The 51,020-nt window shown below is 60.2% G+C and carries 48 protein-coding genes and 1 riboswitch (1 of these 49 only partly in view); of the genes, 32 read left to right on the forward strand and 16 right to left on the reverse strand.

What is annotated here, in order from left to right; all coding sequences use genetic code 11:
• The 6 genes from RDL77_RS11925 to RDL77_RS11950 all read left to right on the forward strand — a co-directional run.
• Positions 1-285, forward strand: the 3' end of a protein-coding gene (locus RDL77_RS11925; protein WP_223613737.1) for an ABC transporter ATP-binding protein. It extends 465 nt beyond the left edge of the window; the window shows 285 of its 750 coding nt (coding positions 466-750); its start codon lies beyond the left edge, outside the window; it ends in the stop codon at positions 283-285.
• 62 nt (positions 286-347) lie between these two features.
• On the forward strand, positions 348-701 hold the full coding sequence (locus tag RDL77_RS11930) for a DUF6867 family protein (RefSeq protein ID WP_288192960.1): 354 nt from the start codon (positions 348-350) through the stop codon (positions 699-701).
• 127 nt (positions 702-828) lie between these two features.
• The gene (locus RDL77_RS11935) at positions 829-1,944 is read left to right on the forward strand and encodes a branched-chain amino acid ABC transporter substrate-binding protein (protein WP_223613735.1); all 1,116 of its coding nucleotides are present in this window, start codon (positions 829-831) and stop codon (positions 1,942-1,944) included.
• 169 nt (positions 1,945-2,113) lie between these two features.
• Positions 2,114-5,569, forward strand: a complete 3,456-nt coding sequence (pyc, locus tag RDL77_RS11940) for a pyruvate carboxylase (RefSeq protein WP_288192961.1) — start codon at positions 2,114-2,116, stop codon at positions 5,567-5,569.
• A 232-nt stretch (positions 5,570-5,801) separates the two neighbouring features.
• A complete protein-coding gene (locus RDL77_RS11945) occupies positions 5,802-6,584 on the forward strand; it encodes a DeoR/GlpR family DNA-binding transcription regulator (RefSeq protein WP_288192962.1) in 783 nt (260 codons plus the stop codon).
• 38 nt (positions 6,585-6,622) lie between these two features.
• Entirely contained in the window at positions 6,623-7,801 is a 1,179-nt protein-coding gene (locus tag RDL77_RS11950; protein ID WP_223613732.1) for an MFS transporter, read from the forward strand.
• Position 7,802: 1 nt separating this feature from the next.
• Here the strand turns inward: RDL77_RS11950 and RDL77_RS11955 are convergent, their stop codons facing one another.
• Both RDL77_RS11955 and RDL77_RS11960 read right to left on the reverse strand, forming a co-directional pair.
• Positions 7,803-8,924 (reverse strand): patatin-like phospholipase family protein, encoded by a 1,122-nt coding sequence (locus tag RDL77_RS11955; protein WP_223613731.1) that lies wholly within the window; start codon positions 8,922-8,924, stop codon positions 7,803-7,805.
• Positions 8,924-9,703 (reverse strand): 3-hydroxybutyrate dehydrogenase, encoded by a 780-nt coding sequence (locus RDL77_RS11960; protein WP_288192963.1) that lies wholly within the window; start codon positions 9,701-9,703, stop codon positions 8,924-8,926. Before RDL77_RS11960 ends, RDL77_RS11955 begins: the two co-directional genes overlap by 1 nt.
• Positions 9,704-9,919: 216 nt before the next feature.
• Between RDL77_RS11960 and ispG the strand changes: the two genes are divergently transcribed.
• Entirely contained in the window at positions 9,920-11,176 is a 1,257-nt protein-coding gene (gene ispG, locus RDL77_RS11965) for a flavodoxin-dependent (E)-4-hydroxy-3-methylbut-2-enyl-diphosphate synthase (RefSeq protein ID WP_374042709.1), read from the forward strand.
• Between the two features lie 3 nt (positions 11,177-11,179).
• On the opposite strand, the gene RDL77_RS11970 is transcribed toward ispG, so the two are convergent.
• Positions 11,180-12,097, reverse strand: a complete 918-nt coding sequence (locus tag RDL77_RS11970; RefSeq protein ID WP_288192964.1) for a polyprenyl synthetase family protein — start codon at positions 12,095-12,097, stop codon at positions 11,180-11,182.
• Positions 12,098-12,267: 170 nt separating this feature from the next.
• On the opposite strand from RDL77_RS11970, the gene mtgA reads away from it, so the two are divergent.
• The 3 genes from mtgA to RDL77_RS11985 all read left to right on the forward strand — a co-directional run bounded on the left by mtgA (position 12,268) and on the right by RDL77_RS11985 (position 13,854).
• Complete coding sequence (mtgA, locus tag RDL77_RS11975) at positions 12,268-13,005, forward strand: monofunctional biosynthetic peptidoglycan transglycosylase (RefSeq protein WP_288193000.1); 738 nt, start codon at positions 12,268-12,270, stop codon at positions 13,003-13,005.
• Between the two features lie 178 nt (positions 13,006-13,183).
• On the forward strand, positions 13,184-13,366 hold the full coding sequence (gene rpmF, locus RDL77_RS11980) for a 50S ribosomal protein L32 (RefSeq protein WP_008121851.1): 183 nt from the start codon (positions 13,184-13,186) through the stop codon (positions 13,364-13,366).
• 83 nt (positions 13,367-13,449) lie between these two features.
• The gene (locus tag RDL77_RS11985) at positions 13,450-13,854 is read left to right on the forward strand and encodes a hypothetical protein (protein WP_105734368.1); all 405 of its coding nucleotides are present in this window, start codon (positions 13,450-13,452) and stop codon (positions 13,852-13,854) included.
• 60 nt (positions 13,855-13,914) lie between these two features.
• Here the strand turns inward: RDL77_RS11985 and RDL77_RS11990 are convergent, their stop codons facing one another.
• The gene (locus tag RDL77_RS11990) at positions 13,915-15,417 is read right to left on the reverse strand and encodes an MFS transporter (RefSeq protein WP_288192969.1); all 1,503 of its coding nucleotides are present in this window, start codon (positions 15,415-15,417) and stop codon (positions 13,915-13,917) included.
• 123 nt (positions 15,418-15,540) lie between these two features.
• On the opposite strand from RDL77_RS11990, the gene RDL77_RS11995 reads away from it, so the two are divergent.
• A complete protein-coding gene (locus RDL77_RS11995; protein ID WP_288192971.1) occupies positions 15,541-16,440 on the forward strand; it encodes a LysR family transcriptional regulator in 900 nt (299 codons plus the stop codon).
• 33 nt (positions 16,441-16,473) lie between these two features.
• On the opposite strand, the gene RDL77_RS12000 is transcribed toward RDL77_RS11995, so the two are convergent.
• Together RDL77_RS12000 and phaR are read right to left on the reverse strand one after the other, a co-directional pair.
• The gene (locus RDL77_RS12000) at positions 16,474-16,911 is read right to left on the reverse strand and encodes a heme-binding protein (RefSeq protein WP_288192972.1); all 438 of its coding nucleotides are present in this window, start codon (positions 16,909-16,911) and stop codon (positions 16,474-16,476) included.
• A 90-nt stretch (positions 16,912-17,001) separates the two neighbouring features.
• Positions 17,002-17,613, reverse strand: coding sequence for a polyhydroxyalkanoate synthesis repressor PhaR (gene phaR / locus RDL77_RS12005; RefSeq protein ID WP_105734372.1), 612 nt, complete (start codon positions 17,611-17,613; stop codon positions 17,002-17,004).
• Between the two features lie 273 nt (positions 17,614-17,886).
• On the opposite strand from phaR, the gene RDL77_RS12010 reads away from it, so the two are divergent.
• From RDL77_RS12010 to RDL77_RS12035, 6 genes are all read left to right on the forward strand, one after another.
• Positions 17,887-19,071 carry an acetyl-CoA C-acetyltransferase gene (locus RDL77_RS12010; RefSeq protein WP_288192973.1) on the forward strand — a complete coding sequence of 395 codons (1,185 nt, stop codon included), beginning with the start codon at positions 17,887-17,889 and terminating at the stop codon, positions 19,069-19,071.
• A 129-nt stretch (positions 19,072-19,200) separates the two neighbouring features.
• Positions 19,201-19,926, forward strand: coding sequence for an acetoacetyl-CoA reductase (gene phbB / locus RDL77_RS12015; protein ID WP_105734374.1), 726 nt, complete (start codon positions 19,201-19,203; stop codon positions 19,924-19,926).
• Positions 19,927-20,608: 682 nt separating this feature from the next.
• Positions 20,609-23,662, forward strand: a complete 3,054-nt coding sequence (locus RDL77_RS12020) for a helicase-related protein (protein ID WP_288192975.1) — start codon at positions 20,609-20,611, stop codon at positions 23,660-23,662.
• Between the two features lie 14 nt (positions 23,663-23,676).
• The gene (locus RDL77_RS12025; RefSeq protein ID WP_288192976.1) at positions 23,677-24,081 is read left to right on the forward strand and encodes an RNA-binding S4 domain-containing protein; all 405 of its coding nucleotides are present in this window, start codon (positions 23,677-23,679) and stop codon (positions 24,079-24,081) included.
• A 327-nt stretch (positions 24,082-24,408) separates the two neighbouring features.
• Positions 24,409-24,747: a ferredoxin FdxA gene (gene fdxA / locus RDL77_RS12030; protein WP_105734377.1), complete on the forward strand. Its 339-nt coding sequence runs from the start codon at positions 24,409-24,411 to the stop codon at positions 24,745-24,747.
• 352 nt (positions 24,748-25,099) lie between these two features.
• Positions 25,100-25,708 carry a CarD family transcriptional regulator gene (locus RDL77_RS12035; RefSeq protein ID WP_223613722.1) on the forward strand — a complete coding sequence of 203 codons (609 nt, stop codon included), beginning with the start codon at positions 25,100-25,102 and terminating at the stop codon, positions 25,706-25,708.
• A 50-nt stretch (positions 25,709-25,758) separates the two neighbouring features.
• Here RDL77_RS12035 and RDL77_RS12040 read toward each other — a convergent pair whose 3' ends face one another.
• From RDL77_RS12040 to thiB, 4 genes are all read right to left on the reverse strand, one after another.
• The gene (locus RDL77_RS12040) at positions 25,759-27,186 is read right to left on the reverse strand and encodes a M48 family metalloprotease (protein ID WP_223614125.1); all 1,428 of its coding nucleotides are present in this window, start codon (positions 27,184-27,186) and stop codon (positions 25,759-25,761) included.
• Between the two features lie 242 nt (positions 27,187-27,428).
• Positions 27,429-28,181: a thiamine ABC transporter ATP-binding protein gene (gene thiQ / locus RDL77_RS12045; protein WP_223613721.1), complete on the reverse strand. Its 753-nt coding sequence runs from the start codon at positions 28,179-28,181 to the stop codon at positions 27,429-27,431.
• Positions 28,174-29,808, reverse strand: a complete 1,635-nt coding sequence (gene thiP / locus RDL77_RS12050; RefSeq protein WP_374042710.1) for a thiamine/thiamine pyrophosphate ABC transporter permease — start codon at positions 29,806-29,808, stop codon at positions 28,174-28,176. The genes thiQ and thiP overlap by 8 nt, the downstream gene beginning before the upstream one ends.
• 4 nt (positions 29,809-29,812) lie before the next feature.
• Positions 29,813-30,832 (reverse strand): thiamine ABC transporter substrate binding subunit, encoded by a 1,020-nt coding sequence (gene thiB, locus RDL77_RS12055; protein WP_288192980.1) that lies wholly within the window; start codon positions 30,830-30,832, stop codon positions 29,813-29,815.
• Between the two features lie 44 nt (positions 30,833-30,876).
• Positions 30,877-30,993, reverse strand: a riboswitch (TPP riboswitch).
• Between the two features lie 157 nt (positions 30,994-31,150).
• Here thiB and RDL77_RS12060 point away from each other — a divergent pair.
• The 5 genes from RDL77_RS12060 to RDL77_RS12080 all read left to right on the forward strand — a co-directional run bounded on the left by RDL77_RS12060 (position 31,151) and on the right by RDL77_RS12080 (position 34,913).
• On the forward strand, positions 31,151-31,348 hold the full coding sequence (locus tag RDL77_RS12060; protein WP_223613719.1) for a hypothetical protein: 198 nt from the start codon (positions 31,151-31,153) through the stop codon (positions 31,346-31,348).
• Between the two features lie 54 nt (positions 31,349-31,402).
• Positions 31,403-32,029 (forward strand): thiamine diphosphokinase, encoded by a 627-nt coding sequence (locus tag RDL77_RS12065; protein ID WP_288192982.1) that lies wholly within the window; start codon positions 31,403-31,405, stop codon positions 32,027-32,029.
• Positions 32,030-32,132: 103 nt separating this feature from the next.
• Positions 32,133-32,423, forward strand: a complete 291-nt coding sequence (locus RDL77_RS12070) for a hypothetical protein (RefSeq protein ID WP_223613717.1) — start codon at positions 32,133-32,135, stop codon at positions 32,421-32,423.
• A gap of 144 nt (positions 32,424-32,567) precedes the next feature.
• Complete coding sequence (locus tag RDL77_RS12075; protein WP_223613716.1) at positions 32,568-32,939, forward strand: YMGG-like glycine zipper-containing protein; 372 nt, start codon at positions 32,568-32,570, stop codon at positions 32,937-32,939.
• A 156-nt stretch (positions 32,940-33,095) separates the two neighbouring features.
• On the forward strand, positions 33,096-34,913 hold the full coding sequence (locus tag RDL77_RS12080; RefSeq protein ID WP_288192985.1) for an ABC-F family ATP-binding cassette domain-containing protein: 1,818 nt from the start codon (positions 33,096-33,098) through the stop codon (positions 34,911-34,913).
• Positions 34,914-34,943: 30 nt separating this feature from the next.
• Here RDL77_RS12080 and RDL77_RS12085 read toward each other — a convergent pair whose 3' ends face one another.
• The gene (locus RDL77_RS12085) at positions 34,944-35,309 is read right to left on the reverse strand and encodes a cell division protein ZapA (protein WP_223613714.1); all 366 of its coding nucleotides are present in this window, start codon (positions 35,307-35,309) and stop codon (positions 34,944-34,946) included.
• A gap of 27 nt (positions 35,310-35,336) precedes the next feature.
• Entirely contained in the window at positions 35,337-35,609 is a 273-nt protein-coding gene (locus tag RDL77_RS12090) for a DUF4164 domain-containing protein (RefSeq protein WP_223613713.1), read from the reverse strand.
• Positions 35,610-35,905: 296 nt separating this feature from the next.
• On the opposite strand from RDL77_RS12090, the gene tkt reads away from it, so the two are divergent.
• The 5 genes from tkt (at position 35,906) to RDL77_RS12115 (ending at position 42,434) form a co-directional block, all read left to right on the forward strand.
• Positions 35,906-37,891, forward strand: coding sequence for a transketolase (gene tkt, locus RDL77_RS12095; RefSeq protein WP_288192987.1), 1,986 nt, complete (start codon positions 35,906-35,908; stop codon positions 37,889-37,891).
• Between the two features lie 67 nt (positions 37,892-37,958).
• Complete coding sequence (gap, locus tag RDL77_RS12100) at positions 37,959-38,966, forward strand: type I glyceraldehyde-3-phosphate dehydrogenase (protein WP_105734389.1); 1,008 nt, start codon at positions 37,959-37,961, stop codon at positions 38,964-38,966.
• 226 nt (positions 38,967-39,192) lie between these two features.
• On the forward strand, positions 39,193-40,386 hold the full coding sequence (gene pgk, locus RDL77_RS12105) for a phosphoglycerate kinase (RefSeq protein ID WP_288192989.1): 1,194 nt from the start codon (positions 39,193-39,195) through the stop codon (positions 40,384-40,386).
• A 178-nt stretch (positions 40,387-40,564) separates the two neighbouring features.
• Positions 40,565-41,590, forward strand: a complete 1,026-nt coding sequence (locus RDL77_RS12110) for a class I fructose-bisphosphate aldolase (RefSeq protein ID WP_223613710.1) — start codon at positions 40,565-40,567, stop codon at positions 41,588-41,590.
• Between the two features lie 79 nt (positions 41,591-41,669).
• Entirely contained in the window at positions 41,670-42,434 is a 765-nt protein-coding gene (locus tag RDL77_RS12115; protein ID WP_288192991.1) for an SGNH/GDSL hydrolase family protein, read from the forward strand.
• Here RDL77_RS12115 and RDL77_RS12120 read toward each other — a convergent pair.
• Positions 42,429-42,593 (reverse strand): hypothetical protein, encoded by a 165-nt coding sequence (locus tag RDL77_RS12120; RefSeq protein WP_223613708.1) that lies wholly within the window; start codon positions 42,591-42,593, stop codon positions 42,429-42,431. The genes RDL77_RS12115 and RDL77_RS12120 overlap by 6 nt on opposite strands.
• A 137-nt stretch (positions 42,594-42,730) precedes the next feature.
• On the opposite strand from RDL77_RS12120, the gene RDL77_RS12125 reads away from it, so the two are divergent.
• The 4 genes from RDL77_RS12125 to RDL77_RS12140 all read left to right on the forward strand — a co-directional run bounded on the left by RDL77_RS12125 (position 42,731) and on the right by RDL77_RS12140 (position 46,406).
• Positions 42,731-44,641 (forward strand): propionyl-CoA synthetase, encoded by a 1,911-nt coding sequence (locus RDL77_RS12125; protein WP_223613707.1) that lies wholly within the window; start codon positions 42,731-42,733, stop codon positions 44,639-44,641.
• Between the two features lie 131 nt (positions 44,642-44,772).
• Positions 44,773-45,069, forward strand: coding sequence for a DUF1127 domain-containing protein (locus tag RDL77_RS12130; protein ID WP_223613706.1), 297 nt, complete (start codon positions 44,773-44,775; stop codon positions 45,067-45,069).
• A 27-nt stretch (positions 45,070-45,096) separates the two neighbouring features.
• Positions 45,097-45,693: a DJ-1/PfpI family protein gene (locus RDL77_RS12135; protein WP_288192994.1), complete on the forward strand. Its 597-nt coding sequence runs from the start codon at positions 45,097-45,099 to the stop codon at positions 45,691-45,693.
• 5 nt (positions 45,694-45,698) lie between these two features.
• On the forward strand, positions 45,699-46,406 hold the full coding sequence (locus tag RDL77_RS12140) for a YafY family protein (RefSeq protein WP_223613704.1): 708 nt from the start codon (positions 45,699-45,701) through the stop codon (positions 46,404-46,406).
• On the opposite strand, the gene RDL77_RS12145 is transcribed toward RDL77_RS12140, so the two are convergent.
• Both RDL77_RS12145 and RDL77_RS12150 read right to left on the reverse strand, forming a co-directional pair.
• Positions 46,403-46,939 (reverse strand): GNAT family N-acetyltransferase, encoded by a 537-nt coding sequence (locus RDL77_RS12145; protein WP_223613703.1) that lies wholly within the window; start codon positions 46,937-46,939, stop codon positions 46,403-46,405. The genes RDL77_RS12140 and RDL77_RS12145 overlap by 4 nt on opposite strands.
• A gap of 86 nt (positions 46,940-47,025) precedes the next feature.
• Positions 47,026-47,721 carry a DUF1013 domain-containing protein gene (locus RDL77_RS12150; RefSeq protein ID WP_223613702.1) on the reverse strand — a complete coding sequence of 232 codons (696 nt, stop codon included), beginning with the start codon at positions 47,719-47,721 and terminating at the stop codon, positions 47,026-47,028.
• 226 nt (positions 47,722-47,947) lie between these two features.
• Between RDL77_RS12150 and RDL77_RS12155 the strand changes: the two genes are divergently transcribed.
• On the forward strand, positions 47,948-50,149 hold the full coding sequence (locus RDL77_RS12155; RefSeq protein ID WP_288192996.1) for an esterase-like activity of phytase family protein: 2,202 nt from the start codon (positions 47,948-47,950) through the stop codon (positions 50,147-50,149).
• A 59-nt stretch (positions 50,150-50,208) separates the two neighbouring features.
• Here RDL77_RS12155 and RDL77_RS12160 read toward each other — a convergent pair.
• The coding region (locus RDL77_RS12160) for an NAD(P)H-quinone oxidoreductase (protein ID WP_288192998.1) at positions 50,209-51,020 on the reverse strand (812 nt) is incomplete at its 5' end.

A 51,020-nucleotide genomic window follows, 5' to 3' on the forward strand; every position in this document is an offset into this window, starting at 1 on the left:
ATCGGCCGCGCATTGATGGCGCGTCCGCGCCTGCTGCTTCTGGACGAGCCGTCGCTGGGTCTTGCTCCGTTGATCATCAAGCACATTTTCGAGGCGATCAAGGAACTGAACAAGTCCACGGGCCTGACGGTGTTTCTGGTTGAACAGAATGCCTTTGGCGCGCTGAAACTGGCGGATCGCGGCTATGTGATGGTCAATGGTATCGTGACGATGAGCGGATCGAGCAAGGATCTTCTCGCCAATCCGGAAGTGCGCGCCGCCTATCTCGAGGGCGGGCGTCACTGACAAAAATAGGACCGGCTTTCCAGCGGGTCTGGAAAATCCGGTGCTGCAAGGGGAATACTGCCATGCAAGGCATTTTGTACGAAGAACCCTCATTCTGGCTGTTTGTGCTGGTAACCTGCGTCATGGGTGGCTGGGCCGCATGGATGGCGGGCCGCGCCTGCGCCAAGACATGGCGTTCCTATACAATCCTGATCTTCTACATGCTGCTTCTCGGCATCGGCGTCCGCTTCATCCACTTCGCCCTGTTTGAGGGAACGATGGTGACGCTGCACTACTACATCGTCGACACGATCGTGCTGATCATCATCGGTACATTGGGCTATCGCTACACCCGGACAAACCAGATGGTTCAGCAATATCACTGGCTCTATGAAAAAGTTTCCCCCTTCTCGTTCAAGGAAAGAAAAGGGGCCTAAGCAATCTCGCTGACGCGAAATGAATCAGCGTGACAACCGCCGGAAAATCGGCAAATGTGGTCTTCAAGCGATGGGAAGATTTCATCGTTAGGGGTTTCGTAAGTACCTAGAAAATGGGAGTTTTCAAATGAAGAAGTCACTGTTCTCGGGTGTTGCTGTTGCAGCAATGCTCGCTTTGGGCGGTCACGCCTATGCTGATCTTCTGGTCGGTATTGGTGCTCCGTTGACCGGCCCCAATGCCGCTTACGGCGCGCAGATCCAGAAGGGTGCCGAAGCGGCCGCAGAGGTGGTCAATGCGGCTGGCGGCGTGAATGGCGAAAAGATCAAATTCGTTCTGGGCGATGACGTTTCCGACGCCAAGCAGGGCGTTTCGGTTGCCAACAAGTTCGTTGCCGATGGCGTGAAGTTCGTTGTCGGTCACTTCAATTCCGGCGTATCCATTCCGGCATCCGAAGTCTATGCGGAAAACGGCATTGTTGAAGTAACACCAGCCGCGACAAACCCTGTGTTCACCGAACGCGGCCTGTGGAACACATTCCGCACATGCGGTCGCGATGACCAGCAGGGTGCCATTGCCGGTGCCTATATCGCCGAGCATTACAAGGATGCAAAGATCGCGGTCATCCATGACAAGACGCCTTATGGTCAGGGTCTTGCCGATGAAACCAAGAAGACGATCGAAGCAAAGGGCTTGAAGCCTGTTCTTTATGAAGGCGTCAACGTTGGCGACAAGGACTTCTCCGCACTGATCGCCAAGGCAAAGCAGGCCGGCGTTACCGTCCTTTATTGGGGTGGTCTGCATACCGAAGCTGGTCTGATCATCCGCCAGCTGGCTGATCAGGGCCTGAAGGTCAAGTTCATCTCCGGCGACGGCATCGTTACCAACGAGCTCGCAGCGATTGCCGGCGACGCCGTGGTCGGTACGCTCAACACGTTCGGTCCCGATCCGCGCAACAACCCGGCCAACAAGGAACTGGTCGAGAAGTTCCGCAAGGCCGGTTTTGAACCGGAAGCCTACACCCTCTACGCCTATGCAGCCGTGCAGGCCATCGTCGAAGCAGCAACCGCTGCTAAGTCGAACGATCCTGAAACCGTTGCCAAGGCTCTGAAGGGAAAAGGCCCGTTCAAGTCGGTTCTCGGCGATATCTCCTTTGACGAAAAGGGCGATCCGAAGCTTCCAGGCTACGTCATGTACGAATGGAAGAAGGACAAGGACGGCAAGTACACCTACATCCAGCAGTAAGCCTTTCCGCTTGCTATCTCATGCGAAATGCCCGGCTCTCATGCCGGGCATTTTGCCGTTGGACATTTCACCGTCTTGTGATCAATATGCATTGTTTGCAGTGCAGCAATCACCCGCCAATAGGGTTTTACCACTCATATTGCCTCTATGAGATTTCGGAGTTTTCGCCTTGCCTATCAAGAAGATCCTCGTCGCCAATCGATCAGAAATCGCCATCCGTGTTTTCCGCGCCGCCAACGAGCTTGGCATGAAAACCGTGGCGATATGGGCGGAGGAAGACAAGCTGGCGCTGCACCGTTTCAAGGCGGATGAGTCCTATCAGGTTGGGCGCGGGCCGCATCTGGCCAAAGACATGGGGCCGATCGAAAGCTATCTGTCGATCGAGGAAATCATCCGGGTGGCAAAGCTGTCGGGCGCTGACGCCATCCATCCGGGCTATGGCCTCTTGTCCGAAAGCCCGGAATTTGCCGAGGCCTGCGGTGAAGCCGGAATTATCTTCATCGGGCCGAAGCCGGAAACCATGCGCCGCCTCGGCAACAAGGTTGCTGCCCGCAATCTCGCCATCGAGATCGGCGTTCCGGTCGTGCCGGCAACCGGCCCGCTGCCCGACGACATGGACGAGGTGAAGAAGCTTGCCGAGACGATCGGCTACCCCGTCATGCTGAAGGCATCCTGGGGCGGCGGCGGGCGCGGCATGCGCGCCATCTTCTCGCCGGATGATATTGCCCGTGAGGTCACCGAGGGCAAGCGCGAGGCCAAGGCCGCCTTCGGCAAGGATGAAGTCTACCTTGAAAAGCTGGTGCAGCGCGCGCGCCACGTCGAGGTGCAGATTCTTGGCGATACGCACGGCAATGCGGTGCATCTGTTCGAGCGCGATTGTTCGATCCAGCGCCGCAACCAGAAGGTTGTCGAGCGCGCGCCGGCGCCTTACCTCAACGAGGCGCAGCGCAAGGAGATTGCCGATTACGGCCTGAAGATTGCCGCGAAAACCGCTTATATCGGTGCGGGCACCATCGAATTCCTGATGGATGCCGACACAAACCAGTTCTATTTCATTGAGGTCAATCCACGTATTCAGGTGGAACACACGGTGACCGAGGAAGTCACCGGCATCGATATCGTCAAGGCGCAGATCCGCATTCTGGAAGGCGCAACGATCGGAACGCCGGAATCCGGCATTCCCGCGCAAAAGGACATCAGGCTGAACGGCCACGCGTTGCAGTGCCGCATCACCACGGAAGATCCCGAACAGAACTTCATTCCGGATTACGGCCGTATCACCGCCTATCGCGGTGCAACCGGTTTTGGCATCCGGCTGGACGGCGGCACCGCCTATTCGGGCGCGGTCATCACCCGCTATTACGATCCGCTTCTGGAAAAGATCACGGCGTGGTCTCCGACGGCCGACGAGACGATCCAGCGTATGCACCGCGCCTTGCGCGAGTTCCGCATCCGCGGTGTTGCCACCAACCTGACCTTCCTTGAAGCCATCATCACCCATCCGAAGTTCGCCGATAACAGCTACACGACGAAGTTCATCGACACGACGCCGGAGCTGTTCGCACAGGTCAAGCGCCAGGATCGCGCCACCAAGCTTCTGACCTATCTGGCCGATGTCACCGTCAATGGCCATCCGGAAACCAAGGGCCGTGCCACGCCGCCGGCCGAAGCGGCGCTGCCGCGGGTGCCGTTCATTGAGACACCGATCCCGGATGGCACCAAGCAGATGCTGGATCAGTTAGGGCCGAAGAAGTTTGCCGAATGGATGCGCAATGAAAAGCGCGCCCTGTTCACCGATACGACCATGCGCGACGGCCATCAGTCCCTGCTCGCAACGCGGATGCGCACCTTCGATATCGCCCGGGTCGCCGGTACCTATGCGCGCGCCTTGCCGCAGCTGTTCTCGCTGGAGTGCTGGGGCGGCGCGACGTTCGACGTGGCCATGCGCTTCCTGACGGAAGATCCATGGGAACGGCTTGCAGACGTGCGCGAAGCGGCACCGAACATCCTGTTGCAGATGCTGCTGCGCGGCGCCAATGGCGTTGGCTACAAGAGCTATCCTGACAATGTGGTCAAGTATTTCGTGCAGCAGGCCGCCCGCAACGGCGTCGATGTGTTCCGCGTGTTCGACAGTCTCAACTGGGTCGAGAACATGCGCGTCACCATGGATGCGGTGCTGGAGGAGGACAAGCTGTGTGAAGCCGCCATCTGCTACACCGGCGATATCCTGAATTCCGCCCGGCCGAAATACGACCTGAAATATTATGTCGATCTGGCGCAGGAAGTGGAAAAGGCCGGCGCGCATATCATCGCGGTCAAGGACATGGCCGGGCTGCTCAAGCCGGGCGCTGCCAAGGTGCTGTTCAAGGCACTGCGCGAGGCGACAGACCTGCCGCTGCATTTCCACACGCATGACACGTCGGGCATATCAGCGGCAACCGTACTTGCCGCCGTGGATGCGGGAGTCGACGTGGTCGATGCCGCCATGGATGCCCTGTCCGGCAATACCTCGCAGCCCTGTCTCGGTTCGATCGTCGAAGCCCTCAAGGGCACGGAGCGCGATCCCGGGCTTGATCCGGAATGGATCCGCCGCATCTCGTTCTACTGGGAGGCGGTCCGCACCCAATATGCGGCATTCGAAAGCGATCTGAAGGGACCGGCATCGGAAGTCTATCTGCACGAGATGCCAGGCGGACAGTTCACCAACCTGAAGGAGCAGGCGCGCTCGCTCGGCCTTGAAACGCGCTGGCACGAAGTGGCGCAGGCTTATGCTGACGTCAACCAGATGTTCGGCGATATCGTCAAGGTCACGCCGTCATCCAAGGTCGTGGGCGATATGGCGCTGATGATGGTCAGTCAGGATTTGTCCGTCGCCGACGTGAAGAACCCGGACAAGGATATTTCCTTCCCGGATTCGGTGGTTTCGATGATGCGCGGCGATCTCGGCCAACCGCCGAAGGGCTGGCCCAAAGATATCCAGAAGAAGATCCTGAAAGCAGAAAAGCCATTCACCGAGCGGCCGGGCTCACTGCTGGCACCGGCCGATCTCGTGGCCGAGCGCAAGGACATTGAGGAAAAGCTGGAGCGCAAGGTCAGCGACCAGGAATTTGCGTCCTATCTGATGTATCCAAAAGTGTTCACCGATTTTGCCGTGACGCACGGCACTTACGGTCCGACCAGTGTCCTGCCGACACATGTCTATTTCTACGGGCTGGCGCAGGAAGAGGAAGTCTTCCTCGATATCGAGCGCGGCAAAACCCTGGTTGTACGCAATCAGGCAGTGGGTGAACCGGATGAGAAGGGCATGGTCACCGTGTTCTTCGAAATGAACGGCCAGCCGCGCCGCGTGAAGGTGCCTGACCGCACCCGTGCGGGCAGCGTCGGCGTCCGCCGCAAGGCAGAGCTTGGCAATGACAAGCATGTAGGGGCGCCGATGCCGGGCATTGTGTCCACGGTCGGCGTCTCGGTTGGCCAGAAGGTCAATGCGGGTGACGTGCTCCTCTCCATCGAGGCGATGAAGATGGAAACGGCCCTGCGTGCCGAACGGGACGGGACGCTGGCTGAAATTCTGGTGCGCGCCGGTGACCAGATTGATGCCAAGGATCTGCTCGCCGTCTACGAGTAAGCGCCATCCGGTCCGCATAGAGCCGGCCGCGTCGTGCCCCTGAGCTCAATCTTGGGGCACGACGAGATGGATGTGTGCTGCTGCCCATCACCCGATGTAACACGTTTATGCCGATATGTGCGCATATCGGCATAAACAGGCATTGAATAGTGCGCATATGCGAAGTATGGTCGGGTCGTTGAGTTCCGCAGCCGATGCGGGATGTGAGCGCGCATGTGCAGGGTATTCCACAATGACCAAAGACCTGTCGCCGGAAGAGCGGAAGAGCATGATCCTCAAACGGGTCAATGAATCCGGCCGCGTCCTGGCGAATGCCGTTGCGACGGAATTCGGTGTTTCGGAAGATTCCATACGCCGCGATTTGCGCGAGTTATCCGAAGCAGGGCTTGTCCAGCGCTTCCATGGCGGTGCAGCGCGCAGCAGTTCGAGCTTTCGCAGCTTTCAGCAGCGCGCCAAGGATGAAACGGCCGGGAAAAAGGCGGTTGCTGCCGTTGCCGCTGAACGAATTGCCCCGAATTCCACCATGCTTCTCGATTCGAGCACGACCGTGCTTGAGTTTGTGCGCGCCCTGCCGGTCAACCTGCAGATGCGCATCATCACAAGCTCGCCGGATATTGCCTCGGCCGCTCTCGACCATCCCCTGTGCGAGGTTATCCTTCTTGGCGGCACGCTGAATCGTTTCACCCGCAGCGTCATCGGGCAGTCGCCGCTTGCCGAAGTGCAGCTCATGCACGTCGACTACTGTGTGCTCGGCGCCTGCGCCATCGACGAGAGCCTGACACTGCGCGCCGAGAACTACGAGGACGCGCATCTGAAACTGGCCATGAGCAAGGCGAGCAATGAAGTGATGCTGCTAGCCACGGCTGAAAAGCTGCTGAAGCAGGCGCCCTTTGCCATTGCGCCCATCTCGGCCATATCGACGCTGATTACTGACAGAACCGCCGACCCGTCGATTGTTGAGCGGATTCGCGGCGTGGGTGTCGAAGTCGTCATCGCCGACAGACGCGGTGCGTGATGTCCATCCTGTCCGAAATTCAAGCTGGTGATAAAACTATGGATGCCTCCCTCTACAGGAAGAAAGCCGTCTATGGCCGCTGGGCAGTTGCCAGCGCTTTCTTTTTCAATGGATTTCTGATCGGCAGCTGGGCGCCGCAGATCCCCGTCTTCATGACGCGCCTGCACATCAGCGAGTTCACGCTCGGCCTGATGATCCTGGTGTTTGGCCTTGGCGCCCTGGCGGCAATGCCCTGGTGCGGCTACCTCATCGGCCGGTACGGGTCGCGCGCGGTGGTCAAGGGCTTTGCCGTCTTCTGCAGCTTTTCCCTTTTGCTGGTGGCGCTGGCTCCGAATGTTTACATCGCGGCGCCCGCGCTTTTCCTCTTCGGTGCCGTCATCGGCGGCATGGATGTGGCCATGAACGCCAATGCCGTCGAGGTGGAGAAAAAACTGTCGCGCGCTGTCATGTCATCCTCACACGGGTTCTGGAGCCTTGGCGGCTTCGCCGGCGGCGCCCTTGGCGGCCTATTGATCGAAGCACAGGGCCATCTGGTTCACGCGGCGGTGGTCACAGCCATTGCGGTTGTTCTGGGGCTGGCCGCGTTCCGCTACATGATCACTGAAGATGCGCCGGTGGTGCACGAGAAAAAGGGCAAGCTGGCTTTCCCGACCAACCCGCTGATTTACCTCATCGGCATCATGGCGCTTTTCTCCATGGTTCCGGAAGGGTCCGTTCTCGACTGGGCGGCTCTCTACCTCAAGCAGGAGCGCGGTGCCGATATTGCCACGGCCGGATTTGCCTTCGCCGCATTTTCGGGAACGATGTCCGTCATGCGCTTTCTCGGCGACGGCGTGCGCAACCGCTTCGGTGCGGTGAAGACATTGCGCATTTCCGCGCTCATTGGTGCATCGGGCATGCTGGTTGCAAGCCTTGCCCCAAGCCCCTGGATCGCCATTCTGGCCTTTGCGTTTGCGGGGCTGGGCATTGCCAATATGGTGCCCATCGCCTTCTCGGCTGCGGGCAACCAGAAGGGAACGTCTTCGGGCGTCGCCCTCAGCCTCGTCACGCTGATGGGCTATTCCGGCATTCTGGTCGCGCCCTCGGCAATCGGCTTTGTCGGCGGGCGTACGGGATTCGGCCCGGTCTATATGGTGCTGGCCTGCCTGCTCGTCGTGGTCTTCCTGATGGCCAATCTTGCAGCCAGTGCCGACCGCAACGAAAACCCGGGCACCTGATCTATGCCCGGCGGCTTGCCGCGACCGCCGGTTTCTTGCGCTGCAGCAGAAAGTCGGTCACCCTCCGTCCGGCCTTGTGGGCTTTCAATCCGACATTCATTTCGGGAGAAAGTTCACCGGAGAGATCGAGTGTCGCGTGCTCGCCCACCGCATCGAAATGCTCTTCCAGCCAGTCATCGGCTGCGGCCTGGCCGAGATCGCGCAGATATTCGAGAAAGGCCCATTCCGCGTTGATTTTCGACGAGGCCGCCAGGCCGGCCAGCGCCACATCGGCATCGATACGGTGCATGCGGATATGCTTGTATTCGCCGTGTTCGATCCGGCCTGCGTCGATCAGCGAATTGACGAAGGCAATCGAACGGAACTCACGCAGCAGCGCCGCATTGAAGGTGATCTCGTCGATACGGTCGGTGATTTCGCGGGCGGTCTTCGGCGCGCCGCGCCGTTCGATCGGGTTGATCTGGATAAGCAGCAGGTCTTCGCTCTTGGTCGAATAGAAGAAGGGATAGAGCGCCGGGTTGCCGCCATAGCCGCCATCCCAGTAGGGTTCACCTTCAATCTCCACCGCCTGGAAAATATAGGGCAGGCACGCGGATGCCATCACCACATCGGCATTGAGCTCCGACTGGGAAAAGACCCGCAGGCGGCCGCTTTCCACATTGGTTGCCGAGATGAACAGCTTGAGTGCCGAACAGGCTTTCACCCGGTCGAAATCAATCTCACGCTCGACCACATCCCGCAGGGGGTTAAGGTTGAACGGGTTGAACTCATAGGGCGAAAACATGCGCGAGAACTGCTCGAACAGATTGTACCCCACGCCGTTCTCGACGGACCAGTTGCCGAAAAAACGGTCCCAGGGCGTGCGCTGAACCGGGCTGAACTGCCCGGTGCGGCCCACCGCCCGCCAGAACTCATAGAGCTTTTCGCGGGCGCCATCGGGACCGTTGCGGCTCCAGCCATCAGCCAGCGCGACAGCATTCATGGCACCGGCGCTGGTGCCGGATATGCCCTCGATGGTCAACCGGCCATCTTCCAGAATGCGGTCGAGAACACCCCAGGTGAAGGCGCCGTGCGAGCCGCCGCCCTGCAGCGCGATGTTGATGACTTTGGGTTTGTGGTTCATCACTGCGCCGTCCAACCGCCATCGACGGAGATGGATGTACCGGTGATCTGCGCCGCCGCATCGCTGGCGAGAAACACCACCGTTGCGCCGATCTGGTCGACCGTGGCGAATTCCTTGGTTGCCTGCCTGTCCAGCATGACTTCGCGGATGACGGTTTCGCGGTCCATGTTGTGCGCTTTCATCTGGTCGGGGATCTGAGCCTCGACGAGCGGTGTCAGGACATAACCGGGGCAGATGGCGTTGCTGGTGATATGCTTTTCCGCCACTTCCAGCGCTACGGTTTTGGTCAGTCCGAGAATGCCGTGCTTGGCCGCCACATAGGCCGACTTGAACGGCGATGCGCGCAGGCCATGCGCCGAGGCGATATTGATGATGCGGCCCCATCCGGCCTTCTTCATATAGGGAAGCGCCGCAGCGGTGGTGTGGAACGCCGAGGTCAGGTTGATGGCGATGATCGCATCCCATTTTTCCGGCGGGAATTCATCGACAGGGGCGACAAACTGGATGCCGGCATTGTTGACCAGCACATCGACGCTGCCGAATGCGGCAGCAGCCTGGTCGATCAGGGCACGGCATTCGTCACCCTTGGACATGTCGGCCTTGATATAGGCGACGCCGGTGGAATGCTGTGCGGCGATCTCCTTGGCAAGATCGTGGTCTTCCGGGCGGTCCGTGAAGGAATTGATCACCACATTGTAACCCGCCGCTGCGAGGGCGTGGGCGGAACCCAGTCCGATGCCGGAGTTGGAACCTGTGACGACTGCGGTCTTCTTGGCCATGAGAAACTTCCTTTGGTTTAACAACCGTGTTGAAGGCGTCTGGAATATATTGCATTGCAGCAAAAATACCAGCTTTGGAACGTGAACACTTTGTCATACGGTTCACTGTGGCGTGATCGGGAAGGGCATTTGCTTTGAATTTGCCGCGTTCATGTCACATGGTGTTGACACAAGGCGTTCCCTGCGCCACGTGAAGGGAATATCTGGAGTTTGACAATGTCTGACTATTATTCGCAGCCCTTTGCCCGCCGCGCCTCCGTTGGCGTCGATGTGGGCGGGGTCATGGTTGGCGGAGGCGCACCCGTCGTCGTGCAGTCGATGACCAATACGGATACAGCCGATGTGGACGGCACCGTTGCACAGGTGGCAGCCCTTTCCCGCGCGGGATCGCAGATCGTCCGTATCACCGTTGACCGGGATGAATCCGCTGCCGCTGTGCCGAAAATCCGCGAAAGGCTGGACCGGCTTGGCCTGAACGTGCCGCTGGTCGGCGATTTCCATTATATCGGCCACAAACTGCTGGCGGACCATCCGGCCTGCGCCGAAGCGCTGGCGAAATACCGCATCAATCCGGGCAATGTCGGCTTCAAGGACAAGAAGGATGCGCAGTTCGGCGCCATCATCGAAATGGCGATCCGCTATGACAAGCCGGTGCGCATCGGCGTCAACTGGGGTTCGCTCGATCAGGAACTGCTGACGGCGCTGATGGACCAGAACCATGCGGCCGGCGCGCCCCTGACGGCGGAACAGGTCACTCGGGAAGCCATTGTCCAGTCGGCGCTGATTTCCGCGCAGCTGGCCGAAGAAATCGGCCTGCCACGCTCCAGGATCATTCTTTCCGCCAAGGTCAGCCAGGTGCAGGACCTGATCGCGGTTTATGCGGAGCTGGCGCGGCGCTGCGATCATGCGCTGCATCTCGGCCTTACCGAAGCCGGCATGGGCTCCAAGGGCATTGTCGCTTCCTCTGCAGCCCTTGGCATTCTTTTGCAGCAGGGTATCGGCGACACGATCCGCATATCGCTCACACCGGAGCCGAACGGTGACCGGACACGTGAAGTGCAGGTGGCGCAGGAATTGCTGCAGACCATGGGCTTTCGCCAGTTCATCCCGATTGTCGCGGCCTGTCCCGGTTGCGGGCGGACCACATCCACCGTGTTTCAGGAACTGGCGCAATCGATCCAGAGCGATATTCGCGACAATATGCCGGTCTGGCGCGAGAAATATCCCGGTGTCGAAGCGCTCAATGTCGCGGTGATGGGCTGCATCGTCAACGGGCCGGGCGAATCCAAGATGGCGGATATCGGCATTTCACTGCCGGGAACCGGCGAAACGCCGACGGCCCCGGTCTTTGTTGACGGCAAGAAAGTGGCGACCCTGCGCGGTGCGGGTATCGCCAAGGAATTCCAGAAGATGGTTGCCGACTATATCGAAAACCGCTTCGGCCAGGGCGCAGGCTCGCACGCGGCCGAATAGCTTCTAGCTCTGCCGCTCGGCGATGAACCGTGCGGCCTGCTTGAGCAGGGCAGCCTTTTCGCCGAAGGGCGCAAGCAATTCCTCGGCCTGTGCCACCAGCCCGCCCAACTGGCGCTTGGTCCAGTCGATCCCGTGCAGTGAAACCAGCGTAGCCTTGCCCGCCGCCGCATCCTTGCCGGTGGCTTTGCCCATATGGGCAGCATCGGCGGTGACGTCGAGCAGGTCGTCGGCCAGCTGAAAGGCAAGGCCAATGGCCGAGCCGTATTCCGCCAGCCGTTCGCGATCCAGGGAATTGGCATTGCCGATCATGGCACCGGCCTCGCAGGCGAAACGGATCAGCGCGCCGGTCTTCATGGCCTGCAGGCGGATGATGCCTGCCTCGTCGGGCTTGACCTTTTCCGCCTCCAGATCGAGCGCCTGGCCGCCGGTCATGCCGCCGATGCCGGCCGCGCGTGCCAGAGCCGTCACCAGTGCAACCTTGGCGCCGGGATCAAGTTCAGTCGCCTCGGCTGCGATCAGTTCGAACGCGTAGGTCAGGAGGCTGTCCCCTGCGAGGATTGCCGCTGCCTCGTCGAATTTGCGATGCACCGTCGGCTGGCCGCGGCGCATATCGTCATTGTCCATGGCCGGTAGATCGTCATGCACGAGCGAATAGCTATGGATGCATTCCAGCGCCGCCGCTACCCGCAAAGCCGCAGGGGTGTCGGCATCGAAGAGAGCGGCGCTTTCCATGACGAGGAAGGGGCGCAGACGCTTGCCGCCGTTGAGAACGCCGTGCCGCATCGCTGCCATGAGGCGGGGCGGACGGCTGATCTCGCCGTCTTGCGGCTGATCCGAGAGCAGGTCGGCCAGCAGCGTTTCCACCGAGGCGGCGCGATGCAGCAATGTCATCTGAAACAGGGAAGTGTCTTGATCTGTCATCATGATCTGGCAATGAGCGAAAAATCGGCGCCCGGTCAATGATTAGATGCGCTGCTTTTGCATTTTTGCCTTGTTGTCATTGTGAACATGGCTGGAATGGCATGGAAATGGTTCCCTTTGGCGGATGGTTGCTCTATGTCCATGGTGGGCTTTCAACGCAGGCGGCGGGTGTGACACGGGTTCTGGTCAGAAACAAAAGAGGCGGAGGCTATCTGGTCAGTCCGGGCGGCTCGCCTTTGGGGCGCATCGTGCGCTACCTGATTCTGGCGGGTATCCTCCTGATGATGATCCCCATCATCCTGCTCAGCCTGTACCGGCTGCCGTTCGTGCATCCGGTTTCCACCTTGATGGTGAAGGACCTCGTGACTTTTTCCGGTTATGACCGGCGCTGGGTGTCACTGGACGAGATTTCCCCGGTGCTGGTGCATTCCGTCATGATGTCGGAGGATGCGCGGTTCTGCTTTCATTCCGGCGTCGACTGGGATGCGATGAATCTGGTTGTGTCCGATGCCATGGATGGCGAGCAGACGCGCGGTGCGTCGACGATCACGATGCAGACCGCCAAGAACCTGTTCCTGTGGAACAGCCGGTCTTTCATCCGCAAGGGCCTGGAAATGCCGCTGGCGATGATGACCGATCTGATCCTGACCAAACGGCGGGTGATGGAAATCTACCTGAATATTGCCGAATGGGGGCCGGGGATCTATGGCATCGAGGCGGCGGCGCAGCATCATTTCAAGGTGAGTGCGGCAAGGCTGACACCGCGGCAGGCGGCCTTTCTCGCGGTGACCCTGCCCAACCCGATCGCGCGCAATCCGGCGCGGCCGGGGCAGGGGTTGCAAACGCTGGCAAGGCTCAATGAACGGCGTGCGCGGGGTGCCGGTGCGTATATAGGTTGTGTCAAATAGACCCTCTATCGGCGCAAATCCCGGCATATCGGCATTTGCGACAAAAAATATGCGACTCATGCTGGTCAAAAGCTCTCAAGCCGTGTATAGCCCCAGCCGAACTTTCCGGAATTTTGTCCATTGTGACAGGCTCGATCGGGCCAGCGCCGGATTTTGACTGATTACTGGAGCAGGAACAATGGCTGTACCTAAAAGAAAAACTTCTCCGTCGAAGCGCGGCATGCGCCGTTCCGCCGACGCGTTGAAGGCCCCGACTTACGTCGAAGACAAGAATTCAGGCGAACTGCGCCGTCCGCACCATGTCGATCTGAAGACCGGCATGTATCGCGGCCGTCAGGTTCTGACGCCGAAAGAAGGCTGATCCCTTCCTGGATTTCGTGATAAAGAGGACCGGCCTTGTGCCGGTCTTTTTTGTTTATGACATGCTGATGGGAGACAGATGCCGTGATTTCCAATATTCCATTGATGATCGTGCCGCTTGTTGTGTTCAATCTGGTGGTTGCCGGATTGACGGGTATTGGCGGCGCCGATCCGTGGGCCACACAGCTCTATTCCATGCAGATGCTGTCGGGCGGCGTATGGCGGATGACACTCGGCGACCTGATGATCGTGCTGTCGCTGGCGTTGCTGTTCTTCGAGATCATGAAGTCAACGCGCACGAGCAATGCCTCGGTGGTTGACCATCTCCTGTCGACCTTCGTGTTCGTGGCATTTCTGGTGGAATTCCTGCTGGTTCCCAGCGCCTCGCATTCGCTGTTCTTCATTCTGATGGCAATGGCTTTTTTCGATATTCTGGCGGGATTCACCGTTTCGCTGCGCTCTGCCGGGCGCGACGTCAACTTCCGCTGACATCATGCAAAAACCCCGGCAAAGGAGGCCATCTGCCGGGGCTTGATATCGCTGGGTCGGTCAGGCGGCGATGACTGCCTTGTCCGGTATGCGCATGACGATGAAGATGGCGAGTGCCGTCACAAGGGTGATCTCCGCCAGAATCTGCAGGAGCTGGCCGAAGGCTTCGCCATAGGTCTGCAGTACGGCTTGCGGGCTGACCGGACCCAATAGGCCGATGGCTGAGGCGATATTGCCGGTTGCCAGCTTCTGGGCCGCCTGCGCGGCATCAGGACCCGTACCCAATTTCCAGTTGAGAAGCGCGGTAAGCAGGGCGCTGACAATGGCAAGGGCAATGCCTTCACCGGCAATGCGCGTGGTGCTGAAAATACCCGTTGCCATGCCGGCCCGCTCCTTTGGGACGACGCTGACGGCGAGGCCATCCATCAATCCCCAGGGCAGGCTGATGCCAAAGCCGATCAGGACCAATGCCGGGAGTGTCAGTTCCACCGGCTGGCCCGGCATGCAGCGGCTGAGCCAGAACAGTCCGCCTGCCGAGAGGAGAAGGCCGGCACTGCACAGGATCGCGGCGGAGAACCAGCGCGTGAGCAGTGCTGCCAGAAACGGCACGATGAGCAGCGGCCCCGACAGGGCAATCATCATCTGCCCGGTCTGAACCTCGCTGAAGCCCTCCACGCCGATATAGCGGATGGGCAGGAGAATCAGCAGGACGACAAAGGAATAGGCGGGAGCCGCGGCGAGGATCTGCACGCCGACAAAACGCGGATAACGAAACAGGCTGAGGTCCAGCATCGGCCGTGCCGCGCGCTGTTCGACGCTTACGAAGAAGCCGAACACGAGCAGCGCGGCGGCGAGCATGCTGATGACGAGCGGGTGCCCCCAGCCGATATCCGGCGCCTGCAATATGCCGCACGTGAGCAGCGTCAGCGCCAGAGTGAAGCTGATAGCGCCCTGCCAGTCGATGCCCCTTGCGTCGGGGTCGCGCGATTCCCGCAACCGGAAAACACCAAGGCTAAACGCGACAAGGGTGATCGGCAGGGTGACGAGGATTGCTGCCTGCCAGCCGAAATGACTGATCAGCGTTCCCGAAAGAATCGGCCCGAAAGACAGGCCAATGCCGAATGTGATGCCGATCATGCTGAAGGCGCGCGTGCGTTCCTGCCCATCGAATTCCTGGGCGAGTGCGGCCATGCCGCCGGAAAAGGCGAGGGCACTCGAAAGGCCCTGTGCCGCGCGCATGATGTCAAACCAGACAAGGCTGGTGACAAGCGACAGCGCCAGCGAGAAAACGGCAAAAAGCATAAGGCCTGTCAGGAAGACGCGTTTGCGCCCGTAATTGTCGGCGAGCGCGCCCGCCGCCATCAGGCTGCTGCCGAAGGCCAGCATGAAGCCATTGGTAACCCAGTTGAGCTCGACCGGGCTGCCGCCAAGGGCGCGGGCAATGGCAGGAAGTGCGACGGCAGGGCCGGTAAAGCTGACGGGCATGGCGAGGGCCGCCAGGCAGACAGCGGTCAGAATCATCAGCTTCTCCGCTGTATTGTGCGGATGTGTTTGGGCAGTCATTTTTCACCTGCAGTATCAAAATGTGGAAGGGAATAGTTGTATTCATGATACACAGGCTTTAATCATTGAAAATTACGGCACACATCCCGACATAGCGGACAATATTTCTCTAATAGAGTGGCCATGGATAATCTGAATGGTTTGTTTGCTTTCGTGCGGTCCGCAGAAACGCTAAGTTTCGTTGCGGCTGGCCGGTCGCTGGGTATTTCCGCTTCGGCGGTTGGAAAAACGATTGCCCGGCTTGAGCAGAACCTGGATGTACGCCTGTTCCAACGCAGCACGCGCCGCATCAGCCTCACCGAGGAGGGGCAGCTGTTTTATGAGCGCTGCCGCCGCATCATTGATGATCTCAATGACGCGGAATCCATGCTGTCGCGCACCAAGGAAGCCCCGCGCGGGCGCTTGCGTGTGAGCTTGCCGACGATCGGCTATCGTTTCCTGCTGCCGCACCTGCCCGAATTCGAACAGCTCTATCCGGAAATCGAGCTTGATCTCGATTTCAACGACCAGATCGTCAATGTGATCGAAGAAGGGTTCGACGCCGTCATTCGCAGTGGAGATTTGCCGGATTCGTCGCTGATGGCGCGCCGGCTTGGTCCGTTCCGGCAGGTGCTTGCCGCGTCGTCAGCCTATCTGCAGAGGCGCGGCAGACCGAGGGAATTGCGCGATCTGCAGCATCACGCCTGTCTGCGCTACCGCTTTCCGACAAGCGGCAAGCTGCAGGACTGGGTGATGGGAGGAGCAGCTTCGGACATTGACCTGCGTCTGCCCTCGGCGCTGGTGTGCAACAATATGGAAGCGCTCTATGGCGCGACGGTCCGCGGCCTCGGCATTGCCTATATGCCGGACTTCCTGGTGGCCGATGCGGTGAAGGCGGGCGAACTGCACACGCTGCTTGACGAATGTCTGGTTCAGACAGGCCAGTTCTGGGTGCTCTGGCCTTCAAACCGGCATCTGTCGCCGAAGCTGCGGGTGTTCGTCGATTTCATTGCGCCCCGGCTGTTCGCCGGGACACGCCTGTAGCGCCGCTGCCCTGTTCCAGAACAGGGCAGGTGATCAGATCTGGCCGCCGTCGGCGATGAAACCGGCCGCCTGAATACCGGCGATGGCAGCAATCTCGTCATTGTCGGAAGTGTCGCCGGTGATGCCTACAGCGCCGAGAAGCTCCCCCTTGGCATTCTTGATGAGAACGCCGCCCGCCACCGGGATGACGCGCCCGCCGGACGCTGCCACCAGCCCCTCGACGAAGTGCGGGCGTTCCTTGGCGAATTTTTCAACGGTGCGCGAGCCCGTGCCGATGGTCAGGCCGCCGAACGCCTTGCCGAAGGCGATCTCGAAGCGCAGCAGGGAAGCGCCGTCCTGCTTCTGGAAGGCCTTGAGGTGGCCGCCGGCATCGAGCACGGCGACGGAGAGCGGCCGCATGCCAGCCTCGGTGCCCTTGGCAAGCGCTGCTTTGATGATGGTGTTGGCTTTGGAAAGTGAGAGTTGGGCCATGGTGTCCTCTTGAGTTCGTATGGTCATGGAATGCAAAAGCCGATCCGCCGCGCGAGCCGGATATTCAGTCAAAAACGGATGTGACCTGGATTATTTGTCGAGGGAGTCCAGCTTGCGCTGCATGGCGGCGATCTGTTCTTTCAGTTCGTCCAGCCCGGTATCCTTCTTGGCGGTTTCGGCGGCGGGTGTTTCGTCGGCCTCGGCCGCTCCGGCCGTCTTGTTGAGCGGGAATGGCGTGAACATGCGCATGGCGTGCTGCAGCATCTCCGTGTTGCGGCGAACCTGCTCCTCAACGAGCTTGACCGGCGCACTGATGTTCATCATGTCGATCGGCGATTTGCCGAAGGCGGCCGAAAGCTGCTCGCGCATGCGCTCCTGTTCCTTGGCAAAGGCACTCATGGACTGTTCGAGGAATGTTGGCAGCACCACCTGCATCTGGTCGCCGTAATAGGCGATGAGCTGGCGCAGGAACGGAATCGGCAGCATGTTCTGCCCATCCTTGTTTTCCAGTTCGAAGATGATCTGGGTCAGGACGGAATGGGTGATGTCTTCTCCGGTCTTGGCGTCCTGAACGGTGAAATCCTCATTGCGCTTCACCATCTCGGCGAGATCTTCCAGCGTCACATAGGTGCTTGTGCCGGTATTGTAGAGGCGCCGGTTGGCATATTTTTTAATGACGACGTCGCCGGTTTTTGCTGCCATCAGAGAACTCCCCAACTCATGTCATCAGACTCAAATGGTCTGAATTTGCGTGCCCGCTTACTGATATATCCACGAGGATAGGGGGAAAGCGGCACAAATCAAAGTGATTTGTGCGCCGCATCCATCGCGCAGATCATTCTCGCCTTTCTCTGCCTTGCAGGCGATAAATTTGGCTTCGCGGCGAATGCCCCTTGTCAAACTGCCGCAGGGAGGGAATTCTGTTCGGGAAGCCAAGCTGAATGAATTCAGCATCTCAATGATAAGGAGACGTCTATGACCCAATCCATCGTTATCGCCAGTGCAGCGCGAACCCCCGTGGGGTCGTTCAACGGTGCTTTTGCCAACGTCCCGGCCCACGAACTCGGCGCTGCCGTGATCAAGGAAGTGCTGAGCCGCGCCGGTGTCGATGGTGCCGATGTCGATGAAGTGATCATGGGCCAGGTGCTCAGCGCCGGCGAAGGGCAGAACCCGGCTCGCCAGGCCGCCATGGAGGCAGGCATTCCGCAGGAGGCGACAGCCTGGGGGCTCAACCAGCTCTGCGGCTCCGGCCTGCGCGCCGTGGCCCTCGGCATGCAGCAGATCGCAACCGGCGATGCCGATATCATCGTGGCGGGCGGACAGGAATCCATGTCGATGGCGCCGCATTGCGCGTATCTGCGCAGCGGCGTGAAGATGGGCGATTTCAAGATGATCGATACGATGATCAAGGATGGCCTGACCGACGCTTTCCATGGCTACCACATGGGCAATACCGCCGAGAACATCGCCCGCAAGTGGCAGTTCACCCGCGAAGATCAGGACAAGTTCGCCCTTGGCTCCCAGAACAAGGCGGAAGCCGCGCAGAAGGCGGGCAAGTTCAAGGATGAAATCGTGCCGTTCACGGTCAAGACCCGCAAGGGCGACGTGATCGTTGCGGATGACGAGTATATCCGTCACGGCGCGACACTCGACTCCCTTGCCAAGCTGAAGCCCGCCTTCGACAAGGAAGGCACCGTTACCGCAGGCAATGCCTCCGGCCTCAATGATGGTGCGGCTGCCGTGGTGCTCATGAGCGAGGACGAGGCCAAGCGCCGCAACGTCAAGCCGCTGGCGCGCATCGTTTCCTGGGCAACGGCCGGTGTCGACCCTGCCATCATGGGCACAGGTCCAATCCCTGCGTCACGCAAGGCCCTGGAGCGGGCCGGATGGAAGGTGGAGGACCTTGATCTGGTCGAAGCCAACGAAGCCTTCGCCGCGCAGGCGCTTTCCGTCAACAAGGATCTCGGGCTCAATCCCGACATCGTCAATGTCAATGGCGGTGCCATTGCCATCGGTCATCCCATCGGCGCTTCCGGTGCCCGGGTGCTCAACACGCTGCTTTATGAATTGAAGCGCCGCAACGGCACAAAGGGCCTTGCCACGCTGTGCATTGGCGGCGGCATGGGCATTGCCCTGTGCGTTGAGCGCGTCAAGGACTGATCTGCAAGAATGAGCACGGGTTCGGCCTTTGTCGAACCCGTGTTCCGGCAGCACTAAATTTCCAGGCTGCTGCCACGTCTCTTTTCAACAACACTAACTTTGATCCAACATGAATTAGGGAGGGGAAATATGACCAAAACGGCAATCGTTACGGGCGGAACACGTGGTATCGGCGCAGCCATATCCGTGGCCCTGAAAGCGGCAGGGTACAAGGTCGCGGCAAATTACGCCGGCAATGACGACGCGGCGAAGAAATTCACGGAAAAGACCGGTATTGCCACCTACAAGTGGGATGTTTCCAACTATGAAGAATGCGCTGCTGGTATTGCCAGGATCGAGGCCGATCACGGCCCCGTCGCCGTGCTGGTCAACAATGCGGGCATCACCCGTGACGCCATGTTCCACAAGATGACCCCAGGCCAATGGGGCGAAGTGATCAACACCAATCTGACCGGCCTGTTCAACATGACCCATCCGGTATGGACGGGCATGCGTGACCGCAAATTCGGCCGCGTGATCAATATTTCCTCGATCAACGGACAAAAGGGCCAGGCCGGGCAAGCCAATTATTCCGCGGCCAAGGCCGGGGATATCGGCTTTACCAAGGCGCTGGCGCAGGAGGGCGCGCGCGCCGGCATTACGGTCAATGCCATCTGTCCCGGTTATATCGGCACGGAAATGGTTCGGGCCATCGACGAGAAGGTGCTCAACGAGCGCATCATTCCGCAAATCCCGGTCGGACGTCTGGGCGAACCGGAAGAAATCGCGCGCTGCGTGGTGTTCCTCGCCTCTGACGATGCCGGCTTCATCACCGGCTCGACGCTGACAGCCAATGGCGGGCAGTATTTCAGCTGATCGGAAGCAAATCAAAAGACGCCGCGGACTGGAAACGGTCGGCGGCGTTTTCGTTTTGTGCGGCGGCGATTCCCGATATTCGCTGCCAAAGGTTAACGGCGTTTCCTGAATCTTGTCCTATTTCCTTCCCGTGCGTTCGGGGATTGGTGCGACTCCCGCGCCTTCGGCACAAGATGTAGCCGTGAACAAAACAGGAAAATGGACAAAGCGCTGATTCGTCGCTGATTCGTTCTTCCTTTGATCGGAGTGTTAATGAAACGGGGCACCCGGGCCTTGGATTCCTTAACTAACTATAAGGAAATATTGCGATTTTCTTAACAGACCAAAAAATCGTTGACGGCGGACCGCCCGCTTTTGCGCGGAAAAGCCAAAGGTTAACGGCGATGAACCGATTCGTTGAAATCCTGTTCCCGCTGATTCAGCATCTTGTGCGACTCGCACCCGGGAAAGCTAGATGTGGCCGTGAACAAAGCAGGAATCTGATCCTATAGCTGATTCGTCGCTGATTCGTTCTGCTCGCGTTCTGTTTCTTAATGGAACACTCCGTGAATCGGTTCGCAATTGTTTATCTTGAGGTCGCCGCATACTTTCTGTCTGATGCCGATAATGCTATCGGATGGTGCATGCCCGGCATGCCTTGCTGGTTCTGGTAAGGCCGTCGTGCCGGTGTTGGATATTTTTGATGAACCTTATGCCTACTCCCGAACTTCCCTTGATCCTGAGCGGTCGTGACGTCACCGCCGTTCTGGGGCCGACGAACACGGGGAAGACTCACCTCGCCATTGAGCGGATGCTGGCGCACCAGACGGGCATGATCGGCCTGCCGCTGCGCCTGCTGGCGCGCGAAGTCTACAACCGTGTTGTCGAACGGGTGGGGCTTGCCAATGTCGCGCTGATCACCGGTGAGGAAAAGATCATGCCGCCCGGCGCGCGCTATGCGGTGTGTACCGTCGAAGCGATGCCGCGCCAGACGGATATGGATTTCGTTGCCATCGACGAGGTCCAGCTTGCCAACGATCTGGAGCGTGGCCACATCTTTACCGACCGCATCCTGCATCTGCGGGGCCGTCAGGAAACCTTGCTGCTTGGTGCGGCCACCATGCGCGGCATACTGGAAAAGCTGCTGCGCGGCATCTCCGTCGTCACGCGTCCGCGCCTGTCCAATCTGACCTATGCCGGCTCGAAGAAGATCACGCGCCTGCCGCCGCGCACCGCCATCGTGGCCTTTGCCGCGGACGAGGTCTATTCCATCGCCGAACTGATCCGCCGCCAGAATGGCGGTGCCGCCGTGGTCATGGGGGCCTTGAGCCCGCGCACCCGCAATGCCCAGGTGGATCTCTATCAGTCGGGCGATGTGGATTATCTGGTCGCCACAGATGCCATCGGCATGGGGCTCAACCTCGATGTCGATCACGTGGCTTTTGCGCAGGACCGCAAGTTTGACGGCTATCAGTTCCGCGATCTGTCGCCGGGCGAAATCGGCCAGATCGCCGGGCGCGCCGGGCGGCACCTGCGCGACGGCACGTTTGGCGTTACAGGGCAGGTTTCCGGTTTTTCAGAAGAACTGGTGCAGCGCGTGGAATCGCATGCCTTCGATTCCGTCAAGATTTTGCAATGGCGCACCGCCCGGTTTGATTTTTCCAGCCTTGATGCGTTGAAACGGTCGATCGACACACCCGCACCGGTGGAGGGATTGACCCGGGCACTGCCGGCGGTGGATCAGCAGGCGCTCGAATATCTGTCGAAAGATCCGGATATCGCGCCGCTGGCCAACACGCCGGAACGGGTGGCCCTCCTGTGGGATGCCTGTGCGTTGCCGGACTACCGCAAAATTGCGCCGGCGCAGCATGCGGATATTATTGCATCGATCTATACAGATCTCGTCGAACATGGTCATGTTAACGAAACATACATGGGCGAACAGGTGCACCGGGCTGATACGACCGATGGCGATATCGATGCTTTGTCGCGGCGGATTGCCCAGATCAGAACTTGGACTTTTGTGTCGCATCGGCCGGGATGGCTGGCAGATCAGGCACATTGGCAAGAAAAGACGCGTGAAATTGAGGACAGATTATCAGATGCACTGCATGAACGGTTGACGAAACGCTTCGTAGACCGCAGGACAAGCGTGCTTATGAGGCGCCTGAGAGAGAATACAATGCTAGAAGCCGAAATTAGCCCTGCCGGGGACGTTGTTGTCGAAGGGCACCATGTTGGACGTTTGGATGGATTCCGTTTCACCACGGACAGCCAGATCGATGGAACCGATGCAAAAGCCGTGAAGGCCGCTGCACAAAAAGCCTTGGCGACAGAGTTCGACAATCGCGCCGAGCGCTTTGCCGCTTCCGCGAACGGCGACTTTGCCCTGGGATCGGACGGGACGCTGCGCTGGATTGGCGCTCCGGTCGCCTCGGTCGTCTCGGGCGAGCAGCCATTGAAGCCCCGAGCGGTGTTGCTGGCCGACGAGCAGCTGACGGGACCGGCACGCGACAAGGTCGCTGCGCGGGTTGACCGTTTCCTCGCCCATCATGTGGATACGGTGCTCAAGCCGCTGGTTGATCTTGCCAACGCGGATGCGCTGGTCGGGATCACGCGGGGACTGGCGTTCCAGCTCGTCGAAAATTTTGGCGTGCTGCAGCGCCGCGATGTGGCTGAAGATGTCCGCGGCCTTGATCAGGATTCGCGCGCGGCCCTGCGCCGTCTGGGCGTGCGCTTTGGCGCCTACCACGTCTTCCTGCCTGCATTGCTCAAACCAGCGCCTGCGGGTCTGCTGACGCTGCTGTGGGCACTCAAGGAAGATGCCAAGGATCGTCCCGGCTATGGCGATGTGGTGCAGGTGCTGTCCGCAGGCCGCACGTCGGTTGTCACCGATCCCGCCTTCGATCCGGCCTTCTATCGCCTCGCGGGCTACCGGCTGCTCGGACGCCGTGCCGTGCGCATCGATATTCTCGAGCGTCTGGCCGATCTCATCCGTCCGGCACTGGCATGGAAGCCGGGAAGCGGAACACGGCCCGACGGTGCCTATGACGGCACGCGTTTCGTCGTCACCCCGGCCATGATGTCCATTCTCGGGGCAACAGCCGACGATATGGAAGAAATCCTGAAGAATCTCGGCTACCGCTCGGAAGCAACCGATGCAGCCGTTGTGTCGGCCAAGGTTGCCGAACTCGATGCGGTTGCCCAGTCGCCTGCCCCGCAGGAAATGGCTGCCGTTGCGCCGGAAGGCACCAAATCCGTGCCGGCGGCCGAACCGGTTGGTGATCCCATCGTCAAACCGGTTGTCGAGGCTGTGGCAGCCGTTGCGGCTGGCGAAGAAGCGCCTGCGGCTGTTGCTGAAACCGCAACCGCTCCAGCGGCGGAAGAAGCACCCAAGCCGGTACTGCTCTGGCGCCAGGCTCCCCGCTTCGAAGGCCGCAACAACAACCGCCGTCCACAGGGCGGACGCGAGAATCCGCGTGAACCGCGGGCCCGCAATGGCAATAGCCAGGGCGAGGAGCGTCAAAGCCGTCCGAACCGCAATGCCGGTCCGCAGGGCGAGCGCGGCGAGCGCAAGGATTTCCGCGGCAAGGGCGGCAAGCCCGGCGGCGACCGCGCCCGGCAGGAAGGCGGCAAGCCCTCCGGCAAGCCGCAGAATAACGGCAAGCGTCCGGAGCGGGAAGAACGCCCGGTCAAGATCGACATGGACTCCCCCTTCGCCAAGTTGCTGGCGTTGAAGGAGCAGATGAAGAAGTGAGGGTTTGGCCCTAAATGACGGGAACCGACAGGCAGCGCATCGACAAGTGGCTGTTTTTCGCGCGGGTGGTCAAATCCCGTTCCCTCGCTGCAAAGCTGGCATCGGGCGGCAATGTCCGGGTCAACAAGGACAAGATCGACCAGCCATCACACGGGGTCAAACCCGGTGATGTGCTGACGATCACGCTGGACCGGCGCATTCTCATTTACAAAGTCCTGTCCGGCGGTACCCGGCGCGGACCTGCCGAGGAGGCGCGGGCGCTGTACGAGGACATTTCTCCGCCGCCACCGCCGAAGGATGCCATGAGCCGCTTCGACATGCTGCCCAGACGCGATGCGGGCAGCGGTCGTCCCACCAAGCGCGAACGGCGGGACGTCGACCGGCTGATGAGGGGCCGGGACAACGGCTCCGATGATTGACGCATCCGCGTTGTGGGTTGCGGGGCAAAACGCGGAAACATCGAAATTATCTCCAAATTCGTCGGTGGGACTAAAATATTATTTCCGCAACGCCTATATTAGAGGACAATGGTTGCTTGTCGGCAGGTCATCGCGATGCGATGAATGGCACGCTGCGGACTTGGACAATAGCTCGGTCCTGATGTGATGAAGACAATCCTTTTGCACGTCGAGATTTTTCGGGCCGCGTTCTGGTGCCGCAGTCCGTTTTCCCCTCTTGTCAGGCCGGTGCCAAATCGTTACCTCAACCGCTGACACGCTGACTATGGTGTCTTCAGGAGCCAGTAAATGACATATGTTGTGACCGACAATTGCATCCGCTGCAAATATATGGATTGCGTTGAGGTCTGTCCGGTCGATTGTTTTTACGAAGGTGAGAACATGCTCGTCATCCACCCGGATGAGTGCATCGATTGCGGCGTGTGTGAACCGGAATGCCCTGCGGAGGCCATCAAGCCGGACACCGAGCCGGGCCTCGACAGTTGGCTGCAGCTGAATTCGGAATATGCGGAAAAATGGCCGAATATTTCGGCGAAGAAAGATGCGCCCAGCGATGCCAAGGAAATGGACGGCGTCACCGGTAAACTCGAGAAATACTTCTCCCCGGAACCGGGCGAAGGCGACTAAACTTATTCGGGGTACCGCAATTGCCCGCAAGACTGATTTGCCCTGAAAATCAAGTCTTGCAATGCGTTTAGTTTGCGCTTGTGCAGCAAAAAGTTGATTCTGATCACTTTTCGTGTTATGGTGCTGCGATATGTTGATCATTGGACGTCAATTTCGTGGCGCTAAAGCATAAATCACCAATCGGCTAGATTTTTTCCGGACTTAACAGTTCAGGTTGAGGTTCTTTGATTGTGACCCGTCCTGCTGTTTGGTCCGGATTGCTTTGCGTGAAAATATTGACGGCCGACAAACCGGGTTCCGGTTTCCAGTGATTGGTTTAACCGGTGCGTTTTGCCGGGCGCAGCAGGGAGTAATGAAGCGCATGACAGCAGTTCCGCAGAAAAAGACCGCCCAGCGTATCGGATTCAAGACGGGTGAGTTTATTGTATATCCGGCTCACGGCGTAGGCCAGATCGTCAATATCGAAGAACAGGAAGTTGCGGGCCACAAGCTCGAACTTTTCGTGATTGACTTTCAGAAGGACAAGATGCGCTTGAAGGTACCGGTTGCAAAGGCAACCGCCATTGGTATGCGCAAACTCTCAGAAACAGATTATGTCGACCGTGCGCTGAAGGTAGTTCAGGGACGGGCCCGTATCAAGCGCACCATGTGGTCCCGCCGGGCGCAGGAATATGATGCGAAGATCAACTCGGGCGATCTGATTTCCATTTCGGAAGTTGTCCGCGATCTTTTCCGTGCCGACAATCAGCCGGAACAGTCCTATTCCGAACGCCAGCTCTATGAAGCAGCGCTCGACCGCATGGCCCGTGAAATTTCCGCCGTCAACAAGATGTCGGAAACCGAAGCCGTCCGTCTGATCGAAGTCAATCTCGCCAAAGGTCCCAAGCGCGGCGCGAAGACTGAAGAAACCGAAGCTGATGCGGACATTTCCGTTGAAGACGAACAGGAAGAAGCCGCGTAACAGCGGGTTCATCCCTTTCAACAAACAGCCCGGTTTTACCGGGCTTTTTGTTATTCGCTGATGATCTTCATCTTGTCGCCGACGGAAACCGTGCCGCCGGGCGGCAGGGCGTTGATCAGCCGGAAGAGATCCAGCTTGCGGTCCGTGCCCATGATCTGGCTGGAGAGGCTGGCAAGCGTATCGCCCGACTTGACCGTGACAACGCGGATCCGCAGCGGCTTGATGTTGGCCTTTTCCTGCGCCGTCAGCAAATGGAAGCTCTGCGTCACCGTTTGCGCTGCCGGCATCAGTGCCGTGCTGCCCGTGGGCGCCGCCGTCAGGAAGCGATAGATGCGGTCGCCGGAATTCACGACGAAAATATCGAATTCCCAGCGGTCCGCCTTGGCTTTTGCCGTGGCGGCGGGCATGCCGTTGAATGTCGTCGCCTTGACGCTGGCATTGTCCAGGCCGGTTACCCAGCCGCTGCGCATGTAGTCGACCATCGATGTTTTGCCGGAAACCTGGGTTCCATCAAAGCGGATCGCGACTTCGCCGGGTCCGGTTGCCATGACGGCGGCTGCGGAATTGTCGATGACAAAACCGTCCGGCACGGTGAAGCTGACGCCGAGCAGCGGGTGCACGAAGGTTCGGCCGCGGACATAGCCTTCTTCTGGCGTGTCGCCATAGAGCAGCCCGTCGATCCCTTGCAGGAAGGAATCGCGATCCGTCGTGCCGACACCGGGCGCACCGATCTTGCGGGCATGACCGCGCGCCAGCTCGATGCGCTGCGGTGCGGAGGGGTGGCTGGCAAGGAAGTCGAGGCTGGCATCGGTGGCGCCGGAGACGTTGCGGAAGTCCGCATAGGCGGCCATCGACTGCAGGAAGCGCGCAGCCGCAAAGGGATCATACCCGGCTTCGCCGATCATCTTGATGCCGATGGCATCCGCCTGCAATTCCTGATTGCGCGAGAACTGCGCCATGCGCAGCTTGCCGCGAATGAGCGCCTCGCGGCCCGCCTGGTCGTCCTGCAGCACTTCCGACACAACGCGGCCGGCGATGACGGCTTCCGCTTCGCGCTGCTGGCGTTCGATGCCGTGATTGGCGATCACATGGCCCATTTCATGGGCAATGACGGCGGCAAGTTCCGCGCTGTCATTGGCCAGCGCAAGCAGGCCGCGGGTGACGTAGAGATAGCCACCCGGCAGTGCAAAGGCGTTGATGTTGGGCGAATTGAGGATGGTGATGCGATAGGTATGGGTCGGATTGTCCGATACGGTGGTCAGATTCCCGACGACCTTGGCAACCATGCGTTCGAGCTTCGCGTCCTTGTACTCGCCGCCATAGGTGGCCAGGATGCGGGGATGCTGTTCGGCGCTCAGTTTGGCCAGCCGGTCATTCTTCGAGACATTGTCGACGATGACAGGGCTTGATGACGGGCCGAGCGCATCTTCCTTGGTGACGTTGAGCACCTGGCAGCCCGACAGGAAGGCGAGCAGCAGCGTCGTCGAAACCACGGTCGTGCTTCGTACTGCCGGATGGAACCGTCGATTGCCGATGGGGAGAATGTGCGAGCCCAGAATCATGTCCTCATGTCGTGCGGCGCCAGTGCAAACGCTAAAGCCAAGTTCTCACTCGTCTTTTGCCTGCGGAATCGGTGTGCTTACTTTCTAGCTAGCCCGTTGAGCAGGCTGGGGCAAGAATTACATTGATTTCTTATGAGACCCATTGAGTACAAAATATGTCAAAGTGATAACTCTTGCGAGCCGAGATATTTTCGCAACAGGGAGGGGCCTTTGGCCGAGAGCAATTCGCCCGCGGGCCCCGATGCTGCCACATGGCCATTTTCGAGAAAGAACAGCGTTGATGGTAAACGCAAAGCATCGTCTGGATGGTGGGTGACCATCACCACAGTCATTCCAGTATCTTTTTGCAGTTGTCCGACCAGATCAAGCATTTCATGGCGCAATGCTGGACCAAGTGAAGCAAAGGCTTCATCGAGCAACAGTACAGGCCGGTTGCGCACCAGCGCCCGGGCGATGGCAACGCGCTGGCGTTCCCCGCCCGACAGTGCCGCCGGTTTGCGCGTCTCCTTGCCCGCAAGCCCGACCTTGGCGATGGCGTCGTGGACCGCCTGCCGATCCGCCGCGTCGAGGCGCAGGCCCGGCCTGCGGCCAAGGCCGACATTGGCGGCAACGTCGAGATGGGCAAAAAGATTGTTGTCCTGAAACACCATGGAAACCGGGCGCCGGGATGGTTCGACATGCGTGACATCGGCATCGCCGATCAGCACGCGGCCGGAGAGCGGTGCCTCGAAACCGGCAATCAGATTGAGAACCGTGGATTTGCCCGCGCCGCTCGGCCCGATGATGGCGGCAATGGACGACGCTGCGATGGCAAGGTCGAAACGCATGGCCATGTCGCCGTAATCGAAGCGAACGGCATCAAGCCGGATCGCGGCGCCGCCGGTTGTGATTTTTTCCGTTTGTTCAGCCATCTCTTGCATTGTCCTGTCGGGCGAGGCTGGCCGCACCGCGGTCGGCTGCGAACATCAAGAGCAGGCACAGGACCCCAAGGATCAGCGCCAGTCCCGCTGCATCCTGTGTGCGATAACTTCCCATGCGCTGCAAGAGCAGGAAAGGCAGGGTCTGGATGGAATCATTGCCGAACAGCGCGATGGTTCCAAGATCGCCCAGCGACAGGGCCATGGCGAAGGCGAAGGCAACACCCATGGGCAGGCGCAAAGCCGGCCAGTCGATCAGGCGCAGCCGGTCCCAGCCGGTGATGCCGAGTTGGAGGCAAAGCCGGTTGTGGCGGCTTGCGGCCGTATCCCAGGCCGGGCGCAGGATGCGGAAGGCGAAGGGCACGGCCATGGCGGCATTGACGCCGATGACCATGACGGGTGCAAGGCTGAACGGGTTGATGGCATGGCGCGAGAGGATGAACCAGCCGGCCCCGATGACGATGGGCGGCACCACCATGATCAGGCTCGCCCCCAGATCCAGTGACCGTTCGAACAGACCCGGCGAAACCGTTCGCCGCCGGCTCTGCTGATACTCCCGGGCGATGACAAGCGACAGCGACAGCGCGAGGGAGAGCAGGGCTGCAGCCGCGCCAAGCACGATGCTTGTGGCAATGGCGCGCCAGACGATGGATTCGCTCATCAGGCGCGCCAGGTCGGCGCCAAGCCCGGAGACAACGGTTCCGCCCATGGGCAGGCCGACAAAGAGCAGTCCGAGGAGAATGATCGCTGTATTGACGCATTGCGCTGCACGGCCCGGCCGCTCGAAGCGCCGCGTGGTCGTCTGGAGACTGAAGCCTTCCTCCGCCGGTTTGCCCGTCAGGCCGAGCAGCAGCAGCACGGCGATGGTCAGGCCCAGTTGCAGCAGTGTGAGCGAGACGGCGCGGGCAATATCGAAATCGAAATGCAGGGACTGGTAGATCGCCACTTCCAGCGTGGTGGCGCGCGGTCCGCCGCCCAGGGTCAGCACGATCGTGAACGAGGTGATGCAGAGCATGAAGATCAGCCCGGCAATACCGGACAGATTGCGGCGGATGACCGGCCATTCAATCAGGCGGAAGCGTGCCCAGCCGCCCATGCCGAGCTGCGCGGCGAGTTTCCAGTAATCCGACGGAATGGAATCAAGGCTTGCAAGTACCAGCCGGGTCGCCAGCGGCAGGTTGAAAAAGACGTGGGCGAGAAGGATGCCGGGAAGCCCGTAAATATTGGGTATGGTGTCCATGCCAAGGCTGCTGAAAGCAAAGGCAAGCAGGCCGTTGCGGCCATAGATGCTGGTGATGCCCAGCACCGCAACAAGTGCGGGTAAGGCCAAGGGCAGGGCAAACAGACGCAGAATCAGCGCGCGGCCGGGAAAGGCGGGATGTTCATGCAAGGCACGCGCGAGCGGAATGGCAAAGGCAACCGCAAGCAGCATGGACAGGAGCGCCTGCATCAGCGTGAACCGGGCCACCCGCCACAGATAGCTGTCGAATGCGGCAAAACCTTCCGTGCCGCCGCGCAGCGCTTCGGATGCGAGACTGAGAAGTGCGCCACCCGCAAGTGCCGCCAGAAAGGCGAGGGCGCATGCCCCCACCCAAGGTCTGAAACTGCGGATGGCAATCACAATGCTACAGGCTCATGGCCGCGAGCCATTCATCGATCCAGGCTTTACGGTTCTTGGCGACTTCCTCGGACGGGAAGATCAAAGTTTTGACCGGCTGTACAAGCGTTTCAAAGGCCGGATTCAGCGCGTCGGTGGTTTTCGCAGCCGGATACATCCAGTTGTTTTCAGGGATCGCATCCTGAAACGCCGGGCTGGTCATGAAGGCAAGAAACTGCGCCGATAGCGGGTTTTTCGCCCCGTTGACGGTCTGGGCAGCGACTTCGACCTGCAGGTAATGGCCTTCGCTGAACGAAATGGCCTTGTAGCGGTCCACGCGCTCGGCGATCAGGTGATAGGCAGGCGATGTGGTGTAGGACAGCACCAGCGGTGCTTCGCCCTTGGTGAAGAGACCATAGGCTTCCGACCAGCCGGGCGTGACGGTCAACACCCGGTCTTTCAGCTTCGCCCAGGCTTCTCCCGCCTTGTCGCCATAGACCGACTTGACCCAGAGCAGCAGGCCGAGACCGGGCGTCGAGGTGCGGGGGTCTTCGATGACGATCTTCTGCTTCGGGTCGCCTTCGACCAGTTCCTTAAGGCTTTCCGGCGGGGTCTTCAGCTTCTCGGAATCATAGATGACGGCGAAATAGCCGTAATCGTAGGGAACGAAGGTATCATCGGTGTAGCCGCCGGGGATGCTCACGGCTGTCGTGTCGATGCCATGGGGGGCAAACAGGCCGGTTTGCCTGGCCTCATAGGTCAGGTTGGTGTCGAGGCCGAGCACCACATCCGCCTTGGTTGACTCGCCTTCCAGCTTGACCCGGTTGAGCAAGGCAACGCCATCGGCAACCGCCACGAATTCGACAGTGCAGGCACATTGCTTTTCGAAGGCTTGTTTGACCTTCGGGCCGGGGCCCCATTCGGCGGTGAAGCTTTCATAGGTGTAGACGGTGAGTTTGCCTTCGGCATGCGCGGTGCCAAGGGGAATGACGGCGAACAGAGCAGTCACAATGGCCGCTGTTTTTACAATAGTCTCGAATGGCCGCATCGGCGCCTCCTATCAGCAGTGTTCAAAAGGATTGGTGCGCCGGCAAATCTGCCGCGTCTAATCCCTCCGCCGGTACAAACCGGATCAGGTTCCGCGGGTTGGCAGGGTCTCCCCGTGCGCCTCTCAGCCGGTCCATGCGACCGGCACCCCGTTAGAGCGTGACAAGGATAGAGGTTCGGCCGGAGCCGTGCAAGCGGTCGATGCTTATGAAATCTTTATGTTTTGCCGGTTCTGCCAAATCGAAAGCTGATACTGGCGCGCCTATTGTCCCTAGCGAAAACATCCCGTGCGGTTGTTTTCCGATGGAAAGGGTCAATCATGTTTCGTGGTCACGGTTTTTATCATTCCCATGTCAGGGTGCAGCAGAACCCGGCTTCCCAAAACGCACGCCGCAAGGCGATCCTCCTGCGTCCGCGCCGGCAGAAATTCATCCCGGAGCTTTATCCGAGCCTGTTTCTGGCCATCGGCGTGGCGATTGCCGGCATGGCCGCGATTGCGCTGGGGCGCTTCGTTTAACCGAGAAACACGGATGCCCTGTGCGACCGGCTTGTGCCATGCTATGGCCGGTGCATGAGCAAATTCGTCCTTCTTCTTGGTGGAACCGTTCACGTCACCGACCGTCTCCGGCATCTCATTGCCGGGGCGCGCGTTCTTGCCGCCGATGGTGGCATTGCCCATGCGCAGGCGCTTGGCGTTGAACCTGAGTTGTGGCTGGGTGATTTCGATTCGACATCGCCTGAACTTGCCGAACGCTATGCGCATGTGCCGCGTTCGGTTTTTCCAACCGCCAAGGACATGACCGACGGCGAACTGGCACTCAACGAGGCCTTCCGGCTGGGCGCCACCGAAGTGATCCTGTGCGGCGCCTTTGGCGGTGAACGCACCGACCACACCCTGCTGCACCTGACCATGGCGACCCGTTATGCTGCCGAGGGGCGGAAGATCATACTGTCCAGCGGAAGCGAGGAAGCGCATCCCCTGGTTGCAGGAGAATATGCGTTCGATTTTGCCGATGGAACGGTATTCAGCATTGTGGCCTTTACGTCCCTGCGCGGATTATTTATCCATGGTGCGCGATGGCCGCTGGAAAATATGGAACTTTCTTTCGGTTCATCGCTTACAGTGTCGAATGCCGTGTGTGGAAATCTCCACGTATCGCTTCGTTCAGGCAATGCAGTCCTGATTGCTGCGCCGTAAAATTGCGAAACGCTTGTAAAACAACGCGGAAAGTGCAATTCTTGCGGCACAGCATTGGGGACGCAAGCTGGTTATTTTAGTTTTGAAACGGGAGAGGTCTTCCATGTTGAAAAGTTTGTCGACAGTAGCAGTTGCCGCACTTCTGGCATTTTCGGTAGCCGGTTGCACAACAAGTGAGCAGCGCACGGCGGGTTATGGCGTTGGCGGTGCAGCACTTGGTGCTTTGGCTGGTGGTGCAATCGGTGGTGGCCGTGGCGCACTGGCTGGTGCTGCCATCGGTGGTGTTGGTGGTGTGGCTGTTGGTGCCGCAACGGCCAACAATGATGGCCGCCGTTACTGCACATATGAAAACCGTTACGGCGAGCGCTATCGCGCGCCTTGCCGCGGTTACTAATCCTTCCCCATCAGGGAAAGCGGAACAGGCCGGGAAACCGGCCTGTTTTTGTTTGACGCCGCCGGGGTGCATGGGCTGATCTTTGTTCTGCCGCATTAAGCCCGCACGATATGGCCGCTATATTCATGTTGAGAGGATTGACTAATGAGTTTTCGTTTGACCGCCATTGCGGTTTCCGCGCTTCTGGCCATGTCATTGGCCGGTTGTGAAACGAGCGAACAGAACCAGCGGGCCGGGACGGGCGCGTTGATCGGCGGCGGTGTCGGCGCACTCGCCGGACAGGCACTCGGGCACAATACCAAAAGCACCGTGATCGGTGCGGCCGGCGGCGCGCTTCTCGGTGCTGCTGTCGGTACGGCAACGACGCCAAGCGGTGGCGGCAACGGCAATCAGAATCTTTGCCGTTATCAGCGGCCCGATGGCAGCATCTACAATGCCCCCTGCGAAGGCAATGGCGGCCGCGGCGCTGCCTATGGCGGATACAACAACAACGGTTACAACAACGGCGGCTACTGAGCGGCGCGTTGCTGAACGGATCCAGACAGGCCGGTTTTCCGGCCTGTTCTGTTTTATGCCATAAAGATATTTGACAGCGGCGCCAATCTCGCCGACAAGCGCCCGTCGGCACTGATGTCCGGCAATTGCGCTCCTTTTCCAGAACTGAAAAACGCCATGGCTCCACCCCTTCTTCGTCTTGACCGGATTGCACTGACGTTTGGCGGCACACCGCTCCTCAGCGATGCGGCGATTTCCGTCAGCGAGGGCGATCGCATTGCCCTTGTCGGCCGTAACGGGTCCGGCAAGTCGACGCTGCTCAAGATCGCGGCGGGCTTCATCACGCCGACCGACGGTGAGGTGTTCCGCCATCCCGGCGTCACCGTCCGCTATCTCGCCCAGGCGCCCGATATGGAAGGTTTTGCCAATGTCCGCGACTATGTCGAGGCGGGTCTGGGACCGGCGGACGATCTCTACCGCGTCAGCTACATTCTTGAACATCTCGGCCTGACCGGCGAGGAAAAGCCGGACAATCTGTCGGGCGGCGAGGCGCGGCGTGCGGCGCTGGCCAAGGTTCTCGCCCCCCAGCCCGATATCCTGCTTCTCGACGAGCCGACCAACCATCTCGACCTGACGACGATCGAATGGCTGGAAGGTGAATTGCGGCAGATCCGCTCCAGCATCGTGGTCATCTCCCATGACCGGCGGTTTCTGGAAAACATCAGCCGCTCGACGGTCTGGCTTGACCGCGGCGTTACGAAACGGCTCGACCAGGGCTTTGGCGCCTTCGAGGAATGGCGCGACAAGGTGCTGGAGGAGGAAGAGCGCGATCTGCACAAGCTCGGCCGCCAGATCGTGCGCGAGGAACATTGGTTACGCTACGGCGTTACGGCACGGCGCAAACGCAACATGCGGCGTCTCGGCGAACTCCAGTCTATGCGCGGGGAATTCCGCAATCATCGCCGTGCGCAGGGAACCGCCGTCCTGAAGGCCAGCGATGCCAGGGAATCCGGCAAGCTGGTGATCGAGGCCGAGCATCTGGTCAAGGCCTATGGCGAACGCGTGCTGGTCAAGGATTTCTCCACGCGCATCCAGCGCGGCAACTGCGTCGGCTTTGTCGGTCCGAACGGTGTCGGCAAGACCACGCTTCTCTCCATGCTGACGGGCCTGCTCGCACCGGACAGCGGTTTCGTGCGCCTTGGCACCAATCTTGAAATCGCCGTGCTGGACCAGAAGCGCGACAGTCTCAACCTTGACCAGACCCTGTCCGATTACCTGACCGACGGGCGCGGCGAGAATGTCATCGTCAACGGCGAACAGCGCCATGTGGCGTCCTACATGAAGGACTTCCTGTTCCAGCCGGAGCAGTTGCGCACGCCGATCCGCGAACTGTCGGGCGGCGAGCGGGCGCGGCTCATGCTGGCGCGCGTCCTGGCCCGCCCGGCCAATCTGCTGGTGCTCGACGAGCCGACCAACGATCTCGACATGGAAACGCTCGACCTTTTGCAGGAGCTGGTGTCCGGCTTTGCCGGAACGGTGCTGCTGGTCAGCCATGACCGCGATTTTCTCGACCGTACCGTAACATCGGTGATTGCGCCGGAAGGCGACGGGCGCTGGCTTGAATATGCCGGCGGCTATACGGACATGCTGGCGCAGCGCAAGGAAGTGCTGGCGACGCGCAAGGAGCTGAAGACGGCCAGGTCACCGGCTGCAACCGAAGCCGCCGGAGAGAAAGCCGCAGTGCAGCGCGAGGAAAAGCGCAAACTGTCGTACAAGCAGAAATTCGCGCTGGAAAACCTGCCGGGCAAGATGGAAGCGCTGCACGCCGACATCCACAAGCTCGAAGCAAAACTTGCCGATCCGAACCTCTTTGCCAAAAACCCGCAGGTCTTCAACAAGACCGTCGAGGAGATCGGCAAGAAGCGCCACGATCTCGAGCGCTTTGAGGAAGAGTGGCTGGAGCTGGAAATGCTGCGCGAGGAAATCGAGGGCTAGAGCCTCACTTGTTCGGCCAATGCGGCAGGATCAGGTTGCCTTGGGCGCGATCTTGGCAGCAAGGTTTTCGATCCGCGTGGTGACTTCGGAAAGAACGCCGGTGATGGCCGTGTCGTTCTTGTCCGCCCTCTGCAAGGCTTCATCGCGGCTCTTGCGCAGGGCGTCCGCCTCGTTTTCAAGCCCTTTCACCCGCATCTGCAATTCATGCAGCTCGTCGGTGATCATGATGCCGGCCATGACGGTCAGGCGCAGGTCGCCGATCTCACCGAACGACGATTTGAGGTGCGTCACGTAACGGTCGAACCGCTCGGCCAGGCCGGTCAGATGCTGTTCCTGGCCTTCGTCACAGGCCATCCGGTAGGCTTTGCCGTCAATCGTAACTGTTACAGTGGCCATGGGCGTCTCTTTCAGCTGATAGCGGTATTACCGGTCCAGTACGGTGCGAATGGATTCCATCGCCGTTACGAGACGGCGGGAGACTTCCTTGTTGGCGGCTTCCAGACGTTCCGCACGTCCTTCCGATGCGTCCAGCTCCTGGGCCAGCCTGCGCCGGTCCATGTTCATGCGCTGGACCTCTTCCTCGGCTTCGGCAAAGTCACCCTCCTGCTCAAGGCGCATATCAACCGCGTCCTCGAGATGAGCCAAGGCTTTTGCCAATCGTTCCAGAACCTGCTTGAGGGTGGCTTCCGGTGCCATTTTCGCGTTTCCCCTGTGTGTCGCTCTTTTACGCGAATCGCAAAAAGAAGAACAGCTTATGCGCCGAAGTCTAGAGGGCACATCAACGTCGCGTCAATCAATCCGCGTTGTCACAGTCCAGTCATGCACCGATAATAAGCGTCTGCGACGAAAGAGCCTGCTTTTCGAACGCCTCAATTTGACTTAGGTTTTATTGACTCCCTGATGACACCTGCTATGTGTCGCGTGCCTTTTGGATCTTGTCTGAACCGGCGTCCAGAAACGGCATTTCCTATCCTCTTCGAAAGACGGTACACATGACCAATTCTGATAAATCCAACCAAATGGCCAATGCAATCCGCTTTCTGTCGGCAGATGCAGTGGAGAAGGCCAATTCCGGCCATCCCGGCCTTCCCATGGGCGCAGCTGATATTGCGACCGTTCTTTATACCCGTTTCCTCAAGCACGATCCGAAGGCGCCGCATTGGCCCGACCGCGATCGCTTTGTCCTTTCCGCCGGACATGGCTCGATGCTGCTCTATTCGGTGCTTTACCTCTCGGGTTACGAAGACATCACCATCGACCAGATCAAGAATTTCCGTCAGCTCGGCTCGCGCACGGCCGGTCATCCAGAATACGGCCACGCCGCCGGCATCGAAACCACCACGGGCCCGCTCGGCCAGGGCCTGGCCAATGCCGTGGGCATGGCACTGTCCGAACGCATCATGAATGCCCATTATGGCGACAAGCTCGTCGATCACCATACCTATGTGATCGCCGGTGACGGCTGCCTCATGGAAGGCATCAGCCAGGAAGCCCTCGCGCTTGCCGGTCATCTCAAGCTGAACAAGCTCATCGTTTTCTGGGACCACAACAACATTTCCATCGACGGCCCGGTGTCGCTCGCCGACAATACGGATCAGTGCGCCCGCTTCGAGGCTTCCGGCTGGAACTCGATCAATGTCGACGGTCATGACCAGGATGCGATTGCTGCCGCGATTGAAAAGGCCCACAAGTCCGACAAGCCGACCCTGATCGCCTGCAAGACGACCATCGGTTTCGGTGCGCCGACCAAGGCCGGCACAAACAAGGTGCACGGTTCGCCGCTCGGTGCGGAAGAACTCGCCGGTGCACGCAAGGCACTCGGCTGGACATCCGAGCCATTTGTCGTTCCTGCCGATATTCTCGATACCTGGCGCGCCTCCGGTCTGCGCTCCGCCAAGGAGCATGCGGCATGGGAACAGCGCCTTGCGGCGACCGATGCGGAAACCCGCTCGGAGTTCGAGCGCCGTATCCGCGGCGATCTGCCCGGCAATTTCGAAGCCACGATCACGGCCTACAAGAAGAAGCTTTCGGAAGACAAGCCGAAGGTCGCGACCCGCAAGTCATCGGAAATGGCGCTTGAGGTCATCAACGGTGTCGTTCCCGAAACCATCGGCGGTTCCGCCGATCTGACCGGTTCCAACAACACCAAGACCAGCCAGACCCAGAACATCAGCCCCGATGATTACCGCCAGCGTTATGTGCATTACGGCATCCGCGAGCACGGCATGGCCGCTGCGATGAACGGCATGGCGCTGCATGGCGGCCTCATTCCCTATTCCGGCACATTCCTGACCTTCTCGGACTATGCCCGCGGCGCCATGCGCCTTTCCAGCCTCATGGGCATCCGCGTCATCTATGTGATGACGCACGATTCCATCGGTCTTGGTGAAGATGGTCCGACGCACCAGCCGGTCGAACATCTGGCAGCCCTGCGCGCCATTCCGAACAATTATGTGTTCCGTCCGGCGGATGCCGTGGAGACGGTGGAATGCTGGGAACTGGCGCTGAAATCCCGCAAGACGCCGTCGACATTGGCGCTGACACGCCAGAACCTGCCGACGGTCCGTACCGACCACGTCGACGAGAACAAGTGCGCCTACGGTGCCTATGAACTGGCTCCGGCCAGCGGCAAGGCTGCGGTGACGATTTTCGCGACCGGTTCGGAAGTCGAAATTGCTCTGGCCGCCCGTGCGCAGCTGGAAAAGGATGGTCATCCGGCCCGCGTCGTTTCCGTGCCCTGCTTTGAACTCTTCGAACAGCAGAGCGAAGACTACAAGCGCGCGCTGATCGGCGATGCTCCGGTCAAGGTTGCGGTGGAAGCTGCGATCCGTCTCGGCTGGGACCGTTTCATCGGCCTCGATGGCATCTTTGTCGGCATGACCGGTTTTGGTGCCAGCGGCCCGATCGAAGAGCTCTACAAGCATTTCGGCATCACCGCGGAAGCCATCGTCGCGGCGGCGGAAGGCAAGTTGAAATAATCGGCGGGTTTACCGCTTCACACCATTCATCAAGGGCTCCTCACTACCCCCAAGGAGAAACAAAAAAATGACAGTTCGCGTTGCAATCAACGGGTTTGGCCGCATTGGCCGCAATGTTCTTCGCGCCATTATCGAATCCGGCCGCACCGACATCAAGGTTGTCGGCATCAACGATCTGGGTCCGGTCGAGACCAATGCCCACCTGATGCGTTATGACTCCGTACACGGCCGTTTCCCCGGCACTGTAACGGTTTCCGGCGATACCATCGACGTCGGCCAAGGCCCGATCAAGGTCACTGCCGTGCGCAACCCGGCAGAATTGCCGTGGAAAGAGCTCAACGTTGATATCGCGCTGGAATGCACCGGCATTTTCACGGCGCGTGACAAGGCGGCAGCCCATCTTGAAGCCGGCGCCAAGCGCGTCATCGTGTCGGCGCCTGCTGACGGTGCCGACCTGACGGTTGTGTTCGGTGTGAACCATCACAAGCTGACCAAGGAACATCTGGTCATTTCCAATGCGTCCTGCACCACCAACTGCCTTGCCCCGGTTGCATTTGTGCTCAACGAAGCTGTCGGCATCGATCATGGTTTCATGACCACGATCCACAGCTATACCGGCGACCAGCCGACGCTCGACACCATGCACAAGGATCTCTATCGCGGCCGTGCGGCGGCGCTGTCGATGATCCCGACATCGACCGGTGCCGCCAAGGCTGTCGGTCTCGTCCTGCCGGAACTCAACGGCAAGCTCGACGGCAGCTCGATCCGCGTCCCGACGCCCAATGTCTCGGTTGTGGATTTCAAGTTCGTTGCCAAGCGCGCGACCACGGTTGCCGAGATCAACGACGCCATCAAGTCCGCCGCCAACGGCAAGCTGAAGGGTATCCTTGGCTATACCGATGCTCCGAATGTCTCGATCGACTTCAACCACGACCCGCATTCATCCGTGTTCCATCTCGACCAGACCAAGGTCATGGAAGGAACATTCGTGCGCGTCCTGTCGTGGTACGACAATGAATGGGGCTTCTCGAACCGCATGGCCGACACGGCCGTCGCGTTCAGCAAGGTCATCTGAGACGCTTGCTCCGATATGAGTTGAACGGCAGGCGTTTACACCCCCCTCTGTCCTGCCGGACATCTCCCCCACAAGGGGGGAGATCAGCTTTCAGATTTGTTGATGCACATCATCGAATGTGACGATGAGCGATAACACCAATGCCAATGTGATCTCCCCCCTTGTGGGGGAGATGGGCGGTAGCCCAGAGGGGGGTGCTGGCAAATTCAGATGAGGGGTAATCACCATGCCAGCTTTCAAGACACTCGATGATGCCGATGTTGCGGGAAAACGCGTTCTTCTGCGTGTTGACCTGAACGTACCGGTTGCCAATGGCCACGTGACCGATGCCACCCGGATCGAGCGTGTCGCTCCCACCATCCTTGAATTGTCGAAAAAGGGCGCCAAGGTCATCCTGCTTGCGCATTTCGGCCGTCCGAAGGATGGGCCCACGCCGGAATTCAGCCTGAAGCCCATAGCGCATGCGGTTGCCAAGGTGATCGGCCAGAACGTGCATTTCGCCGAGGACAGCATCGGCCAAAAGGCGGCCGAAGCCGTCGCCAAGCTCGGGAACGGCGATATCCTGCTTCTGGAAAACACCCGTTTCCACAAGGGCGAGGAAAAGAACGATCCGGCCTATGTCAAGGCATTGGCCGCCAATGGCGATATCTACGTCAATGACGCGTTTTCTGCCGCGCACCGCGCCCACGCCTCGACCGAGGGTCTGGCGCATGTGCTGCCGGCCTATGCGGGCCGTACCATGCAGGCGGAGCTCGAAGCGCTGGAAAGCGGCCTCGGCCATCCGAAGCGTCCGGTGGTTGCGGTTGTCGGCGGTGCCAAGGTGTCGTCCAAGCTCGATCTCCTCGGCAATCTCGTCGAGAAGGTCGATGCGCTGGTGATCGGCGGCGGCATGGCCAATACATTTCTGGCGGCGCAGGGCGTCAAGGTCGGCAAATCGCTGTGCGAGCATGATCTCGCCGACACGGCCCGCGAGATCATGGCCAAGGCGCAGGCGGCCAACTGCACCATCATCCTGCCGGTCGACGCCATCGTTGCCTGGCATTTCGAAGCCAATGCACCGTTCCATGCCTACGGTCTGGATGCCATCCCCGAGGATGGCATGATCCTCGATGTCGGGCCGCAGTCGATCGAGCGCATCAAGGGTGCCATCGACGATGCGGCAACGCTGGTGTGGAACGGTCCGCTGGGCGCGTTCGAGCTGACACCGTTCGATAAGGCAACCGTTGCAGCGGCGCGGCATGTGGCCGAGCGCACCAAGTCGGGCCATCTGGTTTCGGTTGCCGGCGGCGGCGACACGGTGGCGGCGCTCAACCATGCGGGCATTGCCGATGACCTGACTTATGTGTCGACCGCAGGCGGCGCCTTCCTCGAATGGATGGAAGGCAAGCCGCTTCCGGGCGTCGACGTCCTCAAGCGCTGATGGCCTGTTCAAGGCGTGATCCGGGGTCTTTGCGGGCTCCGGATTAACGAAGAACAGAAAATGTTATCCTGTTAAATCGGTTGAAAAAATTTCAATCGTTTCAAAGGCTTGAACTGCCATTCCGTTTGATATGAGCTTCTGGTATGGGCCAGACCACTAGAAACGGAGTGCATGATCTATGAGCGAACGCCTGGAAGATATCGCGATTGCAATGGTTGCCAGCGGCAAGGGCCTGCTTGCTGCGGATGAAAGTACCGCAACGATCAAGAAGCGGTTCGATACGATTGGGCTGGAATCGACAGCCGATAGCCGCCGCGACTATCGCGAAATGCTGTTCCGCTCGGACGATGCCATGAAGAACTACATCTCCGGCGTCATTCTCTATGATGAAACCCTGCGTCAGAACGCCAAGGACGGCACGCCTTTCGTGCAGATCCTGAAAGCGGCCGGCAGCATTCCGGGCATCAAGGTCGATGCCGGCGCCAAGAACCTCGCCGGTTTTGCCGACGAGACCATCACGGAAGGCCTTGATGGCCTGCGTGAGCGGCTGGCTGAATATTACAAGCTGGGCGCGCGCTTTGCCAAATGGCGCGGCGTCATCAATATTTCCGATGCCCTGCCGAGCTGGGGTGCGGTCAAGCAGAATGCACAGGCTCTGGCCCGTTATGCCGCCCTTTGCCAGGAAGCCGGCATCGTGCCGATCGTCGAACCGGAAGTGCTGATGGACGGCAAGCCGGGCACCCACACGATCGAGCGCTGCTACGACGTGACCGAATGGGTATTGAAGACCGTTTTCACCGAGCTCTACGATGCCCGCGTCGTGCTGGAAGGCATGATCCTCAAGCCGAACATGGTCATTGACGGCAAGAATGCCCGCAAGGCGTCGGTTGAACAGGTTGCCGAGCAGACCCTGCGTGTCTTGAAGTCGACGGTTCCATCCGCCGTGCCCGGCATCGCCTTCCTCTCCGGCGGCCAGTCGGATGAAGAAGCAACGGCGCATCTCTCGGCGATGAATGCCGCCCATGGCCTGCCGTGGAAGCTGACATTCTCCTATGGCCGTGCCCTGCAGGCTGCTGCGTTGAGCGCCTGGAACGGCAAGTCGGAAAATGTTGCAGCCGGTCAGCGTGCCTTCACGCACCGCGCCAAAATGAACAGCCTTGCCGCAACCGGCGGCTGGAAAAAGGACCTGGAAAAGGCCGCTTAAGCGTTTTTTATACAAAAACAGCTCTCATAGAGCCCGGGCCGGAATCAGGTCCGGGTTTTTTGTGTGCTGTGAGGACCGTTTGACCAAACCATCGGCTTTCCATCCGCTTGTCAGCTGGCTGCTGTTTCCGGTCTATGCGTGGCAGGGCATTGCCGTGCGGCTGAAGACCGAACGCATGCTGCCGCCGCCAGCCTTTCCCGTGGGCGAGATCGCAGGCAAGGAGCCGGCCATCCGCCTGCTGGTGCTCGGCGATTCCTCCGCGGCCGGTGTCGGGGTGAGCGACGTCTGGCAAAGTCTCTGCGTGCGGCTTGCCGTGCACCTGCAGGGACGGACGGGACGCAAGATCATCTGGCGCGCCGCTGGGTTCAATTCCGCCACGTCAGGCCAGCTGCGCGATCATGTGGTGCCCAATATCGAGCGGGGCATGTGGACCCATATCGTTCTGACGACCGGAACCAACGACACCAAGAATTTCCATTCGGTCGCCCGTTTCAAAGGGGAATTCGGCGGGCTGCTCTATGCACTGAAGGCAAAGTGGCCGGAGACCTCGGTCGTCTGGTCGCCGGTCATCGATTTCCGCGACGTGCCGGCCATGCCGCCGCTGCTCGGGCGCATTCTGGAGGGGCGGGCCGGTGCCATCAACGCCATGGGCGAGCGGCTCTGCCGCGAACGCTCGGCAATACCGGCGCCGCGCCTGCCGGTCGAGGGGCCGGAGGGTTTTTCCAGCGACGGTTTCCATGCCTCCGCCCATGGCTACGATGCCTGGGCGAAACATCTCGTGCCCTATGTGCTTAATCTCACCGTGAGGGAAGCTACCGGGCGCGAAGGCGAAGAAAACTCATAACCCGCTGTGGCTCAGCACCACGACAACCAGCATCGCAAATATCGCTCCGGCGGCGATTTTCCAGAAATCCCCGCGCTTCTTCATGCCGGGCCAGCCCAATGGCTTGATCAGATGCAGCGCCATCAGGAGGATCAGCAGCAGCGGCAGAATCTTGAGCATCGTCGTTACAAAGCCTGCCGCCTGAGGGGAACGGGTGAGTGGGGATTCGACAAGTGTGTGATCCCGCGCCAATTGTCAAATCGGCCTTTGACTCCGGGGCGCACATTGGGGAAGGTACGCCATCTGGGAGGATATTCATGACATCACGCTATGCACAGGTCTACCGGGATTGGCAGTCCGATCCGGAGGGATTTTGGGCCAGGGCCGCCGAGGCCATCGACTGGTCGCGGCCGTGGGAACAGGTCTTTGATGCCACGCATCAGCCCTATGGCCGCTGGTATCCGGGGGCGGAGTGCAACACCTGCTACAACGCCGTCGACCGTCACGTGGAGCGCGGCCGGGGTGATCAGGTCGCCCTGATCTATGACAGCGCGGTGACCGGCACGGGACGCAAGATCACCTATGCCGCCTTGCTCGACGAGGTGAACGCGCTGGCGGCGGTGCTGACCGACAGGGGCGTCGCCAGGGGTGACCGCGTCATCATCTATATGGCGATGGTGCCGGAAGCCGTGGTGGCGATGCTGGCCTGCGCGCGCATCGGCGCGGTGCATTCCGTTGTTTTCGGCGGGTTTGCCGCCCACGAGCTGGCCACGCGCATCGACGATGCCAAGCCGGTGATGATCATTGCCACCTCCTGCGGCCTCGAACCGGGCCGGGTGGTGGCCTACAAGCCGATGCTGGACAAGGCCATCGAGCAGGCGGCGCACAAGGTTACCTCCTGCCTCATTCTCGTGCGTCCGCAACAGCCGCACGAGCTGGTGGCCGGGCGCGATGTCGACTACGCCGCAGCTGTCGCTGCCGCCAGCGGGCGGAAAGTCCCCTGCGCGCGCGTCAAGGCAACGGACCCGCTTTATATCCTCTATACCTCGGGCACCACCGGCCAGCCCAAGGGCGTGGTGCGCGACAATGGCGGCCATCTCGTTGCGCTGGCATGGTCGATGGGCGCGGTCTACGACACGGCTGCGGGCGAGGTGTTCTGGGCTGCCTCCGATATCGGCTGGGCGGTCGGTCACTCCTACATCGCCTATGCGCCGCTGTTCATCGGCGCGACAAGCGTCCTGTTCGAAGGCAAGCCGGTGGGAACACCCGATGCCGGCACATTCTGGCGGGTGATTGCCGACCATAAGGTCAAGGTGCTGTTCACCGCGCCGACAGCGTTCCGCGCCATCAAGAAGGAAGATCCGAAGGGCGAGTTCATCGGCAAATATGATTTGTCCTCGCTGCAATATCTGTTTCTGGCAGGCGAGCGGGCGGATACGGATACAATCAAATGGGCCGAGGAAAAGCTTGGCGTTCCCGTCATCGACCATTGGTGGCAGACGGAGAGCGGCTGGCCCATGGCGGCCAATCCGGCGGGTCTCGGCATGCTGCCGGTCAAGTACGGGTCGCCGACCGTGCCCATGCCCGGCTATGACGTGCAGGTGCTCGATGACGCCGGGCACCCGGTCAAGCGCGGCGAGCTGGGCAATATCGTGGTCAAGCTGCCTTTGCCGCCCGCCTGCCTGCCGACGCTGTGGAACGCCGACCAGCGGTTCCGCGAGGCCTATATGGCGGAATTCCCCGGCTATTACAAAACCGCCGATGCGGGGATCATCGATGAAGACGGCTATATCTACATCATGAGCCGGACCGACGACATCATCAATGTCGCCGGACACCGCCTGTCGACGGGGTCGATGGAGGAGGTGCTGTCAAGCCATCCGGATGTGGCGGAATGCGCGGTTATCGGCATTGCGGACCATCTGAAGGGCCAGGTTCCCTGCGGTTTCATCGTGCTCAAATCGGGTGTTACCCGTGCGGCGGCGGATATCGAGCAGGAATGCGTCGCCCTGATCCGTGACCGGATCGGCCCGGTTGCGGCCTTCAAGATCGCGGTGACGGCCAAGCGGTTGCCGAAAACCCGGTCCGGCAAGATCCTGCGCGGGACGATGCAGAAGATTGCCGATCAGGAGCCGTGGAACATGCCGGCCACCATCGACGACCCCGCCATCCTCGACGAGATCAAGGCCGTACTCAACGCCAGGGGTATCGGCATTCCCGCCGGTTGACCGCCCCCCAAACGATCCTGTTCCGGCCAAATCCATGCCCGCATCTTTCTCGCCCCTGCTGACAGGCTCCTGACAGAAGGTTGTCAGGAGGGGTGTGCGATAGTGTCTTCGTAAGCAAAGGAGACAGGGTCATGAATATGGTTGATTTTGGAATCGTCGGAACGGTCAGGCGCCTGTGGTCGCGGTATGCACATCTGCGTGACGAAATGCGGACTGAACGCTCCGTCAGCGCACTCCCGGACTATCTGCTGAAGGACATCGGCTGGCCCGATGCCTATGCGGAACGTCTGGCACGGCGCAATTCAATGAAGGACGCCGCCGGCAGCGAAAATGCCGGCGCCGTTCGCCAATCCGGCCGTTCGCGGCGTCCGGCCCATGCGGTAACCGGAAAAACAAGCCAAAACGGACATTTCAAGCTAGAATACTGATCAGTGACGCCGAAAGGGAGCATCGCGATGGACCAGAAAAAGACAATCGGCCTCGTATTCATCGATGAGTTTGCCGATTGGGAGTTCGGTCTGCTTTCCGGATCAGCTGTCGAATGGTTTGGTGCGCGGGCGGTTGCTCTGGCCCCGACGGCGGGTCCCCTCAGGTCCATTGGCGGATTGCATCTCGTGCCGGATCGCGGACTTGATCCGCAGGAGAACGCGGATCTGGATGCGGTTGCGGTGATCGGCGCCAACACCTGGCCGTCGGAAGATGCTCCTGACATTGCATCCCTGCTGCATTCGGTTTTGTCACGCGGCGGCATTGTGGGCGGCATCTGCGGCGGGACGCTGGCTCTTGCCCGGGCGGGTGTCTTCGAAGGGCGCAGACACACCAGCAACGGTGCGGGCTGGATACAGTCCCAGATCGGCGACTATGCCGGTTCCTCCCTGTATCAGGACGTGCCGCATGCGGTGCGCGACGCGCAGATTGTCAGCGCGGCCGGATCGGCGCCGGGCACTTTTGCCACGGAATTTCTCGAAGCGTTCCTGCCGGAGCAGGCGGGGCAGATTGCCGGGATGCGCAGCTTTATTGCGCGCGAGTACCAGGCAGGCTTGAAGGATTAAGCAGCATGCGACGTGCAGATCGTCTCTTTCAGATCGTACAGAAACTCCGGGGCGGGCGGCTGGTTACCGCGCGCCAGCTGGCGGAAAAGCTCGAAGTGTCCGAGCGCACCATCTATCGCGATATTGCCGACCTCCAGTCCACCGGCGTGCCGATCGACGGCGAGGCGGGGGTGGGCTATATCCTGCGGGAAGGCTTTGACCTGCCGCCGCTGATGTTCACGCGCGACGAGGTGGTCGCGCTGGTTGCCGGCGCCCGGCTGATAACGGCCTGGGGCGGTGCCTCCATGGCGCGTGCAGCGGAAGAAGCCATCATCAAGATCGGGGCTGTTCTGCCCAAGGATGATCGCCCGCGCATTGCCAACACGCATATTCATTCGTCCGGAACCAATATCAGCAGCCATGACCGGGCGATGATCGATCTTGCCGAGAATGCGGCGGACCAGTGCCAGGTGCTGTCGGTGGCCTACAAGGACATGGACGGCAAGGAAAGCATGCGGGACATCAGGCCGCTCGGACTGTGGTTCTGGGGCAAGGTCTGGACCGTCATCAGCTGGTGCGAATTGCGCAATGATTTCCGCACGTTCCGCATCGACCGAATCACCAGGGCCGAGAAGGCCCAGCGCATCTTCCGGCAGGAGCGCGGCAAGACGCTGGCCGATTTCTATCGGCGGATGGAACTCAGCGAAGCGCCCGATGCCAAGAAGGCGTCTTAAACAGCTGTCTGGCCCGTCATGAGCGAGGCGGCAAAATCCTCCCGGTTCAAGGCAAAGTATCTGTATGGGGCGCCGTCGTGCGTGGCTGTGAGGCCGATCTTTTGCGCCACGCGAATGGACGCCGCATTGTCCGGATGGATTGCGGCAACGATGCGCTTGATGCCAGCCTGCCCGAAGGCGTGCACGACGAGCGGCCGGGCAGCCTCCGTCGCATAGCCCTTGCCCCAGGCGTGGCGATTGAGCCGCCAGCCGATTTCAATGTCCGGCCCCACCGCATCGTCCGGGATCAGCAGGACCCAGCCGAGAAACCGTTGCGGCCGGTCGCGCGCAAAGATCGACCAATAACCGAGATCCGGGCCGAAATCCGCCTCCATGCGCGCGGTGATGAAACGGCGATGCGCATCGGGATTCGTCCAGGGCCCCGGTATGAACCGGGTCACCTCCGGATCGCGGTCCATGGCCATGCAGTCTTCCAGATCAGCCACGGTGCGCGGGCGCAGGAAAAGCCGTTCCGTCTCGAATGTCGGCAGCAAGGCTGTATCTCCCGTAAAAGAAAAAAGCTCCACCGGAGGGGGAGCTTTCTCGATTCAGGGACTACCCGTCAAGGCAATCAAATGGCTTATTCTTCCTCGTCTTCGTCCGTATTGCGGCCCTTGAGCGAGGAAAGCTTGGCGAAAACCTTGTCCGCATCGAGCTCTTCGTCCTCTTCGCGGACGGCTGGCTGGATATCCAGGTTTTCCGTGGCCGATGCCGGCAGCAATGTATCGCCGCCTTCGCCGGGCTGGACCGGGCGGTTGCGGGAAGAACGCTCGACCTCGAGGTCAAGGTCGATCTGCGAGCACAGGCCGAGGGTGACAGGGTCCATCGGCTGGAGATTGTTGGAATTCCAGTGGGTGCGGTTGCGGATCTGCTCGATGGTCGACTTCGTTGTGCCGATGAGGCGCGAAACCTGCGCATCCTTCAGTTCCGGATGGTTGCGCACCAGCCACAGGATGGCGTTGGGACGATCCTGGCGCTTGGACAGCGGCGTGTAGCGCGGTCCCTTGCGCTTGGCTTCCGGCACGCGCACCTTCGGCTCGAGAATCTTCAATTTGTGATTGATGTCGGCTTCGCCCCTGGCGATTTCCTCACGCGACAGCTGGCCGGTCATCAGCGGATCCAGTCCCTTGATGCCCTGGGCGGATTCACCGTCGGCAATCGCTTTCACCTCAAGCGGGTGCAGTTTGCAGAAGGCGGCAATCTGGTCAAAAGACAGAGCGGTATTGTCGACAAGCCAGACGGCCGTTGCCTTTGGCATGAGAAGCTGGGTGGCCATTGAATATAGTCCTCTCGTTCGTCCGCTCCGGTGAGGCGGGACGTGGGTTCAACCACAATTTCCGGGAATTCGAGGCGTTATATAGCGGTAAATTCTCGATTGGGCAAGAATCGGTTTTCGTAGCAACCGAATGCAATTACCGGTTTCACCAAACTGTCATGAAATTGTCATGCCGCTGCAACGCCCGCGGGCAACTGATCCCTTGTAAACAAGAGGAGATTCAACAATGCCGCGCAAAACCCTTTGCATCGGACTGTGGACCGCCCTGGTCGCTTCCATCGCCCTGCCAGCCGCTGCCGAACCGGTTTTCAACCGGATCGCCAGCTTCCCGGTTGCTGACAATCTACCCAAGGATGCAGACACGTCAAAGCCGACATCGTCGGAAATCATCACGGCCTCGGAAGATGGCAAGACGCTGGTCTATTCCGACAGCCCCTATGGCGCCATCGGCTTCATCGATATCAGCGATGCCGCCAGGCCCAAGGCCGCCGGCCTGCTCAAGGTCGAAGGTGAGCCAACCTCCGTTGCGGTTGCCGGCGCCATGGTGCTGGCGGCGGTCAACACCTCCAAGGATCACAAGAATCCCTCCGGCCGGCTTGACGTGATCGACCTTGCATCGCGCACGGTGCTGACGAGCTGCGATCTCGGCGGTCAGCCGGACTCGGTCGCCGTCTCGCCCGACAGGACCTTTGCCGCCGTTGCCATCGAAAACGAGCGCGACGAAAAACTCAATGATGGCGAGCTGCCGCAGCTTCCCTCCGGCGATCTCAAGATTTTCTCGTTGAAGAACGGCGCGCCCGATTGCACGAGCATGAAGACCGTCGTTCTGACCGGCCTTGCCGACATCGCCCCGGAGGATGCCGAGCCGGAATTCGTGTCGATCAACGCGAACAACCAGATCGCCGTCACCCTGCAGGAAAACAACCATATCGCGATCATCGATGCGGCCAGCGGCAAGATCACCTCGCATTTCTCCGCCGGCACGGTCGATCTCGACAAGATCGACGTCAAGAACGACGGCGCGCTGAAGTTCGACGGCAGCATGAAGGGTGTCCTGCGCGAGCCGGATACCGTGAAATGGCTTGGCAATGACCGCATTCTCACAGCCAATGAAGGCGACTACAAGGGCGGTTCGCGCAGCTTCACGATCTTCTCCACGGACGGCAAGGTTCTCTATGAATCCGGCCCCTCGCTGGAACACAGGATTGCGGCAGCCGGTCACTATCCCGACAAACGCAACAAGAAGGGCGTGGAACTCGAAGGCGCCGAAGTCGCGCAGTATGGCGACACCAACTACATCTTCGTTGCCAGCGAGCGCGGTTCCGTCGTCGGCGTCCACAAGGATACCGGCAAGGACCCGGAATTCGTGCAGCTGCTGCCATCGGGCATCGCCCCGGAAGGCATTCTTGCCATTCCCTCGCGCAACCTGTTCGTCACCGCCAATGAATCCGATCTGGTTGCGGATGGCGGCGCGCGCTCCCATGTCATGATCTATGAGCTGAAGGACCAGGAACCGGCCTATCCGAAGATCGTGTCGGTGTCGAAGGATGATGGCACGCCGCTGGGCTGGGGTGCCCTGTCGGGCCTGGTCGCAGACCTGAAGGAGCCGGGCAAGCTCTATGCGGTCTCGGACTCGTTCTATTCCGCCGCGCCCACCATCTTCACCATCGATGCCAAGCAGACACCGGCAAAGATCACCCGGGCGCTGGTGGTCACGCGCGGCGGCCAGCCGGCCCAGAAGCTCGATCTCGAGGGCATCACCACCGATGGCGCGGGCGGCTTCTGGCTCGCCAATGAGGGCGACCAGTCCAAGCTGGTGCCGCATGCGATCTTCAACGTCAACGAGAAGGGCGAGATCAAGAAGGAAATCGCGCTTCCCGAGGAGCTGCTGCCGCATCAGACCCGTTTCGGGCTGGAAGGGATCACCCGCGTCGGCGAAGGCGATGCCACCGTTCTGTGGATGGCCGTGCAGCGGGAATGGAAGGATGACGAAAAAGGCTTCGTCAAGCTCCTGAGCTACAATGTCAAGGACAAGAGCTGGGGTGCCGTCTCCTATCCGCTGGACAAGAAGAGCGGTGACGGCTGGGTCGGTCTTTCCGAAATCACCGCCCATGACGGCCAGCTCTACATTGTCGAACGCGACAATCTGATCGGTGACAAGGCGGTCAACAAGAAGCTCTATCGCGTGGCGCTGGACGGCTTGAAACCGGCAAAGCTCGGTGAAAAGCTGCCGGTCGTCGAGAAGACGCTGGCACGCGACTTCATCGCCGACCTGAAGAGCACCAATGGTTATGTCGTCGACAAGCTGGAAGGCTTTACCGTCGACGTCGCCGGCAATGGCTTTGCGGTCACCGATAATGACGGCGTCGACGGCTCGTCCGGCGAAACGCTGTTCTTCGGCATCGGCAAGGTCAGCGCGGCAAACTGAGCCGTTCGCAACGTTTGCAGGAGGCCGCGCTTGCTGCGCGGCCTTTTGCTTGAGGCATGTCAGCTGACGTCGAGAACGATCTTGCCGACATGCTTGCCTTCTTCCATGCGCTCATGCGCGCGCCACGCCTCGTGGAACGGATAGACCATGTCGATGACCGGGGCGACGCGGCGCTGCACCAAGAGAGGCCAGACTTTCAGCTCCAGTTCCCGGGCAATACCGGCCTTGAACTCGACCGGCCGTGCCCGCAGGGTCGATCCCGTATGGGTCAGCCGCTTGATCATGATTTTGGATATGTCGACCGTGACCTTCGCGCCATTGAGATGGGCGATCTGCACGATCCGCCCGTCGATGGCGGCAGCATCGTAATTGCGCCCGGTATAATCGCCGCCGACCATATCGAGCGTCAGGTTGACGCCCTTGCCGCCGGTGGCCTCCTTCACCGCATCGACAAAATCATGCGTGCGGTAGTTGATCGCCCGGTCGGCGCCAAGCTTCAGGCAGGCTTCGCATTTGTCGTCGGAACCGGCCGTGGTGATGACATAGGCGCCGAACGCGCTGGCAAGCTGGATCGCCGTGGTGCCGATGCCGGATGTGCCGCCATGCACGAGGAATGTCTCGCCGCTCTTCAGGCCGCCCCGTTCGAACACATTGTGCCAGACGGTGAAGAAGGTCTCGGGCAGGGCGGCGGCTTCGATGAACCCGTATCCCGCCGGGATCGGCAGGGCCGTGGTCTCGTGCACGGTGCAATACTGCGCATAGCCGCCGCCTGCCACCAGTGCCGTCACCCGGTCGCCCACACGGAAGCGCGTAACGCCGCTGCCCACGGCAACGACGTCGCCGGCAATTTCAAGGCCGGGAATGTCCGATG

Origin of the sequence: uncultured Phyllobacterium sp. (assembly GCF_902479695.1) — a bacterium.
GTDB classification, from domain to species: Bacteria; Pseudomonadota; Alphaproteobacteria; order Rhizobiales; family Rhizobiaceae; genus Phyllobacterium; species Phyllobacterium calauticae.

Bases quoted from the DNA above. Each gene is read 5' to 3' on its own strand.
- tkt (WP_288192987.1), top strand. From the start codon at position 35,906: ATGACCAATTCTGATAAATCCAACCAAATGGCCAATGCAATCCGCTTT.
- RDL77_RS11945 (WP_288192962.1), top strand. From the start codon at position 5,802: ATGACCAAAGACCTGTCGCCGGAAGAGCGGAAGAGCATGATCCTCAAA.
- fdxA (WP_105734377.1), top strand. From the start codon at position 24,409: ATGACATATGTTGTGACCGACAATTGCATCCGCTGCAAATATATGGAT.
- RDL77_RS11990 (WP_288192969.1), bottom strand. From the start codon at position 15,417: ATGACTGCCCAAACACATCCGCACAATACAGCGGAGAAGCTGATGATT.
- RDL77_RS12020 (WP_288192975.1), top strand. From the start codon at position 20,609: ATGAACCTTATGCCTACTCCCGAACTTCCCTTGATCCTGAGCGGTCGT.
- RDL77_RS11955 (WP_223613731.1), bottom strand. From the start codon at position 8,924: ATGAACCACAAACCCAAAGTCATCAACATCGCGCTGCAGGGCGGCGGC.
- RDL77_RS12085 (WP_223613714.1), bottom strand. From the start codon at position 35,309: ATGGCCACTGTAACAGTTACGATTGACGGCAAAGCCTACCGGATGGCC.
- RDL77_RS12140 (WP_223613704.1), top strand. From the start codon at position 45,699: ATGCGACGTGCAGATCGTCTCTTTCAGATCGTACAGAAACTCCGGGGC.
- RDL77_RS11970 (WP_288192964.1), bottom strand. From the start codon at position 12,097: ATGACAGATCAAGACACTTCCCTGTTTCAGATGACATTGCTGCATCGC.
- pgk (WP_288192989.1), top strand. From the start codon at position 39,193: ATGCCAGCTTTCAAGACACTCGATGATGCCGATGTTGCGGGAAAACGC.
- RDL77_RS11995 (WP_288192971.1), top strand. From the start codon at position 15,541: ATGGATAATCTGAATGGTTTGTTTGCTTTCGTGCGGTCCGCAGAAACG.
- thiB (WP_288192980.1), bottom strand. From the start codon at position 30,832: ATGCGGCCATTCGAGACTATTGTAAAAACAGCGGCCATTGTGACTGCT.
- RDL77_RS12120 (WP_223613708.1), bottom strand. From the start codon at position 42,593: ATGCTCAAGATTCTGCCGCTGCTGCTGATCCTCCTGATGGCGCTGCAT.
- gap (WP_105734389.1), top strand. From the start codon at position 37,959: ATGACAGTTCGCGTTGCAATCAACGGGTTTGGCCGCATTGGCCGCAAT.
- thiQ (WP_223613721.1), bottom strand. From the start codon at position 28,181: ATGGCTGAACAAACGGAAAAAATCACAACCGGCGGCGCCGCGATCCGG.
- RDL77_RS12070 (WP_223613717.1), top strand. From the start codon at position 32,133: ATGTTGAAAAGTTTGTCGACAGTAGCAGTTGCCGCACTTCTGGCATTT.
- RDL77_RS12035 (WP_223613722.1), top strand. From the start codon at position 25,100: ATGAAGCGCATGACAGCAGTTCCGCAGAAAAAGACCGCCCAGCGTATC.
- RDL77_RS12000 (WP_288192972.1), bottom strand. From the start codon at position 16,911: ATGGCCCAACTCTCACTTTCCAAAGCCAACACCATCATCAAAGCAGCG.
- RDL77_RS11935 (WP_223613735.1), top strand. From the start codon at position 829: ATGAAGAAGTCACTGTTCTCGGGTGTTGCTGTTGCAGCAATGCTCGCT.
- RDL77_RS12075 (WP_223613716.1), top strand. From the start codon at position 32,568: ATGAGTTTTCGTTTGACCGCCATTGCGGTTTCCGCGCTTCTGGCCATG.
- phaR (WP_105734372.1), bottom strand. From the start codon at position 17,613: ATGGCAGCAAAAACCGGCGACGTCGTCATTAAAAAATATGCCAACCGG.
- RDL77_RS12110 (WP_223613710.1), top strand. From the start codon at position 40,565: ATGAGCGAACGCCTGGAAGATATCGCGATTGCAATGGTTGCCAGCGGC.
- RDL77_RS11930 (WP_288192960.1), top strand. From the start codon at position 348: ATGCAAGGCATTTTGTACGAAGAACCCTCATTCTGGCTGTTTGTGCTG.
- RDL77_RS12025 (WP_288192976.1), top strand. From the start codon at position 23,677: ATGACGGGAACCGACAGGCAGCGCATCGACAAGTGGCTGTTTTTCGCG.
- RDL77_RS12090 (WP_223613713.1), bottom strand. From the start codon at position 35,609: ATGGCACCGGAAGCCACCCTCAAGCAGGTTCTGGAACGATTGGCAAAA.
- RDL77_RS11960 (WP_288192963.1), bottom strand. From the start codon at position 9,703: ATGGCCAAGAAGACCGCAGTCGTCACAGGTTCCAACTCCGGCATCGGA.
- phbB (WP_105734374.1), top strand. From the start codon at position 19,201: ATGACCAAAACGGCAATCGTTACGGGCGGAACACGTGGTATCGGCGCA.
- rpmF (WP_008121851.1), top strand. From the start codon at position 13,184: ATGGCTGTACCTAAAAGAAAAACTTCTCCGTCGAAGCGCGGCATGCGC.
- RDL77_RS12130 (WP_223613706.1), top strand. From the start codon at position 44,773: ATGAATATGGTTGATTTTGGAATCGTCGGAACGGTCAGGCGCCTGTGG.
- ispG (WP_374042709.1), top strand. From the start codon at position 9,920: ATGTCTGACTATTATTCGCAGCCCTTTGCCCGCCGCGCCTCCGTTGGC.
- RDL77_RS12135 (WP_288192994.1), top strand. From the start codon at position 45,097: ATGGACCAGAAAAAGACAATCGGCCTCGTATTCATCGATGAGTTTGCC.
- RDL77_RS12155 (WP_288192996.1), top strand. From the start codon at position 47,948: ATGCCGCGCAAAACCCTTTGCATCGGACTGTGGACCGCCCTGGTCGCT.
- RDL77_RS12080 (WP_288192985.1), top strand. From the start codon at position 33,096: ATGGCTCCACCCCTTCTTCGTCTTGACCGGATTGCACTGACGTTTGGC.
- RDL77_RS12125 (WP_223613707.1), top strand. From the start codon at position 42,731: ATGACATCACGCTATGCACAGGTCTACCGGGATTGGCAGTCCGATCCG.
- RDL77_RS11950 (WP_223613732.1), top strand. From the start codon at position 6,623: ATGGATGCCTCCCTCTACAGGAAGAAAGCCGTCTATGGCCGCTGGGCA.
- RDL77_RS12060 (WP_223613719.1), top strand. From the start codon at position 31,151: ATGTTTCGTGGTCACGGTTTTTATCATTCCCATGTCAGGGTGCAGCAG.
- RDL77_RS12010 (WP_288192973.1), top strand. From the start codon at position 17,887: ATGACCCAATCCATCGTTATCGCCAGTGCAGCGCGAACCCCCGTGGGG.
- RDL77_RS12150 (WP_223613702.1), bottom strand. From the start codon at position 47,721: ATGGCCACCCAGCTTCTCATGCCAAAGGCAACGGCCGTCTGGCTTGTC.
- RDL77_RS12065 (WP_288192982.1), top strand. From the start codon at position 31,403: ATGAGCAAATTCGTCCTTCTTCTTGGTGGAACCGTTCACGTCACCGAC.